Origin of the sequence: Pseudomonas sp. EL_65y_Pfl2_R96, from assembly GCF_963970905.1 — a bacterium.
GTDB lineage: Bacteria > Pseudomonadota > Gammaproteobacteria > Pseudomonadales > Pseudomonadaceae > Aquipseudomonas.
The window spans coordinates 170,135-227,805 of record NZ_CAXAQH010000001.1 but is presented as its reverse complement, the minus strand read 5'-3'; the positions used below and the strand labels follow the sequence as shown (position 1 = coordinate 227,805).

Here is a 57,671-nt window from a genome sequence, read left to right as displayed (position 1 = left end):
TATCAGGCACGGTTGCTGTTTCCCGGTGAGGAGGCGCAGCCGATGCAGGTCTACACCGCCAATGATGAGCCGCTGCTGCTGGTAGTCCCGGACGGCACCTGGCGCAAGGCGCGCAAGATGCTGCACCTCAATCCGCTGCTGGCGGCGTTGCCCAGAGTGACATTGGCCGAGGGCGGGGTGTCCCGTTATCGCTTGCGCAAGGCGCCGGGGCCGGGGGCGTTGTCGACGGTGGAGGCGATTGTGCAGGCGTTGCAGACCCTCGAAGCGCCGAGCACTTTCGAGCCCTTGTTAAAGCCGTTCGAGGCGTTGATCGAGGGGCAGATTGCGGCGATGGGGGAGGAGACCTATCAGAAGAATCACGGGCGATGATCGTTCCCATGCTCTGCGTGGGAATGAATCCAGTGACGCTCTGCGTCACATCCGGGAAGGGACGCGGAGCGTCCCGGGCGGCATTCCCACGCGGAGCATGGGAACGATCACTCCTTCGGAGAATGACTACCGCTCCCGCATCGCCTCGGTCCGGGCTTTCAACACCGGTTTAAGCAAATAATCCAGCACCGTTTTCTCCCCGGTAATAATGTCCACCGTCGCCACCATCCCCGGAATGATCAGCAACGGTTTCACATCCCCGCCCAAGTGATTTTTATCGGTCCTGACCTGAATCAGGTAAAAACTGTTGCCCTTGTCATCGGTGATGGTGTCCGCCCCGATCAGCTCCAGCTTGGCACTCAGCCCCCCGTAAATCGTGTAGTCATAAGCGCTGAACTTGACCATGGCTTTCTGGCCTGGGTGCAGGAACGCCACGTCTTGAGGGCGGACCTTGGCTTCGATCAGCAGGTTGTCTTCCAGCGGCACGATTTCCACCATGTCGCTACCCGGCTGAACCACGCCGCCGATGGTGTTGACCTTCAGCATTTTGATAATGCCGTGAACCGGCGACACCACGGTGGTGCGCGTCACCCGGTCGTCGATGGCAATGCTCGTCGCGGTGATTTTCGACAGGTCGGTGCGTTTCTCATTCAGCTCTTTTGCCGCGTCTGAACGGAAGGATTGCTCGGACTCGTCGATCTTGCTTTTGATCTCATTGATCGCCGATTCCGCCCGGGGAATCGCCAGGGTCGTGGCGTTCAGCGAGCCGCGGATTTCCACCGCGCTGCGTTTGAGCCGCAAGATTTCCACCGGTGACACCGCCCCGGTGCCCACCAGTGGCGCCGACATGTTCATCTCTTGTTGCAGCAGCGCCAGGCTGGAACTGAATTGGCCCTGTTTGGAGCGGAACTCCGCTAGCTCCTGGGTTTTCTGCCGAAGTTGTTCGGTCAGCGTGCGCTGCTCGCTGGCCAATCGGCGCTGACGTTGTTCGTACAGTGAGCGTTCGTCCTCGGCCACTTGCGGGGCTTTGGCGATCACTTCCGGGGACAGCTTGAACGGCCGGCCTTCCGCTTCGGCCGACAGCCGTTCGACCTGCGCGATCAACGCATACCGGTCTGCTTCGCTTTCACCCTTGTTCGACAGGAATCGCGTGTCATCCAGGCGCAGCAAGGTGTCGCCCTTGTTCACCATTTGCCCTTCGCGCACGAAGATCTCCGTGACGATGCCGCCTTCCAGGTTCTGGATCACCTGAATCTTGCTCGACGGAATCGCCTTGCCTTCGCCCATGGTGACTTCCTGCAACACGGCGAATTTGGCCCAGACCAGCGCGGTGATCAGCAGCGCCGCTGCCAGCCACACGGTGATCCGCGACCAGCGCGGTGAATCCTGCAACGAGGCGCCGGCGGTTTCCGGCATGAATTCGCTTTCGGCGCTTTTGCTGAAACTGCCGAAGTAGCTTCGGGCCGCTGAATCCGGTGTTTGAGCAGACATGGGGCGATACCCGTCAGTTAAGAGAAATAAAGCCGAACACAAACCTGTGGCGAGGGAGCTTGCTCCCGCCCCCTCGCCACAGGTGATGTATTGGCATCGAGTGGGCGCCCCTAGACAGTCGCAGAGCCGACACGGCCCTTGCGCAATGCATCGATGACCGCTTCTTTCGGGCCGTCGGCGACGATCCGCCCGTTGTCCAGCACCACCAAGCGATCCACCAGGCTGAGCATCGAGGTGCGGTGGGTGACCAGCAGCACGGTTTTGCCCTGGACCCAGCCGTGGAGTTTCTGGCGCAGGACATCTTCGCTGCTGTTGTCCATGGCGCTGGTGGGTTCGTCGAGCAGCATGATCGGCGGATCGAGCAACAAGGCCCGCGCCAGCAATACCGCTTGGCGTTGCCCGCCCGACAGCAACTGACCACGTTCGCCCACTGGCCGATCGAAGCCTTGGGGATGTTGGCGAGCCAGCTCGGTGACGCCGGTCAGTTCGGCGACTTCAAGCATTCGGGCATCGCTGATGTAACGGGCGCCGAGGGTCAGGTTGTCGCGCAGGCTGCCGGCCAGCAACGGCAGGTCGTGGGCGACGTAACCGATTTGCTGACGCAGGTCGGCAACGTCCAGTTGCCGCAGGTCCAGGCCATCGAGCAGCAGCTGGCCTTCTTCCGGCGCATAGAACCCCATCACCAGTCGCGCCAATGTGCTTTTGCCCGATCCGCTGCGGCCGATGATGCCGATCCGCTCGCCCGGTTTCATGCTGAAGCTGACGTTGGCCAGGGCCGGAGCGTTCTGGCCGTTGTAGTGAAAAGTCACGCCGCTGACGTCCAGTGCACCTTGCAGTTGTGTGCGCTCCAGCGGTCGTTGTTTGGCGTCGCGCTCTTGTGGCAGCGACATCAGCGCATCGGTGCTTTTCATGGTCAGTTGCGCTTGTTGGTAACGGGTGATCAGCCCGGCGATCTGCCCCAGCGGCGCGAGCACGCGGCTGCCAAGCATGTAGGTCGCCACCAGCGCACCAACGCTGAGGTTGCCGGCGATGATGCTGTAGACCCCGGCGACGATGGTCGCCATGCCGGAGAACTGTTGGATGAACAACGTGCCGTTGGTGGCCAGCGCCGAGAGGTTGCGCGCATGGCTGTCGAGGCGGGTGAGGGCGCCGTGGGTGCTTTCCCATTTGTGCTGGCGTTCGCTTTCGGCGCTACAGGCCTTGAGGGTTTCCAGGCCACCGAGGGTCTCGATCAGCAGGGCCTGGCGCTCGGCACCGAGGCTCAGACTTTTCTGCACGGTGTCGCGCAGGCGCGACTGAATCACCATGGCAAAGAGGATCGTGATGGGGAATGCCAGCAGGGGTATCACCACCAGCCAGCCGCCGAGCAGGCCGATGACTACCAGCATCAGCACGGCGAAGGGCATGTCGATCAGGCTGGTCAGCGTGACGGCGGTGAGAAACTCCCGCAGGCCCTGAAAGTCATGAATGCTCTGGGCGAAACCACCGATGGTCGCAGGCCGCGCTTTCATCGCCATGCCGGTGATGCGTTCGAACAGGGTCGCCGAAAGAATCACATCGGTTTTCTTCCCGGCGGTGTCCAGCAAATGCGCGCGAACCACCCGCAGCACCAGTTCGAAACCGGTGCCGATCAGCAAGCCGATCGACAGCACCCACAAGGTCGAAGTGGCCTGGTTCGGCACCACCCGATCGTAGGTTTGCATCACGAACAGCGGCACCATCAGGCCCAGCAGATTGATCAGAAAACTCGCCAGAATCGCATCGCTGTACAGCCACTTCGACAACTTCAAGGTGTCGCGAAACCAAGCCTCGACTCGCGGTATCAGCGGCGCGCGCAAGTCTTCGAGTTCATGTCGCGGCCGGGCGAACAAGGCCTGACCGCTGTAGCTGGCGGCCAGCTCTTCCGTGCTGACCCATTGTTCACCGCCGTCGGCTTCGCTTGGCAGAATCAGCGCCTGACCGTCATCGCCGAAGCGGCGCAATATCGCGCAGCGGCCATGGTTGAGGATCAGCATCACCGGCAGGTTGAGCGCGGAGATTTGCCCCAGCTCACGGCGCAACACACGCGCCTGCAAGCTGGCCCGGGCCGCTGCGCGCGGCAGCAGGTCCAGGCTCAAGCGTTGGTGTGCCATTGGCAGCCCGGCACTCAGGCTGGCGCGACTGACCGCCGCACCATGGAGTTTGCAGAGAATCAACAGGCCGTCGAGTAACGGATCATCGAAGCTCAGCCGCGGATCGACACCCGTGTTGCCGGTTTCCATGCTGGTCATATTGACTGCCTGTGGCGAGGGAGCTTGCTCCCGCTTGAGTGCGCAGCACTCACACTGTCTTCATCTTCATCTTCAATCGGTGTTCGGGGTTGCTGCGCAACCCAGCGGGAGCAAGCTCCCTCGCCACAATTGGTCACGTCGGGTTACTTCATTTGAGTTCAGGCAAGCGCGCTTCGTTTTTCACTTCGGTGGAGGCGATCGCATCGGCGGGCAGCACCACCCGTTGTTTGCTCAGCAACTGGCCCATGTTCGCCAGCACGCGGTACATCGAGAACTCCTCGGTGTAGCGCACTTCGGTGTAGCGGCGGTTGGCGTTGTAGAGCTCGTTTTCACTGTCGAGCAAGTCGAGCAGGGTCCGTTGACCGAGGCCAAACTGATCCTGATACGCGGCCCGCACACGGGTGGTGGTTTCGGCGTATTCACGGGCGGTCGGGGTTTGTTTCTTGGCGTTTTGCATGGCGTTCCAGGCCAGGTGGATGTTCTCGTTGAGCTGGCGCAGGGCGTTGTTGCGGATGTCCAGAGCCTGGTTGATCTGGTGCGCATCGGAGGCCAGCCGGGCCTTGTCGCTGCCGCCGCGGAACAGGTTGTAGTTCATCACCACACCCACTCGCCATTCGTTGTCGTGGCCTTCATCGCCCTGCACATTGTTATTGGCGCCCACCGCTGCTTCGGCGTCGAAGCGCGGGTAGAACGGCGACTTGGCGACTTCATACTGGCTCTCGGCCGATTGCACGTCGGCCTGGGCGGATTTCAGGTACGGGTTGTTTTCCACCATGCTCTGCTGGGCTTCCGGCAGGGTGGTGGGCAATTCGCCACGGGTCGACGGTGGGGTTTCGAGTTCATCGGGCATGCGCCCCACGACACTGTAGAAGTTCGCCTCGGCATCGGCCAGATCGACTTCGGCGGTGTCGAGGTTGTTTTGCGCCAGTGCCCGGCGAGCGGTGGACTGGTCGGCGTCGGCGTTGCTGCCGACCCCACGCTGGGTCCGCAGGCCGATCTGATCGTTGACCCGCATGTGCGCTTGCAGGTTGTTCTTGGCCAGGCTCACCAGTTCGCGGCGCTTGAGCACTTCGAGGTAAACCTCGATGGTGCGCAGGGCCAGGTCCTGGGCGGTGCCCTGGGCGTAATAGGCTCGCGAGTTGACCACGCCTTTGGTGCGCGCGACCTCGTTGGAGGTATTGAAACCGTCGAACAGCATCTGCCGCAGACGCAGTTCCGACTGAGTGTAGGTCAGGATTTCGGTGTGGTGATTGCCCTGCGACCGAGTGGTGGTGTTATCGCTGTAGCCGCGCCCGTAGGCGGCATTTAAATCCACTGATGGATAAAAGCCCCCTTTGGCGACTTTAACCTGCTCGTCGGCCGAGAGCCGGGCGTCGACCCGCGATGCCAGTTCCGGGTGAGTCGCGATGGTGCTCTGGATCGCCTCGGTCAATGACATCGCCTGAGCTTGAGAAGTGCAGGCCGCCATGGCCAGCAAAATCGCGCCGCAGATGGGGGGTAAAACGCGCATGGATGCCTCTCCCTGATTCCTGATGGTACTTAGCTGATCGCCAAATATTTGGCGTTATTTTTAAGTGAAACCGTTTCACGCTTGTTACAACAGAGCTAAGAACATTCTGACGAGAAGCTTAGAAGAATTTCTCATAAGGCTTATGCTGAAAAAAACTTATGCGCTCTGAAAAATCCAGCACATTGTTCAATCAGAAAACCTTGTTTTATAAGCTCTACGGAGCTTCCATGGGTTTTAGGAACGTTCTATTTACTTTTAGACACAGAGCGAAGAAGTGCTGGAGGGGAGAGAGGCGAGACGGTTTTTGGGTGACAATTTTTTGTCACGTTGGTGATTCAAAACCGTTACGCATTGTCCGCAGGGCGGTTGTTTTGAACGTGGATCCTGATGCGATTGATTGCGGAGGGTTTTATCCTGTTTCAGACAATTCCTTGCGAGCGACACGTCTGGCGAGGGTGTTGGGAGGCCGCGGTTTACTTTCAGATAAACGCGTCCCGGCAGTCAGGCAGCCTGCTTGAACCATGAGCACTTCTTCGCGCACACAGGACGCCAACAGCAGTTGGCAGCGGAGGAAATGCACATGGCAACGCTCATCGGTATCGTCAGTAAGGTCATTGGTCAGGTGTTCGCAGTGGCGGGTGATGGCACCCGTCGTACCCTGGTCGAGGGCGATCGGCTGTTTGCTGGCGAGCAACTGGTCACCGGGGCCGAAGGCGCGGTGGCGGTCCATTTGCAAAACGGCCAGGAGCTGACCCTGGGGCGGGACAGCAGCCTGCAAATGACGGGGCAGTTACTCGCCCATCAGGTGCCGCATGTGGAGACCGCCGATGCGGTGACGCCGAGCCAGGCGCAATTGACCGATGTCGAGCAACTGCAAAAAGCCATTGCCGCAGGGGCCGACCCGACCCAGGCCGGTGAAGCTACCGCCGCCGGGCCGGGCGCAACGGGCGCACCCGGAGGCGCACTGGGCGGCGGCCACAATTTTGTGCTGCTGGAGGAAGTGGCGGGCCGGGTCGATCCCACGATTGGTTTCCCCACGGCCGGTTTCAACGGTATTCCCGAATTTCCCCTCGAGCGCCGGGACCCGGACAACGGCGACAGCGGTGCAGGCGGTGCGGGGGGGGCAGGCGTTGCTCCCGTGGCGCCGAATAACCTGGTCACCCTCACCGGCCTGTCGGTGGCGGGGGGCGAACTGACCCTCAATGAAGCCAACCTGGCGGATGGTTCGGCCAGCAACCCCGGGGCGCTGACCCAGAACGGCACCTTCACCGTGTCTGCTCCCGACGGGCTGACCAGCCTGAGCATCGGCGGGATCAACGTGATCAGTGGCGGGGTGCCCATCGGTTTTCCGCAGTCGATCACCACTCAACTGGGCAACACCCTGACAATCACCGGCTACAACCCGGCCACCGGCGTGGTGAGTTACAGCTACACCTTGGTCGGCAACGAAATCCACCCCGCCGGCGACGGCACCAACAGCCTCAGTGAACAGTTCACTGTGGTCGCGAACGACAGCAACGGCGATACTGCGATCGGTTCACTGGACGTTAATATCACCGACGATGTGCCCAAGGCCATCAATGACAGCAATGCCAATACCGCCTCGGAAACCCTGCTGACCCTGACCGGCAGCGTGCTGCCCAACGACATCCAGGGCGCCGACCGCATTGCCACCGGCCCCGACAGCGGGCCGATCATTGGCGGCACGTTCAACGGGGCTTATGGCACTCTGGTGCTCAATCCCAACGGCTCTTACACCTACACCCTGAACACCAGCGATGCCGACTTCAAGGCCTTGCATGGCGGTGGCAGCGCCACGGAAACCTTCACCTACACCCTGACGGACGCCGATGGCGATACCAGCACCGCGAACCTGGTGCTGCAGATTCATAACAACGACGACCCGGTGATCATCGGAGGCCTGAATGCCGAAGGTGGCGAGCTGGTCGTCCACGAGAAAAACCTTGGCGACGGCAGCAACCCCGATGCATCGGCGCTGACCCAAAGCGGCACGTTCAGCATGACTGCGCTGGACGGCGTGCAAACCCTCAGCGTCGGCGGAATCAACGTAGTGGTCGGCGGTGTATCGGCGGGCTTCCCGCAATCGACCGTCACGCCCCTCGGCAACACGTTGACCATCACCGGTTACGACAGCGCGTCCGGCGTGGTCAGCTACAGCTACACCCTGGTGGATAACGAAACCCATCCGAATGCCAGCGGCATCAACAGTCTCTCCGAACAATTTACGGTAACCGTGGTGGACGACAACGGCACCACCGCCAATGGCAATCTTGATGTGAAAATCTTCGATGACCTGCCTCGGGCCGTGGATGACAGCAACGCCCATACCGCGTCGGAAACTCTGCTGACCCTGAGCGGCAGCGTGCTGCCCAACGACATCCAGGGTGCCGACCGCATTGCCACCGGCCCCGACAGCGGGCCGATCGTTGGTGGCACGTTCAATGGGACTTACGGCACCTTGGTGCTCAACGCCAACGGCACGTACACCTACACCCTGAACACCAGCGATGCCGATTTCGAAGCCTTGCATGGCGGTGGCAACGGCACCGAGAACTTCGTCTACACCCTCACCGACTCCGATGGCGATACCAGCACCGCGACGCTGGTGCTGAACATCCATAACAACGATGACCCGGTGACCCTCGATGGCCTGAACGTCAACGGCGGCGAACTCACCGTTTACGAAAAAAACCTCAGCGACGGCACCAGCCCCAACCCACCGGCCCTGACCCAGAGCGGCACCTTCAGCGTCACCGCGCTCGACGGTTTGCAAACCCTGACCGTGGGTGGCATCGCGGTGGTCTCCGGTGGTGTGGCCGCAGGTTTCCCGCAATCGATTGTCACTCCCCTCGGCAGTACGCTGACCATCACCGGTTACGACAGTGCGACCGGCGTGGTCAGCTACAGCTACACCCTGGTGGATAACGAAACCCACCCGAACGCCGATGGCACCAACAGCATCACCGAGAACCTTAACGTCGTCGCCACTGACGTCGACGGCAGCACGGCGTTGGGCCAGATCAACGTCAACATCGTCGACGACTTGCCCACCGCCAACCCTGACCACGCCACGGTGGCCGAGGGCGCGACGGTCTCGGGCAACGTGCTGGGCAACGACATCGGCGGTGCTGATGGCCCGGCCTTGGGGGGCGCGGTGGTCGGTGTGCGTGCCGGTAGCGACACCTCGACTTCGGCCATCGGTGGCTTGAACAGTCAAATCAACGGCACCTACGGCTACCTGACCCTGGATACCAACGGCAACGCGGTTTATCACAGCAATCCAAATGCCGTGAACGACCCTGGCGCTACCGACGTTTTCACCTACACCGTGCGCGATGCCGACGGCGATGAAAGCACCACCACCCTCACCATCGACGTGTCCAACTGCACCCTCGTCGCGGCCACCGATAACGACGTGACGGTTCACGAAAACGCGCTGGATCTGACCAAGGACGGCCAGGACCTGGCAGCGGGCACTGTCACCGGCAGCGAACCGGGCAACACCGGTGAAACCGCCAGCGGCACCTTGGTCGGCTCCGTCACCGGCGCCACTGGCGGGATCACCTACACCCTGGTCGGCAGTGCTACCGGGACCTACGGACAAATCCTGATCAACCCGGACGGTTCCTATACCTACACCCTGACCTCGGCCCCCGCGACCACCCCCCATGCCAACGACGGGCCGAACACCCTGAGCGAAAGCTTCACCTATCAAGCTACCGATTCTCTGGGCAACAGTGTCACCAGCACCATCGTGATCAACATCGTCGATGACGTGCCCACCGCTCACGTCGATGTTGTCTCGGTGGTAGAGGGCGGTACGGTCAGCGGTAATGTGCTGGACAACGATGTGCTCGGCGCTGACGGCCCGGCGTCGGGTGGCGCGGTGGTGGGCGTGCGTGCCGGCAGCGACACCTCGACCTCGGCCATCGGTGGCCTGAACGCGCAAATCAACGGCACCTACGGCTATCTCACGCTGGATGCGAGCGGCAACGCCGTGTACCACAGCAACCCGAACTCGGTCGGCGATCCGGGCGCCACGGATGTGTTCACCTACACCGTACGCGATGCCGACGGCGATGAAAGCACCACCACCCTCACCATCGACGTGTCCAACACTTGCCTCGTAGCAGCCACGGATAGCGATGTGACGGTACTCGAAAAAGCCCTGGATTTGACCAGGGACGGCCAGGACCTGGCAGCGGGCACGGTCACCGGCAGTGATCCCGGTAACGCCGGCGAAACCGGCTCCGGTACGCTGGCCGGTTCCGTCACCGGCGGCGCCGGCGCGATCACTTACACCCTGGTCGGCAGCGCGACCGGAACCTACGGGCAGATCCTGCTCAATCCGGACGGCAGTTACACCTACACCCTGACCTCGGCACCCACGACCACGCCTCACGCCAACGATGGGCCGAACACCCTGAGTGAAAGCTTCACCTATCAGGCCACCGATTCGTTGGGCAACAGTGTCACCAATACCATCGAGATCAACATCGTCGATGACGTGCCCACCGCTCACGTCGATGTTGTCTCGGTGGTGGAGGGCGGGACGGTCAGCGGGAATGTGCTGGGCAACGATGTGCTCGGTGCTGACGGCCCGGCCTTGGGTGGTGCAGTGGTCGGCGTGCGTGCCGGCAGCGACACCTCGACTTCGGCCATCGGTGGCTTGAACGCGCAAATCAACGGCACCTACGGCTATCTCACACTGGGTGCGAGCGGCAACGCCGTGTACCACAGCAATCCGAACTCGGTCGGCGAGCCGGGCGCCACGGATGTGTTCACCTACACCGTACGCGATGCCGACGGCGATGAAAGCACCACCACCCTCACCATCGACGTGTCCAACAGCTGCCTCGTAGCGACCACCGATACCGACGTAACCGTCTACGAGAAAGCCCTGGACTTGACCAAGGATGGGCAGGATCTGGCGGCGGGCACGGTCATCGGCAGCGAGCCTGGCAACACGGGAGAGACCGGCTCGGGGACGTTGGTCGGCTCCGTCACCGGTGCCACTGGCGCGATCACTTACACTCTGGTCGGCAACGCCACCGGAACCTACGGGCAAATCCTGCTCAACCCCGATGGCTCCTACACCTACACCCTGACCTCGGCGCCGAAAACCTCGCCGAACGCCAACGACGGCGCGAACACCCTGAACGAAAGCTTCACCTACGCAGCCACCGATTCGGTGGGCAACAGCACCACCGGCACCCTTGTGGTCAGCATTGTCGATGACGTGCCCAAAGCCGTCGCCTCGGACCGTTCGGTGTCTGCGGTGCAGATCGACTCCAACCTGCTGCTGGTGATCGACGTGTCCGGCAGCATGGACGACTCCTCCGGCGTATCGGGCCTGTCGCGACTGGAGCTGGCCAAGCAGGCGATCAGTGCATTGCTCGACAAGTACGACAACCTCGGCGACGTGAAGGTACAAATCGTCACCTTCAGCAGCAGCGCCTCCGACCAGACGTCGATCTGGGTCGATGTGGCGACAGCCAAGTCGCTCATCGCCACGCTGACGGCGGGCGGCGGTACCAACTACGACGCGGCCGTGGCAACCATGCAAACCGCGTTCGACACCTCGGGCAAACTCACCGGGGCGCAGAACGTTGGCTACTTCTTCTCCGATGGCAAACCCAACGAAGGCGACATCGGCAGCGCGGACGAGATCGCGCTCAAAGCCTTCCTCGACGCCAATGGCATCAAGAACTACGCCATCGGCCTGGGCAGCGGCGTCAATAACGTCAGCCTCGATCCCGTGGCCTATGACGGCAGCACGCACACCGACACCAACGCCGTGCTGGTGACCGACCTCAATCAACTCAACTCGGTGCTCTCGGGCACCGTGCAAGGCGCGCCGGTCACCGGTTCGCTGCTGGGCGAGGGCGGTACGTTCGGCGCCGATGGCGGATTCATCAAATCCCTCACGATCGACGGCACCACCTACACCTATGACCCGAAAGGCAACAGCAATCAGGGCTCGCTGAACTTCAGCGGCGGCGCCAACCATGGCACCTTCAATACCGCCGACAACACCCTGAGCATCGCCACCAATAACAGCGGCACGTTGTTGGTGAACCTCGACACTGGCGAGTACACCTATACCTCGCAGAAAACCACGGCCGTGACGATCACCGAAAACATCGGCTTCACCGCCAGCGACAACGACGGCGACCTCACCAGCTCGACACTGACGGTCAACGTGATTGCGAACACGCCACCGGTGGCAGTCGATGACCACGTCATCACCAACGTGCTGTCGGGCAATATCGTACTGCCGGGCGAGCTGCTGCTGGCCAACGACACCGACGTCAATGGCGACCCGCTCACCGCGTCGCCGACCACCTTCAACACCGGCTGGACGGCCAAGGGCGCGGACTTTACCGGCACCAACGCGAACTTCAGCTTCACCGGCAACAACGTCCAGGCCGTGACCATCGCCCGCAGCGCATTCGTCGCCAACACCGCGGCCATGACGGCGGTGCTGGTGGTCAGCGGGGCACTGGGGGCGGTCAACGCCAACAATACCAACGATGAGGACCGCATCACCGTCAACCTCAAACAAGGTGAAACCCTCAACCTGGACCACAACCTGGCGGCCGGCCACGTCACCATGGAGTACTCGGTCAACGGCGGTGCTTACACTGCTCTCGCCGACGGCCAGACCATCACCGCCACGGCGGACGGCACGTACCAGATCCACATCACCAACATTGACGACGGCGGGCCGGGCAATAGCGGGAAGGGAGCGGAAAACTACCAGCTGACCATGACCGTCAACTATGCCGGAGCCCACGACAGCACCCCGGACTTCCACGGCACCTACACCGCCAACGACAACCACGGCGGCAGCGACAGCGCGGCAGTGAACATCACCTACCAGGACGGCCATACGCTGACCGGTACTTCGGGCGATGACGTGCTGGTGGCGGGCACCGGCAACAACGTCATCAATGCCGGCGACGGCAACGACGTGCTCACCGCAGGTTCCGGCAACAACGAAATGCACGGTGGCGCCGGCAATGACTTGCTGTTCAGTGGCGCGGGCAACGACTTGCTCGATGGCGGCACCGGCAACGACACCGCGAGCTATGCCCATGCCACCGCCGGGGTCACCGTCGACCTGAGCCAGCTCGCCGCGCAAAACACTGTTGGTGCCGGCACCGACACCCTGACCGGCATCGAAAACCTCACCGGCTCGAACTTCAACGACAGCCTCACGGGCGACAACAACAGCAACGTCATCAACGGCGGTTTGGGTAACGACGTGCTCAACGGCGGGGGCGGCGACGACTTCCTGATCGGTGGCCTGGGCAACAACACCCTCACCGGCGGCAGCGGTGCCGACACGTTCGAGTGGCTCAAAGGCAACAGCGGCCACGACGTCATCACCGACTTCACCCCAGGCGCGGATAAACTCGACTTGTCGCAACTGCTGCAAGGGGAAAACGGCACCGCGGCATCGCTGGATGACTACCTGCACTTCAAAGTCACCGGCAGCGGCGCTTCACTGGTCACCAGCATCGACGTCAGCGCCATGGCCGGCGCCACGCCGAGCCAGACCATCGACCTGGCCGGTGTGAACCTGGCCAGTCACTACGGCGTCACGCCGGGGGCGGGTGGCGTGGTTGCGGGTGGCCACGACACGGCGACCATCATCAATGGCATGCTCAATGACCATTCGTTGAAGGTGGATACCGTGTGAACTGACAGCTGAAAAGACAAAACCCGCCCTCCCGGTTAAACGGGAGGGCGGGTTTTCTATGGGCTGTTACATAGACTTCCAGTCGATAGAGTGGTTGGCTGATACTCAACCAATCAGGCACAACGCCGGTCGTCTATAGCCGTCACCATGGGGACCATATGGAGCGTTATAGCCGTGGGCCAGAGTTCCGGTAAGGTTGAAAAAATAATGTGAACCTCCACCCCCATCCGCCACCCAAGCGCCAAACAACGCACTGGGGTGATTTTGTATGAGCGGCCACCCCAGTAACGCTGCGACATTCCCTCCTTCTCGGGCATAGAGGTTATAGAACGCCTGCATTTGGCTCAGTGTGGCTAAGCGGCCGCCCCTGGCTTGGCAGTAGTTATAGGCTTCTGGCCATGTGCGCCAGGTAGCGTCATTTCTAAGCATGGTTTTGATTCCGCTGACCTGCACAATGTAACTTGCTGTGGCATTGGCGGAATCCGTAACGGTAATGGTCGCAGTTCCATTGGCTTTGCAGGTGACTGTACCTTGGTTTGTCACACTGGCGACGCTCGGATTGTTCGACGTGTAACTCTTGTAAGGGCTCAGGCCGCCACTTGCTTGTTGCGTAAAGATAGCGGCTGCTGGAAAGTTTCTTGGTGCGCGATCTTGGGCAACAATGAAGCCGGAAAGAACAAGCGTTCTATCATTACCGGCAGACAGTCCTGCCACTACCTTCAACGTCCGGGCCGCTGATTCCGGCAACGCCCCGTAAGTCGCTTTAACCGTGTAGCTGTGATCCCCCTGCGCCTGGTCGGTGAGGGTATGCGAGTAATTGCCTGTCGGGCCAACGGGGATCGTGGCTTTCTCTGCGCCCTTGTCACGCAGTTCGATCTTCTGATTGGCACTCGCCTTACCAGTGAACACGAACGTGGTCGCGGTGGTGGAGGTGCCATTGGGAATCTCGGGGCCGCTGGCGGAGCCGCCCTTCACTGAGGTGATGGTCGGCGACACGACGGCGACCACCGTCAACAGGTGCACATTGGAGTAGGTCGCGGTGCTGTGATACAGCGATTTGGCATACAAGCGGCGACCACCCACCGGCACGGTGATCGTGCGCTCCCAGTCCCCCGTCGTCGGATGGGCAGTCGCCGTACCCTTGGACACCGCGCTCGCGCCGCTGCCGTCGAAGATCTCGACGGACTGCCCCTTGCTGGCGGTGCCGGTCAGGGTCACGCTGGTTTCGACGGTGGTGCCGCCATTGGGGATCTCGACCCCGCTCGGGGAGCCTTTGACTGAGGAAATAGTCGGTGCAACCACCGCCGTCACGGTCAGGGTGCGCACGTTGGAATAAACGGAGGTGGGGTGATACCGCGACTGGGCATACAAGCGGCGACCGCCCACCGGAACGGTGATCGTGTGTTCCCAAATCCCTGTCGTCGGGTTGGCGCTCACCGTGCCCTTGGATACCGCGCTCGCGCCGCTGCCGTCGAAGATCTCGACGGGCTGCCCCTTGCTGGCGGTGCCCTTCAGCTTCAGCGTGGTGCTCACGGTGAGCCCGCCCTCCAGCACTTCTTTGTTGCCGGCGTCCAATACGTTGTCGAGGGTCGGCACCACCAGCTCCATCGCCTTGATGGTATAGGTGCGATCCGGAAATACCGTGGCCGTGGCCGGGTTGTTGCTCTTGTCCAGCGACACCTTGAACTTGATCGTCAGCGTGGTGCCGTGCCCGAGTTGCTTGAGGTAGCTGTTGGGCAGCCCGTTGGGCCAGAATCCCTGGTTGATCCAGGTGGCGTTGACCTGGGATGGGAGGCCGTTCCACCGCACCAGGTTGTGCGTCGTGCCGTCCCCCTTCTTGCCTTCCAGACTCAACCAGCACGGCTGGCCCGCTTCGATCAGCGTGTGGAGCAATGCATGAATGGTCGCGTTTTTGCTGCCCAGCGCCATCACGTCCAGAAAGTTGTTGGCGTCGGCCTCGACGATCTTCGGCGGGATCAGCGCCGTCGCCGGCAGCGCAAGAATGTTCAGATTCAGGGGCAGTGAAGGGGAGAGTTTGCCGTTGCGTTCGATGACATAGGTGACGGTGACGGTTTTGGTCAGGCTGTAGGCCAGCACCGAACGGGGCACCGCAATTTCCAGCCCGGCACTGACCAAACGTTGCGGGCTGGGGTATGACCCCGCTGGTACATCGGTGGCACCTTTCCAGATCACGCTCAGCTTGTCGCTGGGCAACAATGAGCCCTGCGGCACCAGCGCCCGGACTTCCGGCTGGGTCGGGCTGAAGTTGGTACCGGTCTGGCCCTTGACGGTCGGGGCCGACAGGTCCAGTCGGTCGAGATGAATGTCCAGCCGCTTCTCCGGGGATTTGACCCGGTTGCCCAACTGGTCGACGACATAGAACTCGGCCACAGCACTCGGGTTGTCGCCCGCCTTCTGGAACGTGTCGGTGAACAGTGTGTGGGTGATCGGCGCGGTGCCGTCGGGAACGTCGAACCTGACCTGGGTGTCGCCCAGCAGAAATTCGATGCGGTCATGGTTGCGCCGGTTGGCATAGGTGAACCCGAACTCTACCCCTTGCGCCGCCCGTGCGGCGCTGACGCCATCCTTGAGCACGTCGGCCGGGATCACCAGATCCAGGTTGTCCGCAGGCCGCAGGTGGTACAACACATTCAAATCCCGAGACGGTTCGACGTTGCCACCGGGTCGGGTGACTTTGTAATGCAGCCGGTTGACGCCCTGCATCAGGTAACCGTGCGGCAGGTACAGACGCACGCGCAGTTGCTCCTCCCCCGAAGCGATAGTCTTGCCGGTCACGGGGGTGGGATCGCCGTTGACATACAAATCCACGCGGTCATCGGCCGCCATGATCCAGGAGCGCAGCTGCAGCTCGGTCCAGGGATCGACCAGGCATTCAAGGCCCTGGGCCTGGCCGTCGTAAAGGGCTTTGGGAATGCCGCCGTGAGCGATGTCGGCAGGTTTTACCGGGGACACCCAACCCTGGATGATTACGGGATACAGCACAAACAATTCGTTCAACGCGGCGGATTGGATATCCATCCTGCTCTCCTGGAAAGTGATAAGTCCTGAGTCCTCTCGGGACGCGGGTATCACATATCAGGCTGGGAAGACTGGCTACTGTCAGATCTGACAGGTAGTGCACGATTTAAGCAGAGCAGTCAGTCTCTGCCGAAGGCTGCGATCTTTTGATTGATCTGGTGAAGCCCGGTCCTTCTTCACGCAGCCTTTATCCGCAGCTCAGTCAAGAAATAGTCATTTGCGTCTCTCGTCGCCACATGACTGACCACTGACAATGTTATCGGCAATGATTGAGCTGTGAACCTGACTGAGTAAGGTGACCAGGTGTGCCGGGGAGGCGTAAATTGCCCGGTTGTCGTCCCCGCATTTGTCTGCAGTGAAAACACAGCCAGGTGAGGCCCTTCTCCATTGGCAGCCAGAATGCTGAATTCATACGTCCGGCCGATGATCAGGTTTGAAAATGACTTGTGTAAAACCACTCCAGCGCAATTATTGGTATGCGTGCTGTTAGTCAACCCGGTACGCCCATGGTAAGTACCAAGGGCAATATCTTTAGGATCTCTTGCGGCAGGTCCGATTTCCCATCCGTTCAGGCCGTTCTTGAACCGAGTCACCTCGTCCGATAGTGGAACAAAGATCTTAAGCGTTCTCGCTGTCGATCCCGGCCGATTGGCAGAGTTGGGTGTCACCGAATAACCATGATCCCCCTGCGCCAGGCTGGTCAGTGTATGCGTCCATTCTTGCGTCGGGCCAATGTTGACCGTGGCTTTGAAAGCGCCCTTGTCGAACAGATCAATCTTCTTGTTGGCGCTCGCCCTGCCTTTCAACACAAGCGTTGTATGGTGGGTGGAGGTGCCGTGAGGAATCTCCGGGCCGCTGGCAGAACCACCTTTGACTGAGGTAATGGTCGGGTTCACCCACGGCAGAACCTTGATCGTGTACAGGCGATCCGGAAACACCGTGGCTTTGGCCGGGTCATTGCTTTTGTCCAGCGACGCCTTGAACTTGATCGTCAGCGTGGAGCCCGGCCCGAGTTGCTTAAGGTAGTTGCTGGCCAGTGCTGCGGGCCAGAATCCCTGGTTGACCCACATTGCATTGACCTGTGCCGGGAGGCCATTCCACAGCTGCAAGTTATGCGCCGTACCGTCCGCCCTCTGGCCCTCCAGACTCAGCCAGCACGGTTGGCCTGCTTCAATCAGCGTCCAAGGCAACGCATGGATTGTGGCGTTTGCAGTACCGAGTGCGATCACGTCCAGCAGGTTGTTGGCATCGGCCTCAAGAATTTTGGGTGGAATCAAGGCGGTCGGCGACAGCGCAAGAATGTTCGGGTTCAGGGGCGGTGAGGTGGAGGGTTTGCCGTTGCGTTCGATGACATAGCTGACGGTGACGGTTTTGTTCAGGCTGTAGGCCAGCATCGAACGGGGCACCGCAATTTCCAGCCCGGCGCTGACCGGGCGTTGCGGGCTGATGTAGGAACCCGTCGGGACATCGCTGGCACCTTTCCAGATCACGGTCAGCTTGTCGCTGGGCAATAGCGAGCCTTGAGGCACCACTACCCTGACTTCCGGTTGAGTGGGGTTGAAGTGGGTGCCGGTCATGCCCTTGACGGTCGGGGCCGATAGCGCAAGACGATCGAGGTGAATATCCAGGCGCTTGGTGGGCGACTGGCTGAAGTTGCCCAATTGGTCGAACACCACGAAGTCGACCAGCGTGTTCGGGTTGTCACCCACGTGCTGGAACGTGTCGGTGAACAGTGTTCTGGTCTCCGGCACCGAGGTGTCGAGTACCTCCCATTCAACCGTCACATCGCCCAGCAGAAAGCGAATACGGTCGTGGGTTCGTCGGTTGGCATAATCGAACCCGAACGTCACGCCTCGCACCGCCCACTCGGCGCTCACCCCATACGTGATAACGTCGGGCGGGATCACCAGACTCAGGCTTTTCGGCGCAGGTTCACCAGGGGAGCGCAGGTGATACAGCACATTCAAATCCCGAGAGGGTTTGACGATGCCACTGGGTCGGGTGACTTTGTAATGGAGTCTGTTGACGCCATGGCGCAGCCGCCCGTGAGGCACGTACAGGCGCATGCGCAGTCGCTCCTCTCCCGGATCGACAGTCTTGCCGGTCACGGGGGTGGGGTCGTTGTTGATGTACAAATCAACGCGGTCATCCACCGCCAGTGTCCGGGCGCATGCCTCGGTCCATGGGTCGACCAGACACTCAAGGCCCTTGGGCTGGCCATCGTAAAGGGATTTGGGAATGCCGCCGTGAGCGATGTAGGCAGGTTTCACCGGGGACACCCATCCCGGGATGATTACCGGATACAGCACAAACAGTTCGTTCAACGCGGCGGACTGGATATCCATCATGTTCTCCTGGAAGGTGACAAGTCCTGAGTCCTTTCGGGACGAGGTTGATCACACACCAGGCTGGGAAGACTGACTACTGTCAGATCTGACAGAATGCGCACGGTTTTAGACGAGTGGTCAGTCTTTACTTTCGGAAACGATATCGGTATCAGGGGATTGGGTGTGCCTTTGGACATAGTGACGCTCCTTATGCGTCCTTGATCAAAGTCGGGCTGCTAAACCCGATCGTTGATTGCTCACCCAAGCTGGGTAAGGAAGGGGCGAATAAATAAATTCGCCCCCATTTTCTACACCGTTTCTCAGATGGCTCTTATACGTAGATTTACCACTGCGTAATCATTGCTGACATGAGTTGCCTGATGAGTATTTATGTACAATTCCAAAGAGTTGGTTTGTGCAGTGAATACTCCAGACAGTGCTGTCCAGTTTATTGTAAGGGCAGAGGTTCCGGTCAGCGGGCCTTGACTGGTACTCAAAGAAATTACAGGTGCAACGTTGCCCCCACCCACGTCGATTCTGATGGCTTCAATGGAAAATTGATAACGCTGTCCTATTTTAAAATTCGGAAAGGATTTTTTTAGGAAGATGCCTGCCAAGCTGCTGTAAGTATTGTTGAACAGTACGTTACGGCCTTGGTGCGAAATAATACGCAAATCTCTCGGGTCTGTGATGGGGCCACGTACCCACCCTTCGAATGTTCCGCTCCTAAATGTGGTCAGTTCATCTTTCAGGGTCGGCCTGATAATGAAGTTTCGTTTCTCAGATTCCGGTTCTGTGCCGTACTTCGCTTTGGCTATTAAAGTATTATCTCCCTCGGAAAAAGAGAGTGGCGAAGTTTGCCATTTTCCCACTCCGTCGACTGGCCACACGCCTTTGGAGTTTCCTTGGACAAAAAGTTCGACAGTTAGGTTTTTCGATGCGGTTCCGCTCACATTCAGGTTGCTCTCAAATGTGTTTCCTTTGTCCGGAATGACATCGCCTTTGGAAGTTTTCACCAACTCGATGGTCGGTTGTACCAGTTCAACTGCCTTGACGGTATAGGTGCGCTTAGGAAAAAGCACTGCCGTCGTAAAATTTGCCTTCTGGTTAAAATTCACCTTGAAACTGATGGTCAACACAGTTCCGTGCCCAAGTGCGCTCAACCAGTCTACTTGCGCCGGACAACTGAATCCCGATGATCCGTTGTGCGCTTCTCCTTTAAAAAGCTCCAGAGAAACCGCTGCATCATTGGCGTCGAAACCGTCGTACCGCAACCAGACACACTGCCCCGACGCCTGACCCAGCCATTCGGCCACGGTGAGCTGCGCAGTGGGTAGCAGCGTGGTCACGTCCAGCTCCGTGGTGGCTCCCTCAATCCCCGGTGTTGGAAACCGCGAGTCTTCGGCCGCAATCGGCTTGAGCGTCAAGGCCAATGATTCCGATGACGTGACTTTTTTCCCGTCACGATTCAAGTTCCAGAACAACTCAAGCGACGTGCCTTGACGGGCTACAAGAAACTCCCGGTTCAGCAAAAAGTTGGCGCGCTTGTTCTTGTTCAGAAGAGTAAGCGGGAAGGGCTGGGAGCCGACCGGCGCTTTCCTTTCCACCAGCCTCGCCCGGTCTTGTGCAATCGCCGCCAGAAATTCGACCCGCACCGTCGGAAGATCACCTAACGGGTCGATCGGATTGGCGGCCGGCTTGACCAGAAGTGGCGGCAACAACTCGATCTTCGCTTCCTCGCCAATCATCAATTGCAGCCATTCGGAAAACACCTGCACCTCACCCGGATTGGTGATCATGCATTGCACCGTCAATGGGGTATTGGCGTAGGGCGCGATGTATTTGGCGGGCACTTGAAAGGTGACCGGCTGTGTCGGGTCGGTGACGATCAGTCGGAAAATGAACAGGGCCACAATCCCGTCCTGATCGGTGGTTTGCCAGCGAGCTTCGACCGTAGCTCCTTTTTTCAAGGGCCAATATTCAGCGACCCGCACCGTGGCCATGGCGGTGTCGACCGGCAGTTTGTTGTCTGCCAGCGGTTCGACAATCGGCAGGCCCAATGGCTGGGATGTGCCCGTGATGGTGACATCGGCGGGTTTCGAAAGCTGGGTCTTGCTGGCCTTGATCAACCTGTAGGACGCGTGCAAGGAGCCCCCGATCAAGTTTCGTACCCGCTCATTCTCGACCGGAAAATCCACTGTCCTGCTGGCGGCAGTCAGCGTCCGGCTATAGGTGTGGGTGACTGGGGCGCCACCTTTCGTGAGTCCTTCCAGGGTCAGTTCGATCAGATCATCTTTTGCGAATACCCCGGTGACTAGCACCGTCATGGCACCACCCGCGAGCCCATCGTGATGCACCACGTTGTCGGGGTCGGCCTGTGCAAAAATCGGTGCAGCCAGCAACACGACGCCAGGTTTGAAAGAGAGGATGAGTGCATCCGACCAGCCGCTGGAGTTCTCCACCACGTCGAATACTTCCCAGCGCACCACCAGGCTGTTGGTGGGCTTCAGGGTGGCGAGCATTTCTGGTGTCAGCTCAAAGACAACATCACCTAACGCGGTGACGGTGCTCTCCAGGAGCAGCGATCCGAAGGCAAGCACCACCACATCACCGATGGACTGATTGAAGTACTCCGGCACGGTTACGAACATGCCGTCATCGATCACGGTCTGATCGACGAAGCTTTCCGAGGCAACGGGCAACTTGAGGCCCTGGTTGAATGGCTTGCCGCCGTCAGTGTCCGCTTCGCCGGGCGCCGGGTATTTGTAGAACAACGGAACAGGCGGTGATTTTTCGGCGTTGTCGCTCACGCGCTGAACTTCGAACCAGAAGTCCTTGTTCTCGGGCTGCAGAGGCAGAAACCTGGCTTCCATGTCTTTGGCCGAGATATGGAACGGAATGTTTTTTGCGTTCCCTTCAGCATCGAAATGCGCGTCGGTGACCGGGAACTCAGTGACGGGCGCGTTTTTTGTTTCGATATAAACCTTGATGTGGTCGCCGACGGCCATATTCAGGTAGGCCAGGATGTAGACCAGCAAGCCGTCACGGTCGCCGTGCACCATGTTGATGTTGATCCCCAAAGCACCGTCGCCCTGCGGTTTGTAACCCGGTGGGAAGGGTCGGTCTACGGCCAGCACACCGATGCCGCGATCGGGCGGGAATACAACGATTTGTCCATTGGAGGCTGGGGCAGCGTTTGTCACTGGGCTGTTCATGAATGCGTTCCTTCCATAGAGGCGCCTGGCCTCCCGAATGGGCGGCACCGATATGGATGGATTAGATAGTCAGCGCGAATGTTTGCCTACTGTCGGATCTGACAGGAGTACACAGGTTTAAGATGAGCGGTCGAATCCCTCACATCGGCTCCGGCGGCCCAATCAACCGCCCCATTACCCCAAACAACCCCAGCTCCCGAATCACTTCCAACTCCCCCTGTGTCTCCACCATCTCGGCAATCAACGGCAGATCAATGCTGTTGGTCGCCCGGAAAATCGCCTCGATGAACAAGCGCTTGTCACTCTGCTCATCAATTCCCCGAATGTACGCTCCGTCGATTTTCAGGTAGGCCAGCCCCAGTTGCGTCAGGTTGCCGATCTGGCTGAAGCTGCCGCCAAAGTGCTGCAAACCGATGCGGTAACCGGTGTTGAGCAGGCTGTGGCTCAGGCGTTGCAGTTCTTCGGGGGGCGGCAGTTGGCGTTCGTCGATTTCCAGGGTCAGCAGCGACGCCAGTTCGGGCAGTGATTCAAGCAGGTCGCAGATCAGTTTCAGCTGAGCCTGATCGCGCAGGGTGCTGCCGGACAGGCTCAGTGCGAGTGGCCAACGGTTGGCGGCGAGGTATTCGAGGGTGGTTTCGAGCATCGCCAGATCGAACCGCGCCGACCAGCCAAGGCGTTCGATCCATGGCAGGAAATGCCCGGCGGCAATCGCTTCGCCCTGAGGGTCGAGCAGGCGCGCCAGGACTTTGTGATGCAACACCTGGCTGGTGTCGGCGCACTGCACCACCGGTTGGAAATACAGCTGCATCTTGCCCTCGGTCAGCGCGTCGTCGATCCAGTTGCGCCAGTCGTATTGGGACTGGTTGAGCGCATTATCGGAGTGGGCCAGATATATCCACGGCCGTTCGGGGTGTTGCCGGGCTTGGGTCAGTGCCTGATCGAGGCGCAGCAGCACGTCGCCGGTCGCCTCGCCGGGGTGATAGGCGACCATGCCCAGGTGCGCCACCGGCATGCAATCGCTGGCGCCGGTCAGGCGCAGGTTTTCCAGGGTGGCGCTGATTTCCGAAGCCAGGCGTGCGGCACCCTTATTGTCCAGGCCTGGGGTCAGCAAGCTGAATTCGCCACCGCGATTGCGCGCCGCGAGCCAGGTGCGACGTTCCGCTGGTTGCGTCAGGCGCGAGAGCAATTCGCCGACGGCGCTGATCAGGGCATCGGTGCGCTGGCCGCCCAGACGTTGGTTGAGGCCGATCAGGTCGTTGATCCGCAGCATCAACAAATGACCGTCGCGGCTTTGCTCGGATACCAGTAGTTGGTCGGCCAGTTGTTCATCCAGCAAGCGCCGGTTGGCCAGGCCCGTGAGGTTGTCCTGATAGGATTCGGCGCGCAGCTTTTCGCTGCGCGCGGCCTCTTCGGCGAACAACGCTTTGAGTTTTTCGACCATTTGGTTCATGGCCAGCACCACGCGTTTGAGTTCCGGTGTGCGCGGCAGTTTCGGCAAACTGCGGAACTCGCGTTTGCTGATCGCTTCAGCCTGTTTGACCATGTTGTCGAGCGGCCGCAATTGCCGGCGCAATAGCCAGCCACCAAACACGGCGCTGAGCAGCCCGCAAATCAGCAGCCAGATCAGGCTGCCAAGGGTGCTGTCCCAGAGTTTGGCCAGGGCGAATTGCGGATTGCTCAGCACTTCGACCCGTGCCGCCTGTTCCCAGCCACGCATGATCAGCGCATCGCCGCCCTGTGGGCGCAGGTTCACCAAACTGACGAACCAGCCCGGAACGCCCTCGATGCGCGCCGGTGTGCTGCGTTCCACCAACACCTGTTCATCCGCCATATTGACGACCCGGATACTGCTGAAATAGCCGCTGTCGAAAATCGAGCTGACCATCAATTCGATTATCGCCGGGTCGTCGATCTGCGCCGTCAGCGAAAGACCCAACGCCGTGGCGGCGTCCTGGGCGTGGGAGCGCAACTGGCCGAGCATCTGTTCGCGAGAGCTTTCCAGGCTGACAAAAAAACTGCCGCTGAAGGCCACCAGCAAGAACAGGCAAATGGCGAGAAACAACTGTTTGCGCAGTGACATAAAACGCTCCTTGCTGTGGCGGCTAGCCTTCGCCCACGGCGAACCCTTCGATTTGCATCTTTTTCAATACGTCTTGCCAGCGCGACAGTTTTTTCGAGTCGCTGCTGCGTTTACCGCCGTTGGCCCCGGGCAAGTACAGGCCTTCGGCGTTGAAGGCGTACACCGGCAGCAGGTCTTTGCGTTGGGAGGCGGGGCGGATCTCGTCGATCAGGTTGTCCAGCACCAGAGGATCGGCCGTGGGGATGCTGTAGAAGGTCAACACCATGTGCGCCTGGTTCTGGGTCAGGGCCTTGACGTAGGTGATGCGCAGTTTTTCGCTGGGAACTCCGAGGTGGCGCAGGCTGAAATATTTCGCCAGGGCGTAGTCTTCACAGTCGCCAGCGGCCTTGATCAGCGATTCCACTGGCGTGGCCCAATAGTCGGTCTGACGCCAGATGCGCATGTCGTCCTGAAAACTCAGTTGTTGATTGAAGAAGCGATTGACCGCGTTCAGTTGTTCGCGCTCAGGCTGGTTGCGTTCGCTCTGCAGCATTTGACTCCAGGCCTCGATCCGTCCCCGGGCCGGGCCAAGGGGGCCGTGGTGTTTTTCAGCCGTTTGCAGAACCTGCGCAAAATCCCAGTCGGCCCAGACACTGCCCAAACCGGCCAGTAGAAAACTCGCCAGCAACAGCCATCCGCCGAACCGAAGCCGGAGCGTTGACCATCCTGGACTACGCGGACTGCGGGACATGTCTGGCTGCTCGGGTGCAGATGTCTGAAGTCTAGGCGGTGTTTTCAGTGAGGAAGGGCAGGTCGTCGGACGAAGGGGCAGAGTTGATGATCGTTCCCACGCTCTGCGTGGGAATGCATCCTGTGACGCTCTGCGTCACACCGGCGAAGGGGACGCGGAGCGTCCCGGGCGGCGTTCCCACGGGGACCGTGGGAACGATCAATCTCAAGATTTGTGCAGGGTTTTCTGCTTGAGGATATAAACCGTCACCAGCACCGCACTGGTCAGCATGAACCCACGCGCCCACGGCAATGGCACCAGGTAGCAGGAGAACAGGATGCTCGCCCACATCAACCCGATGGCGTAGACCTTGCCCTTGAGCGGGATGCCGTTGCCGCTCAGGTAGTCGCGAATCCACGGCCCAAGCCGCGGATGTTCAACCAGCCAGTGATAGAAACGCGGCGAACTGCGGGCGAAACAGGCGGCCGCCAGCAACAGGAATGGCGTGGTGGGCAGTACCGGCAGGAAAATCCCGATCACCCCCAACGCTACGCTCAGCCAGCCGATGGCCAGCAGCACGTAGCGCAACATCAGGGGGCGGTTGCCTATGGGGTTGTCCATAGGCAATACCTTAGTGGTGACGTGGCTTGAGGATCGCCGGTTTTTCGTCTGGCGCGTTGCACAGCAGGTACAGCGCGGTCAGGGCTTCCGGGATCTGCACGATCATGTCGTCCATCAGGTTGGCGTCGGCCGCGATGTCGGAGAACTCAGGCTGTTCGTCGAACAGACCCGAACCGACCATGATCGGCAGCAGCATTTCGCTGACTTCGTCTTCGGCGGTTTCGAACCAGGCCGCTTCGCGCAGGAACACGCCTTCCATGAAGCCGATGCACCAGCCGCGCAGGTCGGAGTCGTCCGGGTCGTCGCCCAGGTCGAGGTCGCACGGCAGCTCGAACTCTTCGTCGGACGCCAGTTGGCGGGCGATGTGAGCCTTGAGGGCCAGCAAGGTGGATTCGATCGCTTCACGCTCGGTGTCGTCGGCGTAGTGCGGCTCTTCGGCGAAGAGTGCATCGATCCATTCACGGTCGGGAACGCTTTCGGAACAGATCGACAGCGCGGTGAGGTAGCCGTGGGCGGCCACATAGTCCAGCGCCTCGTCATGCAGCTCGTCGGCGTCGAGGAAGACTTGCAGGCGGGTTAGTTGCTCAGCGAAGGACATTAAAGGGCTACCTTGGGGAGAATATACGATGCGGGAATTCTAGGCCTTCTTGAGCGCTCAGGCCAGCCGCGCGGCATATTTGCCCCCTTGTGATGGAATCTGTGGTTGGGGGCAACAGAAAACCCTGTGGGAGCATTGCATTGGCTTGCGCGCGTCTTATCAGCGGCGCCCTTTGCAGGGGAGGCCTCGGGTATACTCCCGCGTTTTGTGATGCCCTGCTGGCATCCGGGCTGAAATGTGAAGCGTCATGCAATGCGCACTTACGATTTGTCAGTGCAACCTGCGTGATTCTGAACCAGCCTTGCAGGGATGTTTCGGTGATTTTTGGAGTTTTTATGCTCGAACAGGCTCAACGCGTCCTCAAGGACATCTTCGGCTACGACCGTTTCCGTGGCCGTCAGGGTGCAATCATTGAGCGCGTGGCCAGTGGCGGCGACGCCCTGGTGCTGATGCCTACCGGTGGCGGCAAGTCCTTGTGTTTCCAGGTGCCGGCGCTGCTGCGCGAGGGCCTGGCGGTGGTGGTGTCGCCGCTGATCGCGCTGATGGACGATCAGGTCGCGACCCTCGAAGAGCTGGGCGTCGCGGCGGCGGCGTTGAACTCTACGTTGAGCGCGGAACAACAGCGTGATCTGGCGGCGCGGATCAAGCGTGGCGAAGTGAAAATGCTGTATCTGGCGCCCGAGCGTCTGGTTCAGCCGCGGATGCTGGCCTTCCTGCAAAGCCTTGAAATTGCTCTGTTCGCCATCGACGAAGCGCATTGCGTGTCCCAATGGGGCCACGACTTCCGCCGTGAATACCTGCAACTGGGCCAGTTGGCGGAGCTGTTCCCCAACGTCCCGCGCATCGCCCTGACCGCCACCGCCGATAAGCGCACCCGGGAAGAAATCGTCGATCGCCTGCATTTGCAGGATGCCGAGCGCTTTCTGTCGAGTTTCGACCGCCCCAACATTTTCTATCGCATCGTGCCCAAGGAGCAGCCGCGCAAGCAGTTGCTGGCGTTTCTCGCCGAGCGGCGCAGCGATGCCGGCATCGTTTACTGCCTGTCGCGCAAAAAGGTCGACGAAGTGGCGGTGTTCCTCAGCGAGCAAGGTTTCCCGGCGTTGCCGTACCACGCCGGCCTGCCCAACGACACACGGGCTCATCACCAGAAGCGCTTCCTCAACGAAGAAGGCCTGATCATGGTCGCCACCGTGGCGTTCGGCATGGGCATCGACAAGCCCAACGTGCGTTTTGTGGCGCACCTCGATCTGCCGAAGTCCCTTGAGGCCTACTATCAGGAAACCGGTCGCGGCGGTCGTGACGGCCTGCCGGCGGATGCCTGGATGGCCTACGGCCTGCAAGACGTGGTGATGCTCAAGCAGATGCTGCAAAACTCCGAAGGCGACGAGCGCCACAAGCGTCTGGAACAGCACAAGCTCGACGCCATGCTCTCGCTCTGCGAGGAAACCCGCTGCCGCCGCCAGACGCTGCTGGCGTACTTCGACGAAGACATGCCCGAGCCCTGCGGCCACTGCGACAACTGCGTCGATGGCGTACAGACATGGGACGCCACCGAGCCGGCCCGTCAGGCGCTGTCGGCGATCTACCGCACCGGCCAGCGCTACGGCGTCGGTCATCTGGTGGACGTGTTGCTGGGCAAGGACAACGAAAAGGTCCGCAGCTTCGGCCATCAGCATTTGTCGGTATACGGCGTAGGCAAAGCGCTGGGCGAAAGTGAATGGCGCTCGTTGTTCCGACAGCTTGTTGCTCGCGGCTTGGCGGACATTGATCTTGAGGGCTACGGCGGGCTGCGCCTGAGCGACACCTGCCGGCCGTTGCTCAAGGGCGAAGTGACCCTGGAACTGCGCCGCGACCTCAAGCCGCAAACCACCGCCAAAAGCAGCAAGAGCCAGGCCAGCCAACTGGTTCGCGGTGAAGAGCGCGAACAGTGGGAAGCCTTGCGTGCCTTGCGCCGCAAACTCGCCGAAGAGCATGGCGTGCCGCCGTACGTTATCTTCCCCGACTCGACGCTGCTGGAAATGCTCCGCAGCCAGCCAACTTCGCTGGCGGAAATGGCCACAGTCAGCGGCGTCGGCGCGCGCAAGCTGGAACGTTACGGCGAGGCCTTCCTCGAAGTGCTCGGCGGTCAGGTCGAGGCGCCGAAAGTGGTGGCCGATGTGCGCCACGAGCTGATCACGCTCGCCCGGGCCGGCATGACACCCCTGCAGATCGCCGGTCAGTTGCAATGCTCGGAAAAGAACGTCTACACGATGCTCGCCGAGGCCATCGGCAAGCAGCAGTTGTCGCTGGAACAGGCGCTGGACCTGCCCGAAGACTTGATGGGCGAAGTCCAGGACGCCTTCCTCGACGGCGAAGGCGAACTGCCGCCCGTGTCGGAGATTGCCGCGCTGTTCGCAGGGCGGGTGCCGGAAGGTGTTTTGTATTGCGTGCGTGCCGCTCTGCAGTCGGAATTCGAAATCTGAATGACCTGTCGCACAGATGTATCGATTCAGTACAGCGCACACCTTGCCTATAGCCAAAGGTCATGCTTAGCTGACTAATAATTAGTTTTTCTCTATTTCAGTCTAACCATGAGTTTTTTATGCCGTTAACCGATCAACACCGCTTTGGCATGCAACTGGCCCAGATGTCTCGAGGCTGGCGTGCCGAACTGGACCGCCGACTGGCTGGCCTGGGTCTGTCCCAGGCACGCTGGCTGGTGCTGCTGCACCTGGCGCGTTTCGATGATGCCCCGACCCAGCGCGAACTGGCGCAAAGCGTCGGCGTCGAAGGGCCGACTCTGGCTCGGCTGCTCGACAGCCTGGAAAGTCAGGGCCTGGTGCAACGCCAGTCCGTGCTGGAAGACCGCCGGGCGAAAAAAATCGTCCTCTGTGCCTCGGCCCGGCCGTTGATCGAACAAATTGAAACCATTGCCACTCAACTGCGCCACGAGTTGTTCGAAGGTGTCGATGAGGCGGATTTGAAGGTCTGTATGCGTGTCCACGGGCACATTCTGGCCAACCTGGAAAAATCTTGAGTCACAACCACGCGCCGGACTTTTGAGATACCCCGTTGGGCAGACTATAAAGAACTACTAGGCAATATCGTGTTCGTACCGGATGTACGAACGCGTACAGGTTGGTTCTGGTTATCTAAGGGATGCTCATGCTCGAGAGTTGGCACGTTGTATTGCGGTGTTGCGCCAGGCTGCTGCTGGTCGGTGGTGCCTTCACTTACTCGGCATTGGCCCCTGCGCTCGGGTTGGGCGACATCACCCAGCATTCGGCGCTCAATCAGCCGTTCAAGGCGGACATCGCCCTGGTGGACGCCAGTGGTCTGGAGGAGGGCGAGCTGTCGGTCAGCCTGGCGACGGCGGAGGAATTCAGCCGCGCCGGCGTCGAGCGGGTGTTCTTCCTCAACGACCTGAAATTCACACCGATCCTGCGGGGCAACCGCAGCCTGATCCGGGTGACTTCCAGTAAACCGGTCAAGGAACCCTTCCTGAATTTTCTGGTGCAGCTCAATCAGCCCAACGGGCGCTTGCTGCGCGAATACACGGTGCTGATCGATCCGCCGGGTTCACCGGGGATTGTTCCCGCCAATGACGACCCCGCGCCGCGCCCTCAGGCCTCCGAGTTTCCGTCCGTCGAACCGGCTGCTGCTCCGCCACCTGCTGCGAAGGATTCGGCGCCCAAGCCTGCCGCCGATCAAACCGCCGCCGCACCGGCGAGTGATCTTGTTGCCGAGCAACTGGCCACCAGCGTGCTGCAGAACCAGCAGCTGCAAAAGACTCTCGATGAACTCCACGCGAAGCTTCAGGCTCAGGACGAGCAGATCGCCGCTCAGAAAAAACAGGTGACCGAGCTGCAAACCCAATTGGCGGAAGTCAAGCAGGCGTCGGCATCGGCGCCGCCGGTCGCACCCGAGGTGACGGCGCCGGTCCCGGTGCTTGCCGAGACGCCGGAAACAACCCATTGGCCGTTGATCGCCGGGTTGGTGGTGCTGCTGGCTTTGTTAATGCTCGCAGTGTTCATTCGCCGACAACGTCAGCAGGTTCAGGCCTCGCCCGAGCCGTTACCCGTGCCGCCGTCGCGCCATGAACCGGTGCTCAACCGTGCAGCAGAACCGGCGAGGCAGGCGTCCCAGGCGCAACCGGTTGCCGGATCGGCCGAAGAGACGCCCGCCGGTGACGTGCTGGAAGGCGTCGGTATCTACCTGGCGTACGGCCGTTTGTCCGAGGCAGCCGGTTTGTTGCGAGACGCGTTGGTCAGGGAACCCCAGCGCACCGATCTGGCCGTGCAGTTGCTGGAAGTCCTCGGTAAACAGGGCGATGTGCAGGCTTATGATGCGCAGGAAAGCAGCCTGCAAGACGCCGGGTTCGATGCACAGCAACTTCAGGACATCCGCGCCCGCCATCCGAAACTGATCGGCGCCGCACCGGCGGTCGCTGCCGTGGCAGCGACGCCACCGACGCCTGCGCAACTTGAAGCGGCATCAAGCGATGAGTTCCAGTTGAACCTTGATGACCTGTCGATGGATGCGAATTGGGACCTGATCAGCCCCTTCGAAAACTCATCGTCCAGCGCCAAACCGTCGAATGAGCCAACGCAGGCAGTCGAGCCCGGGTTCACCTCGAACCTGCATGTGTTGCCCGATGTCTTCGAAATACCCGACGAGCCGACGCTGGGCGAGCCTGAGCTTGAATGGGGCGCCGAACCTGACTCTCAATCTCTGGATGACAGCTTTCTCAACGAATTCGGCGATCCTGGCCAACCGCTGGAGCTTGAGCCGCTGAATGCCGAATTGATGGATATTGAACCGGCCGGGCCGAGCAGCACGGGCAAACTCGAGCAGGCCCAGACCTGCATCGACGACGGCGATCTGGACAGCGCCATCGAGCTGCTTAACGAGTTGCTCAAGGAAGGCGACGAACCGCTCAAGGAAACGGCCCGGACGCTGTTGGCCGGCATCCGATAGGGATGTTTTGAAGATCTAATGTGGGCTTGCTCGCGAAGAACGATGACGCGGTTTTTCTGATAAACCGCGTCGTCTGCTTCGCGAGCAAGCCCGCTCCCACATTTTATTGAGGATGCCTGGAACGTTTGCCCCGGGGACCGCATCTTCGCCAAAGCCCGAAAATGGCCGCGCATGGATCTCGGGGCGAGCGATAAAGGCGGCTATCATGGCGACGCCCTCAGGCTCAGGAGTTTTGCCCATCATGACCACACGTAAACCGGAAATCGTCATCACCTACTGCACGCAATGCCAATGGTTGCTGCGCGCCGCCTGGCTGGCCCAGGAGTTGCTCAGCACCTTCGGTGACGACCTGGGCAAAGTGTCCCTGGTGCCTGGCACTGGCGGGATTTTTCACATTTTCTGTGACGATGTGCAGCTCTGGGAGCGCAAGGCCGACGGCGGCTTCCCCGAGGCCAAGGTGCTCAAGCAGCGGGTCCGCGATCAGATCGATCCGGACCGCGACCTGGGCCACAACGACCGCACTCAGTGAGACGGGGCTTGCGCCGCCACGGCGTTCTTGCTTGAGCTGCCGGAGAGCCTGCTGGAAACCACGATGGCCACGATGATCAACGCACCGCCGATCAGCATGCGCAGGGTCGGGTTTTCATCGAACAACAGCCAGGCCAGGGTGATGCCGTAAACCGGCTCCAGCGCAAACACCACTGACGCGGTCCGGGCCTTGATCACCGCCAGGCTGGCGACGAACAGGCTGTGGGCCACGCCGGTGCAAAACACCCCGAGCAGGCCGATCCACAGCCAGTCGATGGCGCGTACTTCGCTCAACTGTGGCACCGCCACTGGCAGCAGACAGATCGCAACCACCACGTTTTGACACAGCGCGGCCTGCACCGGCGGGATTCGTCCGGAGCTGGCGCGGTTGGTCAGGGACAACAGGGCGAACAGCAAGCCGGAAGTCACCGCCCACAGCAGGCCGGTGGTGGCCCCGCTGGCCAGATCGAAGTCCGGCGTGACCAGCATCAGTCCGACGCTGACCAGCACCACCAGCAGGATTTCATTGGCGCGGATGCGCTCACGGAAAATCAGCCCTTCGAGGATCACGGTAAACGCCGGGAAACTGGCAAAGCCCAGGGTTGCTATCGCCACCCCGGCCACCTTCACCGCCATGAAGAAACTCACCCAGTGCCCGGTCAGCAGCAAGCCGCTGAGCAACAGGCGGCGCCAGTCCACGGCGTCGAGTGTCTGCCAACGGGTATTACTGGCGAACCGGGCGAAAAATGCCAGGGCGAGGACGGCGAACGCGGCACGACCGAACACGATGATTGCGGGTGAGGCGGCGGCGAGTTTGCCGAACACGCCGGTCAGGCCGAACATCAGTGCACCGATATGCAGAGCGCCAAGGGCGGTACGGGGAGTCATTGCAGTCCTTAACGACAAACGAACACATGTGTAGGCGCTGCCGAAGGCTGCGATCTTTTGATCTTGATCTTTGTCGATCCCGAAAAGATCGCAGCCTTCGGCAGCTCCTACATTGAATCGTGCTGAGCCGGTTATGTCTGTCGCCAGACTCGCGTCATTTGTCGCCAGCCTCGCGTCGCAATTTACCGGGCGAGGCACCGAACTCGCGCAACACCGCGGCGGCGAACGCGCTCTGGGAACTGTAACCGACCCGACAAGCGATCTCGCCAATGGGCAGCGCCGAATCCCGCAGCAAGCCCACGGCAATGTGCAGCCGACGACTGCGAATGTAGTCCATCGGTGTCTGCCCGCATTCAGCCACGAACCGAGCATGCAAGCGAGCGCTGGACAGGCCGGCAATGCGCGCCAGATCGGCAACTTGCAGCGGATAGGCCGCGCATTGATCGATGTGAGCATTCAGCGCCGCATACGGCAGGCGCCGACCGCCCGCACTGTCGGGTCTGGCGTTGTTGAGGCTGGCCAGCAACAGCACTGCGCCTTGCTGGGCGATCAGCGGATCACTGATCTGAGTGCCCGCCAGCCAACTCACCAGTTGGCTTTGCCCGGCGTCCAGCGACAGGCGTCCGGCAGTGTCGAGCAAGCGGCGGCTGGCCTCGGCGTGGTCCCCCAGTGACTGAGATACCCACTGTTCGCCCGGCACATCCAGCACCAGGCAACGACTGCCATGGGCACTGTCGCAGGCATGATGCGCCCCGGACGGCACCACCACGAAACTCTGCTGAACCACCTGACTGCCGCGCCCCTCGACCTCGAAATCCAGCGCGCCCGACAGCCCGAACACCAGTTGCGCGTGGTCGTGGCTGTGGACGATCAGGTCGTGGGCGTACTGGCGTAGCGTGAGGATCGGTCTCATCGCAGGTCTCATGGCGATTTTGCTGAGTGAGGTCGTCAGTCTACACCGAGGCCCCGCGTTCGCGCGGTGTCACAGGACTGACTTGCGATTGTCATGGGCAATTAACCCGACCGGCGCAAGCTTGCCAAAACTTGTCCAGAGGGTTGCCCATGACCAGCGCCGAGCTCGCCAAACCCAGCCGTAAGCAACGTGTGCGGACCTTGTGGATTTCCGACGTGCATTTGGGTACCCGGGACTGCCAGGCCGAGCACCTGTCGCAGTTTCTCAAGGGCTATCACGCCGACAAGATCTACCTGGTCGGTGACATCATCGACGGCTGGAAACTGCGCAGCGGCATGTATTGGCCCCAGGCGCACACCAATGTGATTCGTCGCTTGCTGACCATGAGCAAGCGCGGCACGGAGGTGATCTACGTCACCGGCAACCATGACGAGTTCCTGCGCCGATATTCCAAGCTGATGCTGGGCAATATCCAACTGGTGGACGAAGCCGTGCATGTGACTGCCGATGGCCGTCATCTGCTGGTGATTCACGGCGACCAGTTCGACGTGATCACCCGCTACCACCGCTGGCTGGCTTTTCTCGGCGACTCGGCCTACGAGTTCACCTTGACCCTAAACCGCTGGCTCAACCATTGGCGTGCCCGTTATGGCTACGGCTACTGGTCGCTGTCGGCGTACCTCAAGCACAAGGTCAAGACCGCCGTCAGCTTCATCAGCGATTTTGAAGAGGCCATCGCCCACGAATGCGTCAAACGCGAGTTGCACGGGGTGGTGTGCGGGCACATTCACCATGCAGAGATTCGCAAGGTTGGCGAGGTGGATTACCTCAATTGCGGGGATTGGGTGGAGTCGTGCACGGCGCTGATCGAGCATTGGGACGGTTCGATCGAGTTGTATCGGTTGGCCGATGCCCAGGCGCGAGAGGCGGAGTTGAAGGCGGTGAAGGTCGCGGAGCCCGCTTAAAAACAAGGTATCTGGGCTGGCCTCATCGCGAGCAGGCTCGCTCCCACATTAGAACTGTGGTGTGCCAAATATAGGTGGCTCACTGTAGATCCACTGTGGGAGCGAGCGTGCTCGCGAATGGACTGCGCAGCGGTCCCCGACATTCATCAGGCTGACGCGTGTTCTTCCATCGCCGCCTTGTAAATTGAATTCTTCGGCTGCGCAAACAACCGCTCCATCATCGGCTCAAAGAAACTCAGTGGCAGCGTGTCGTATGCCGGATCGAACGCCGCCGCATCGTACCGGGCGCAAAATTCGATGGTTGCCTGATACTGCGGATGACGGCTGAATTGCTCGCGCAAATGCCGGTCCATGCCTAGGTGATGGAAGAAGTAATAGCCCTGGAAAACCCCGTGTTTCTCCACCATCCACAGGTTCTCGGCGTTGACGAACGGCTTGAGGATCGCCGCGGCGATGTCCGGGTGATTGTAGGAGCCTAGTGTGTCGCCTATGTCATGGAGCAGGGCGCAAATCACGTACTCTTCGTCACGACCATCGCGCCAGGCACGGCTGGCGGTTTGCAGGGAGTGGGTCAGACGATCCACCGGGAAACCGCCAAAATCCCCCTCCAGTAACTTCAGGTGCGCCACGATCCGTGTCGGCAATTGTCGGGCATAGGCGCTGAAATCTGAGGCGCTGATCGCCCAGTCTTCCTGTGTGCCGTCCTGCATATGGGTAAAACGGGCGCGGGCATACATCGGCTATCCTCTTGTTCTGATCGTAAGGGATGTTTTGAGTGTAGGACGCTGGATCCAGCGTCGCAGTGGCTGCACAGCCTAGAACGGCACACGACCCACAAGCATGTCGCGGTACATGACGAAATCGCCGAGCAAGCTGTAAAGAGGATGTTGAAAGGTTGCAGGGCGATTCTTCTCGAAGAAGAAATGCCCGACCCAGGCAAAGCTGTAACCGGCCAGCGGCAGGGCCAGCAACATCCACCAGGCGCCTTTGCCGATGGTCAGCACCAGAATGAAAATAACCAGCGTGGTGCCGACAAAATGCAGTCGTCGGCAAGTGCTGTTGCGGTGTTCGCTGAGGTAATACGGGTAAAACTCAGCGAAGCTGTTGAATCGTTTGATGTTTTCCACGACTGCGATCTCTGTGGTGTGTGCAGGCGACAAGTTGCGCTGCGGGTAGCTTATTTGAGTCTAGAGTGATCATTGGCATCAGCCAGTGACAATAGGCGCCACTTTAGTATCCTTCGGAAATGGGTCGTGGCATGCGGCCATCACGTAGTAAACGCCATGAGCGAACGAACGACTTCTGCAAGCTGGGCGATGGGGATTGTCAAAGCACTGGAAATGGACGGCCTGGACTGCCGGGGTCTGTTCAAGCAGCTAGGGCTCGACTATGCGGCACTGGATGATCCGGATGCGCGCTTCCCGCAAGATTCCATGACACGGCTCTGGCAGCGCGCGGTCGAGGTGTCCGGCAACCCGGCGATAGGCCTGAACATGGGCAAGGTGGTGCGACCGGCGTCCCTGCACGTCGCCGGTTATGCCTTGATGTCCAGCCGGACCCTGGCCGAAGGCTTTCAGCGCCTGGTGCGTTATCAGCGAATCATCGCCGAAAGTGCCGACCTGAGTTTCCGCTTGCTGGATGAAGGCTATGCGTTGGTTCTGACGGTGCATGGCGACCACCTGCCGCCGACCCGACAAAGCGCCGAAGCATCGCTGGCCTGTGCCTTGGCGCTTTGCGGCTGGTTGACCGGGCGCACGCTGCAACCGCGCAAAGTACTACTGCAGGGCGATCTGCCCGTCGATCTCGAACCCTATAAGCAAGCCTTCCATGCCCCGATAATGTTCAACGCGCCGTATGACGCCTTGATCTTCGAACGCGCCGACCTGGAGGCGCCGTTGCCCACCGCCAATGAGGCCATGGCGTTGTTGCACGACCGCTTCGCCGGTGAGTACCTGGCGCGGTTTTCCGAAAGCCGCGTGACCCACAATGCGCGGCAGGTGCTGTGCCGTTTACTGCCCCAGGGCGAACCCAAGCGCGATGCGGTGGCGCAGGCGCTGCACCTGTCGCAACGCACCTTGCAGCGACGCTTGCAGGAAGAGGGCACGAGTTTTCAGATGTTGCTGGATGACACGCGGCGTGAACTGGCCGAGCAATACCTGGCGCAACCGAGCATGACCCTGCTGGAAATTGCCTACCTGCTGGGGTTTGCCGATCCGAGCAACTTCTTCCGCGCCTTCCGACGCTGGTTTGACGCCACCCCCGGCGAATACCGGGCGCGGTTGATGGAAGCCCCCGAGCGGATCAGTGACGCCAGAACGCAGGGATACACAGAACAAACACCGTAATGATCTCCAGCCGGCCCAGTAACATGCCGAACGAGAGAATCCACTTCGCGGCGTCGGGCAGGCTGGTGAAGTTGCCCGCCGGGCCGATCGTTTCGCCCAGCCCCGGGCCGACGCCGGACACTGTACTGGCCGCGCCGGTAAGGGCAGTCATCCAGTCCACGCCGAGCAGCGATAACAGCAGCGCGATGACGCAAATGGTGATGGCGAAAAAAAACGAAAAGGTCAGGATCGAACGCACGATCTCTTCGTCCAGACGGTGGCCGTTGTATTTCTGCTTGATCACCGCGCGCGGGTGAATCAATTGGTTAAGGTTGGCCTTGAGCAGAATGTAGGCCACCTGGAAGCGGAAAATCTTGATCCCGCCAGCGGTTGAACCCGAACAGCCGCCGACAAACCCCAGATAGAAGAACAGCATCAGCGAGAAGTTGCCCCAGAGGCTGTAGTCCCCCAATGCAAAGCCGGTGGTGGTCACCACCGACGTCACGTTCAGCGCCACATGTCGCAACGCCTCCAGCCAATGCAGCTCGGTGGTCCACCAATACCAGGTGCCGAGCACCAGCCAGGTCACCAGCAACATGCCGAGCAAGCCTTGAACCTGTTCATCCTTGATCAGCGCCCGACGGTTACCGCGCAACGTGGCGACATACAGGGTGAATGGCAGGGCGCCGAGAATCATGATGACGATCGCGACCCAATGCACCGCAGGCTCCGGCCACTTGGCCAAAGACTGGTCGGAGGTCGAGAAACCACCGGTGGAAATCGCTGACATCGCATGGTTGATGGCGTCGAACGGGCTCATCCCGGCCCACCAGAACGCCAGGCTGCCGAAAATGGTGATGCCGACGTAGGTCGCAACGATCAAACGCGCCACCATGTGCGAACGAGGCATGACTTTTTCGGAACGGTCCGACGACTCGGTCTGAAACAGCCGCATGCCCCCGATGCGCAGCAATGGCAGAATCGCAACCGCCATGCCGATAAAGCCGATCCCGCCGATCCAGTGCAGCAATGAACGCCATATCAGGATGCCGGGGGACATGCTGTCCAGGCCCGTGAGCACCGTCGCACCGGTGGCGGTGATGCCGGACATGCTTTCGAAGAACGAGTCGGTGTAGCTGATGTTCTGGGTCAGCAGGAACGGCAGGGCGGCGAAGATGCACACCACCAGCCAGCTGCTGACCGTCAACAGGTACATGTCTCGCGGGCGCAGATGGATGTGCTCGGGGCGCCCTGGAATGACCAGGGCCAGGCCGGCGACAAAGGTAATCATGCTGGCCCAGAGGAACGATGTGAGGTCGTTGGTGCGTTCGAAGATCACCAGGGTGGCCATGGGCACGACCATGGAAATGGCCAGCGTGATCAGGAAGATGCCGATGATGAAACCAATGATCCGTAAGGTCGGCAACGCCATGAAGTCCGCTCGGGCTGAATTAGGGAGGGCGCCATTCTACCTGCGGGGCAGGGCATGTAAACCGGCAGCCCCGTGCCGGATACCGCTAGAATAGCCAGACATTTTTTTCAGGAGGTGGCCGATGCAGGCTCTCGACGCTTTGCTCAACCGTGTTTCCGTTCCACGACTGCTCGACCCGGCACCCACCGCCGAGCAACGGGAAGTGCTGTTTGCCGCCGCGATGCGCGCGCCGGACCACGGCCATTTGCAGCCTTGGCGCTTCCTGACAGTCGAAGGCGCGGCGCGCGAGCAAATGGGCGAGTTGCTGGCCGAAGCGGCGAAGCTGCAAGACAGCGAGGTGTCAGAAGCCGCGCTGGACAAGGCCCGTAACGGCCCGCTGCGTGCACCGCTGGTGGTTGTGGTGATTGCCCGTTTGCAGGATCACGTCAAATACCCCAAATCCGAACAATTGTTGGCGGCAGGCTGCGCGGCTCACGGGATTTTGCTGGCCGCTTACGCACAAGGCATTGGCGCGGTATGGCGCACCGGTGAACTGGCTTATTCGGCGCATGTGGCTAAAGGTTTGGGGCTGGCGGAAGGGGAAGAGGTGATTGCGTTCCTTTATCTCGGTACACCGCAGAAAGAACCGCGTGTGGCGGAGAAGGTTGATTTGACCGAGTTCGTCAGTGCCTGGCCGGGTAGTAACTGAGGAAACGATTCCCCTGTGGGAGCGGGCTTGCCCGCGATAGCGGAGTGTCAGGCACTGAGATGTTGAAGGTGCCGCCGCCATCGCGAGCAAGCCCGCTCCCACAGGGTTCAGGGTTGAGCCACAGCCCCCGGCGCCAACGGCAATTCCAGGCTGGCAACAAACCCGCCCTCTGGGTGATTGGCCAGCACCAGGCTGCCGCCATGCCGTTCCGCCGCGCGGCGCGCAATGGCCAGGCCCAAGCCATGCCCGGCCGTTGTCTGGCCCGGCGCCCGATAGAACGGTTCCCCCAACTGATTCAAATGCTCTGCCTCTACACCGGGGCCGTGATCGCGCACGCTGACCACGATCCTGTCGCCCTGGCGCAACGCCTGCATTACGATCGGTTGCCCGACCGGGTTAAAGCGCTGGGCATTGCGCAGCAGGTTATCCACGGCGCGCTCGATCATGGTCGGCCAGCCTCTGAGGTTCAGTTGCGGCTCGGCCTCAAGGCGCACGTTCTGCTCCGGTGAGCCCAGCTGAGCATCTTTTTGCAGGGTATTGAGCAGCGCATTGAGATCCACCTCTTCGGCACTGGCGTTGTCGGCATCGACCCGCGCCAACACCAGGATTTCGCTGATCAGTGCTTCCAGTCGATCGCATTCACGGGTCAGGCGCGGCCAGAGTTTTTCCCGCTCTTCAGGATTGGCCCGCTCGGCCAGTGCCAGCGCAATGCGTAGCCGGGCGAGGGGCGAGCGCAACTCGTGAGACACATCGCGCAGCAATTGCCGCTGGCTGCCGATCAGGCTTTGCAGGCGTGCGCCCATGCGGTTGAAGTCGTTGGCCAGTACACCGAATTCATCGCGCCGATTGGCCAGTTGCGCCAGGCTGTTCTGTTGATACGTCGTTTGCCCCAACTCATGCACCGCGCCGCGTAAACGGCTCAGCGGTCGGGTGATGGAAAAGGTCACCAGCAGGCTGAACAGGGTCAGCACCACCAGGGCGATACCCAGCGCACTCAACGGCCAGAGCAGGCTTTCACGGTGCCAGGCGTCCAGTTCCGGGTGCGGAATGCGGTAGATCAGCAGGTAGGTGTCACCCGTCTTGGCGCTGGTGTATTCATCGGTCAGACGACGCCACGGCAGGCGCCGATCATCGTTTTGCTGCCGTGCCTCGAAGGCTGCTGCACGCCGAGGGAAGGTGCCGCGCACCACCGGGTCCCCGGTCTCGTTGAGCACCTGAACGTCGATGTGATACTGGCGCTTGCGCTGCTCCAGAATGTCTTGTGCGGCTTCTTCGCCCTGACTTTCGTAGGTTTGCGTCCACTGTTCGGCCAGGGTGTTGAGACCCGGGTGGCGACTGAGAATCCACGCGTCCTGGTTGAGCATGTGCCCCAGTAAAATGGAAAGCCCTGCAACCAGAGCGATGGCCAGCCAGAAGCTGGCCAGGATACGCCAGAACAATGAACGCACAGAAATTCCTCGAACAAACGCAATCCATGTGGGAGCGGGCCTGCTCGCGATAGCGTCGGCACATTCAACATCAACGTGACTGAAAGGACGCCATCGCGAGCAGGCTCGCTCCTACATTAAAATCGAGTGGCATCAGACCCAACGGTGATTAGCTGTTGGGTCCAAGGTTGACGCATTATTGCGCTTTTTGCGCTTGCTGCGCTTTCCAGGCCTTGAACTCGGCCCATTCGGCGCGACGCTCAGCTTGTTTCTTCTGGATCTCGTCGAATTGCTTCTGTTGATCCGGTTTCAGCACTGCGCGAACGTCGGCTTCGGCTTTCTGGTGCTTGGCCGCCATCTCGTCTTTCAGGGCTTTCTGATCGGCTGGCGAGAGTTTTTCCAGGTACTTGTCGACCAGTTGCTGACGCTCGTGCATCTGCTCGCCCATGATCTTGCGGATCTGCTCGCGCTGTTCGCGGCTCAGGTCCAGCTGGCTGTAAGGGCCTTTACCGTGCATGCCGTGCATCTGACCGCCGTGACGTGAGCCGTCCATGTGATCACCCATCGGGCTTGCGCCTTCAGGCGTGGCCATGGCAACGGTCGGCAGGGCGGCAGCGAACATCAGAGCGATAAGAGTCTTGCGCATGGTGTATCTCCTTGTCTCGTTCCCGGTACGTTCCGGATGTGTACAGATTACGCAGATCAAGGTCAGCGGCGGTCAGCGGAGCGTAAAGCTTGGGTAAAGAGGGTCTTGTGCCGACCTGACAAAGCTCCATGTGCAGGCACCCGTCTGTGGCGAGGGCGCTTGCTCCCGCTGGACTGCGTAGCAGTCCCGCTTTTGGGGCCGCTTCGCAGCCCAGCGGGAGCAAACGCCCTCGCCACAGGTTGCTCTTATTCGGTTCTTTCTCGGTTCTTACAGGCTGTAGTAGTAACCGCGGCTGCGCAGCGCGACGATGCGCGGACGCCCATCGGGGTGCGGGCCGATTTTTTTGCGCAGATTGCTCACGTGCATGTCCAGGCTGCGGTCGTACAGGGTCAGTTTGCGACCCAGGGCGATTTGCGCCAGCTCCTGTTTATCCAGCGGTTCGCCGGGTTGCTTGAGCAGGGCTTCGAGCAGGCGGCTTTCGGAGACGGTGAGGGTGAACTCCTGTTCATCGATGCTGACCACGCCACGCACCGGGCTGAAGCACAAGTCACCCAGCTCGAGCTGGCTGGAGACTGCCGTCGGATGACTGCGGCGCAACACCGCGCGCAGGCGGGCTGTCAGTTCCCGTGGGTCGCACGGTTTGGCCAGGTAATCGTCGGCACCGAGTTCCAGGCCGAGGATGCGGTCCAGGGGTTCGCCACGGGCCGAGAGCATCAGCACCGGCAAATCCGGATGGTCGCTGCGCAGTTGCTTGAGCAGTTCCAGGCCGCTGCCGTCTGGCAGCATCACGTCCAGCACCACGGCTGCCGGAGACGTCTCGGCCAGCGCGCGACGGGCGCTCTGGCCATCGTGGCAGGCGCGTACCTGAAAGCCTTCCTGGCTCAGCCAGCTACTCAGGAGCTCACACAGCTCCTGGTCATCATCAATTAGTAACAGCTCGCTCATGACTCACTCAATTTAGCCATTGCCTACGTTTTCTAGTGGCACCACTGGCGAAGATACCGCAGAGCAGGGCCAATAGCGCAACTGCGGCTCCGATGACGAACCACTGTTGCTGGTCAGTCAGCAGGCGCGGCAGCGGGTTGCTGGCCTGGGTTTCCTTGAGTTGCAGCTTCAGGCGCTGATTCTCTTGGCGCAACCGGCTCAGCTGGGCGCTTTCGCGTTCGCCATCGGTATTTTGCAGTTGTTTGCTCAGTTCTTCTCGTTGCTGTTCGCTTGCCTTCAAGCGCTGCTGCAACTCGGTGATCTGGCTGCCGGCGCTCAAGGACAGCGGCGTCGAATTAACGCCATTGGCGCTTTCTTCACCGTGGGCGGGCGCCATGATCGACAACGTCACCAACATCAGACACAACGGACCTTTGCGCATCGCAACTCCTGATTCCAATACGAGTATTGGGCAGGTTGTCGGCCGGTAAACGAGAATAATGAGCGATTGAACACGCGATGAGCCGACAAGGCTCACCGTGCGGAAGGATTTTACGGCAGGACTTGCTTGAACGGCTTGACCAAAACATTGGCGTAGACGCCTGCGGCAATGTACGGGTCGGCGTCGGCCCAGGCCTTTGCGGCGCTCAGGGAATCGAATTCAGCAACGATCAGGCTGCCAGTGAAGCCCGCTGCGCCCGGATCATTGCTGTCGACCGCCGGGTGTGGGCCGGCCAATACGATACGACCTTCGCCTTTAAGCACTTGCAGGCGCTCAAGGTGCGCAGGCCGTGCGGCCAGGCGGGCTTCCAGGGAGTTGGCGACGTCTGTGGCAATGATTGCGTAAAGCATGTCAGTCCTCGGTTTTTGGCGTGGTGGTGTCGGCGTCGTGCAAGTGGCGGGACAGGTAGATGCCCTGGCCGACCAGGAACAGCAACGTCATGCCCAGGCTGCCGAAGACCTTGAAGTCGACCCAGTAGCTCTGGAACGTGAACGCAACGAACAGGTTGGCGGCGCCGCAAAACAGGAAAAAAACGATCCAGGCGATGTTCAGACGGGTCCAGACCGGTTCCGGCAGGGTCAGTGCGTGGCCCATGATGCGCTTGATCAGCAGTTGGTCACCGACGAAGTGGCTGCCGATGAACGCGAGAGCGAACAGCCAGTTGACCACCGGGGCTTTCCATTTCAGGAACGTCTCGCTGTGGAACGCCAGGGTCAGGCTGCCGAAGACCAGGCAGGCGATGAGGGTCAGCCACTGGCCTTTCTCCAGCTTGCGCTGCTTGATGAACAGCGTGCCGTAGACCACCAGGGAGCTGATGATCAGCATCGCTGTGGCGCTGTAAATACCACCGACAGTCAGTTGATGGCCGCCAATGTCGACGACCCGTGGATCGATTTTGAAGACGATGAAAAACAGTAGAAGCGGGATGAAGTCGATGAATTGTTTCACAGTGGCAGCCAGAAGCAGGATGTGGCGGCATAATAACAAACATATTGACGCGCGATAGCGTCAGCTGATTTGAGGTGACACAGTCCTGTGAATGTTGATTTGCACTGCCATAGCACGGCTTCCGATGGCGCCCTGGCGCCTGCGGCACTGGTTGCGCGTGCGTTCGAGAAAGGCGTGCGAGTCCTGGCCTTGACCGATCACGACACCCTTGAAGGCCTCGACGAGGCCCGTAGCACCGCGACGGCGCTGGGGATGCAACTGGTCAACGGCGTCGAATTGTCCTGCACTTGGGGCGGGGCGACCATTCATGTGTTGGGCTATGGTTTCGACGTCAATGCCGCGCCGTTGGTCGAGGCCATCGCAAAATTGCACGATGGCCGCTGGCTACGGTCCGAGGAAATAAGCCGCAAGTTGGCGTTGAAAGGCATGCCGGGGGCGCTTGACGGTGCCCGGGCCATTCAGCAGGAACTGGGCGACAGTGGCAACGCGCCGGCCCGTCCGCATTTCGCCGACTGGATGGTGCGTGAAGGTTTCGTCAAGGATCGCGCCGAAGCGTTCCGCAAATGGCTGGGTGCCGGCAAACTGGGAGACGTCAAACAACACTGGCCAACCCTGGAAGACACCGTCGAAACCCTGCGCGCCGCGGGTGCCTGGGTCAGCCTGGCGCATCCCTGGCACTACGATTTCACTCGCAGCAAGCGTCGCCGCCTGATTTCTGACTATATTCAAGCCGGGGGCCACGCGATTGAAGTGGTCAATGGCCATCAACCCGCCGAACAGGTGGGCAGCCTGGCGATTCTTGCCCGCGAATTTGGTCTGCTGGTCAGCGCCGGCAGTGATTTTCATGGCCCTGGAGGCTGGTCCGAGATCGGTGAATACCGCCCGCTCCCGGAGGATCTGCCACCACTGTGGTGTCGATTCAAACATGACCCAATTATTGCCGCCGTCTGAACAGGTAGAGAATGTGAGTCAATTTTTCCAGATTCATCCGGAAAACCCGCAAGCGCGCCTGATCAAACAGGCTGTCGAGATCATCCGCAACGGCGGGGTGGTGATTTATCCCACGGACTCTTCCTACGCCATTGGTTGCCAGATCGGCGACAAGAGCGCCGTGGAGCGCGTGCGCCGGTTGCGTCAGCTGGATGAGAAGCACAACTTCGCGCTGATTTGCAGCGACCTGTCGCAGTTGGGGCTGTTTGCCAAGATCGACACCGGCACCTTCCGCTTGCTCAAAGCTCACTTGCCGGGGCCTTACACCTTCATTCTCAACGCCACCCGGGAAGTTCCGCGGCTATTGCTGCACCCGAAAAAGCGCACCATCGGCCTGCGCGTGCCGAGCCACCCGATTGCTTTGGCGCTGCTCGAAGAACTTGGCGAACCGCTGATGAGCGTGACCCTGATCATGCCCGGCGACACCGACCCGTTGACCGATCCCTACGAAATGCGCCAGTTGCTTGAGCATCAGGTGGACCTGATCATCGACGGCGGTTTCGGCGGGATCAAGGCATCCACCGTGATCAACCTCGCCGACGGCGAGCCGGAAGTCATCCGCGTCGGTTGCGGCGACCCTGCGCCATTCATGGCCGAGGCCTAGATGTCTGCAGTAGAACCCGTCGACAGCCAGGCCGGCGCCCAGCAAGAACTGCCTTTCGCCATGGTCTATGGCCAGGCGGTCATGGAAATGCCGCTGGACCTGTACATTCCGCCGGATGCGCTTGAGGTCTTTCTCGAGGCCTTCGAAGGCCCGCTCGACCTGCTGCTGTACCTGATCCGCAAACAGAACATCAACATCCTCGACATCCCGGTGGCGGAAATCACCCGTCAGTACATGGGCTATGTCGAGTTGATGCAGTCGGTGCGCCTGGAGTTGGCCGCCGAGTACCTGGTGATGGCCGCGATGCTCGCCGAGATCAAATCGCGGATGCTGCTGCCACGGGCCGAAACGATTGAAGACGAAGAAGACGACCCCCGCGCCGAACTGATCCGTCGTCTGCAGGAATACGAACGCTTCAAGGCTGCCGCCGAAGGCATTGATGGCCTGAGCCGCGTTGGCCGCGACGTGGTGGTGCCCAAGCTCGATGCCCCGGAGGCACGCGCGCGCAAGCTGTTGCCGGATGTGCGTCTGGAAGAGTTGCTGATGTCCATGGCCGAGGTCCTGCGCCGCGGCGACATGTTCGAAAGCCACCAGGTCAGCCGCGAGGCATTGTCCACCCGCGAGCGTATGAGCGATGTGCTGGAGCGGCTCAAGGGCGGCGGTTTTGTGCCTTTTGTCGAGCTGTTCACCGCTGAAGAAGGGCGCCTGGGGGTGGTAGTCACCTTTATGGCGATCCTCGAACTGGTCAAGGAATCCTTGGTCGAGCTGGTGCAGAATGAGCCGTTCGCGGCGATCCATGTCCGGGCCCGAGCCGAATAACGAGTTGAATCATGAACCTGACTGAACCCCGCGAGCTGGCGCCACTGCTTGAAGCCTTTCTGTTGGCCTCGGGAAAACCACAATCGCTGGAGCGCCTGTTCGAACTCTTCGAAGAAGGCGAGCGGCCCGAACCGCCGGTTTTCAAGAAAGCGCTGACGATTCTGGCCAAATCCTGCGATGGCCGAGCCTTCGAGTTGAAGGAAGTCGCCTCCGGGTATCGCTTGCAGATCCGCGAAAAATTCGCACCGTGGGTCGGACGCTTGTGGGAAGAGCGGCCGCAGCGTTACTCGCGGGCCATGCTCGAAACCATGGCCCTGATCGCCTATCGCCAGCCGATCACCCGGGGCGAGATCGAAGACGTGCGCGGCGTGGCGGTTAACAGTCACATTGTGAAAACCCTGCTGGAGCGTGAGTGGATCCGCATCGTCGGTTACCGTGACGTGCCCGGCAAGCCGGCGATGTTCGCCACCACCAAGGCATTTCTCGATCATTTCAACCTGAAGAACCTCGACGACCTGCCACCGTTGGCGGAGCTGCGTGAACTGGAACCCGAGCCGATGCTCGAGTTCGATGACGCGCCGGTGCCGGCCGGGTTGCAAGAATTGGCAGATGCCAGCGCCGAACCGGAGGAGCCCAAGGAAGAAACCAGTTTCCATACGTTGCTGCTGGAGCTGGACACCATGGAGGAGGGGCTCAAGACTGACTTTGACGATTTGATGCGCGATGGGGCGGTGACCGAGACTGAAGGGGAGTTGGCAGGACCCGAGCCTGAAATCGAAGTTGAACCTCAGGTCGAAGTTGAAGTTGAAGCTGAAGCTGAAGCTGAACAAGAACAGGAAGATGACATTCTTGGCGTTGCCGAAGCTCGCGAAAAGCTCCTGGCCGCCGTAGCCGCCCTCGAACAGCCGAAACCTGAGCCCGAGCTGACCGACGAAGAAGCCGAAGCCCTGGCTTTGGCAGAAGCCATCGAGGCCGAGCGCCGCCAGTTCGAAGATTGACAAAAACCTGTGGGAGCGAGCCTGCTCGCGATGAGGGCGCGTCAGTCGACATCAATGTTGTCTGATCCACCGCCATCGCGAGCAGGCTCGCTCCCACATTGGTTCTGTATTGAATTCGAGCTTGGTGCCACCGGTCGGCGGAAAAGCCAATAACCTCCCATCGATCAGCTAGTCTCTGATGCGCGAACGCTCCCATGAGCGTATGATTCGCGACCCTTTGGCGATTCCTTCGTCAAACGACCAGATTTCACATCTTCAGGCCAAGGCCTGAACTTGATCACACCGGGAGGTGCCCAGATGAGTATCAACGACCAGAAAGACGACCAGGAAATCGGCCCCGCAGGCGAAAAACTGCAGAAAGTCCTCGCCCGTATCGGCGTCGGCTCGCGCCGTGACGTAGAGGCCTGGATCAGCCACGGCCGCATCAAGGTCAATGGCAAAGACGCCACCCTCGGCCTGCGCGTCGACCTGCATGACGCCATCACCATCGATGGCAAGGTGATCAAGCGCGAAGAAGCCGCCGAGTCGGTACGCCGCGTGATCATGTACAACAAGCCCGACGGCGAAATCTGCACCCGTGTCGACCCGGAAGGCCGTCCGACCGTGTTCGACAAGATGCCGCGCCCGAAAGAAGGTCGCTGGATCAATATCGGTCGTCTGGACATCAACACCACCGGTCTCTTGATGTTCACCACCGACGGTGAGTTGGCCAACCGCCTGATGCACCCTTCCTACGAAATGGACCGTGAATACGCGGTACGTGTACGTGGCGAAGTCGATGACGAGATGATCGAGCGTCTGAAGGCAGGCGTGGTACTCGAAGACGGCCCGGCCAAGTTCACCGACATCAAGCAGGCACCAGGCGGCGAAGGTTTCAACCACTGGTACCACTGCGTGGTGATGGAAGGTCGTAACCGCGAAGTCCGTCGCCTGTGGGAATCCCAGGGCCTGGTGGTCAGCCGCCTGAAGCGCGTGCGTTTCGGTCCGGTGTTCCTCAACTCCGACCTGCCGATGGGTCGCTGGCGCGAAATGAGCCAGTACGAAGTCGACATTCTCAGTGCCGAAGTCGGTCTGACCCCGGTGGCGATGCCGCAGATGAACGCCAAGAGCAAGGACAAGCTCGATCGTATGCAGCGTAAATCGTCGCGTCCGATGGGCAAGACCGAGCGCGTGCGCACGTTGCGTCCAGCTGCTGGTGCGACCGCTGCCAGCCCACGCGAATCCCGCGAGCCACAGATCGAAGGCGAGCGCCCGGCCCGTAAGCCAGCGCCACGTCAGGACGGCGAGCGCGGCCCACGCACTCCACGTCCGGCCAACGGGCGCACTGAGCGTGGCGAAGGCCGTGGCGCTCCGTCCGGTGGTCGTAGCGACCGCGGCGCGCCTGCCGGCCGTGGTACGCCGGTGGCAGACCGCCCGGCCGACACCAAGCGTCCGGCCAAGCCGGCGCCGAAGAAACGCCCAGGCATCGTGCTGGTCGACCGTGACGCGCCATCGGGCAAGCGCCGCGGCGCACCAGCCGGTTCCGGCCAGCGTCCGGGCTTCGGTCGTCGCAAGCCTGAGTAATCGGTAAGCGCTCCATGAAAAACGCCATCCTTCGAGGATGGCGTTTTTTTTGGGCTGGTTTTAGTGATGGGGTGTTTGTAAGTCAGTCATCGCGGGCAAGCCCGCTCCCACAGGTGACCGAGTTGTTTCATAGGAATGCGATCAGTGTGGGAGCGAGGCTTGCCCGCGAAGGCGTCCTCGGCATCACTGCAGAATCTTGGGCTAAAAGACAAACCGTCCGTTAAACACCGGCTCATCATCCAGCGCCAACACGCCACTGGAGAAGATCAGGTCCAGATGATGGCTACCCTTGGCGCCACCGCCCAGCCCCAGGTGCAAGCCGCAATGGCGCTCCTCGAACCCGGCATTGCGCGCATACAACGCTTTCACGCCTTCATTGGTGCCGATCCCCAGCTCCTCGATCCGTCGATTGGACGGATTGGCGTCCAGGTACTTGTTGAAGTCATGCTCCAGTCCCGGCACATCGGTGGCGATTTTGCTGATGGTCGAGCTCTCGATCCACAACTCCAGCGGTGACGTCAGTACGCCGTACTTGCGGGCAAACGGAATTGTGCCGAGGAACGTTCCCATAAACTTCACCCGGCCATTAATGGCCTCGCTATGGGTGGCGATCTCGCCGGGGGCCAGATCGAAGTTGCCGATACCGTTGATGTCGGTCCATTTCTTGATACTGTTCAATGGCGTTTCGAACCACGAGCCATGATCATCTTTGAAACTCAAGGTGGTGGCGTGGGACATGCGCTGGATCAAGTGCCTGTTCAATCCGGCAATTCGCTGCGGGGTGACACTGAAGGTGTCGTAGAAGTAGTCGCCGTAATCCTTGAACAGCAGCGACTTCTTCCAGTTTTCTGCCATGACGCCTTGCAGCGCACGGACAAAGTCCGGGCCGTCGGGACGCGGGTTGGGCAGGGTGGAAGAGTCATAGAAGAAAATGTACAGATCGCTGTCCGCAATCGCCTGAACCAGCAATTGGGTGGGTTCGAGGTCCAGGCGCATTGCGCTGAAGCTGAACCGTGGGCTGTTACCGGCTTGCTCGGCAATGGCGCCGGTCAGTGCCTCGTAGTCAGCGGTGTGGCCGAGCAAGACCTTTGCCGGGTTGACACCGGCAACGGCAGGGTGATGTTCGAGGTAGTAAAGGAAATGCGAAATGGCGCGCTGCTTATCCATGTAGTCCTCCCTGACAAACCGAGAAAGAGGCGGGTACGACCGGCCGGATCGTGCCCGTCGGAATACCTTACAAAGGCCACATCGCCGTGCCGAACGGAACAACCGCATCGGCTTGCATCATTTCAACGGCGGCCTCATGGGTCGGTGCTTCAAACCAATCGTCCAGTTGCAGTTCAGTGTCCAAGTCTTTGTCCAGTGCTTGCATGGTGAATCTCCTAGATGACTTCTTTTGGTAAGAACAGCTTCGGTAAGAACAGCGGCGCGTTTTTCGCTCGTTGAAGAGCGCGTCAACTTGTCGGTCGATGCGGCTCGGCGAGTTGCTGCAAACCTAGTTCACAGATTTTTGGAATGCAAAAAAATAATCAAACAATTTTCATTTGAACTATTTATTCCGTTTTTCGAAAGCGAACTTTTTAATAGAAAACAGAAAACTAGGTCGGGTATTTACTTAGCAAGCTTCCTATCGTCAATTTACAGTCAGAGAGTCTCTGGATCTGGTTTGGAAAATTTGCGTTACGCCTTGTAAACAAAACCTTACGAAAAGCCCGCTCAAACCCCGTGGAATGCCGCTGGGGAAAGGGCTGTAAGGAAAAGCTGCCGTCCGCCGCTGTGTGGATGGGATTCAAGGGCTCTGGTGCGCTTGTTTCAGCATCGTTTGAAGGGTGAGATGCGCCCCATGCCTGTCGTGCAGGTGCATAACAAGAAGGAGGCGCAATGAACGCCGTGACTCATCTCCATCTCACCCCGTGGAGCGATTTCTCCGCTGCTCCCGTCGATGGCCTGCAAAGGCCTGACTCAATTTTTGCAGCCGCCCGAGCCACTCGAGGCGGACACACGCAATCCCGGCAACCGACGCGCTGATCCAGCGGTGTCTGGCAGCAGGGGGTTACAGGTGTACAATGCGCCGCGTTTTAACTGTGACCCTCTGCGCAATAGCGCAAACTTCAAGGCTACCCGCCTTGTTCACTCCGCCGCGTCACGAGCGTGTCGGGTTCGATTTCGTCACAGATAAAAACAAATAGGTGACGCATGACTGTCGTAAAAACGCTGAACTCCTGGTGCCTGCGCTGGGGTTTGATCGGCGCTGCTTGAAATCGCAACCGAGCAGCAACGTCTACTGAACATCATCAAACCTTGCGTGAGACCCTTTTCATGAGTGGACAAAACTCGCATTCAGGCGAGCTTAAACGCGGCCTGAAAAATCGTCATATTCAACTGATCGCCCTCGGTGGCGCGATCGGTACCGGGTTGTTCCTCGGCTCGGCCGGTGTACTCAAATCCGCCGGCCCGTCGATGATTCTCGGTTACGCCATTTGCGGCTTCATCGCCTTCATGATCATGCGCCAACTGGGCGAAATGATCGTCGAAGAGCCGGTCGCCGGTTCCTTCAGCCACTTCGCCCACAAATACTGGGGCGGTTTCGCCGGCTTCCTGTCGGGCTGGAACTGCTGGATTCTGTACATTCTGGTGGGCATGTCCGAGCTGACTGCGGTCGGCAAATACATCCACTACTGGGCGCCGGACATCCCGACCTGGGTCTCGGCCGCCGCTTTCTTCGTGCTGATCAACGCGATCAACCTGGCCAACGTCAAAGTCTTCGGCGAAGCCGAGTTCTGGTTCGCGATCATCAAGGTCGTGGCGATCGTCGGCATGATTGCCCTGGGCAGCTACTTGCTGGTCAGCGGCCACGGCGGTCCGCAAGCCTCGGTGACCAACCTGTGGACCCACGGCGGCTTCTTCCCGAACGGCGTCAGTGGTCTGGTGATGGCCATGGCGATCATCATGTTCTCCTTCGGCGGCCTGGAAATGCTCGGTTTCACCGCTGCTGAAGCCGACAAGCCGAAAACCGTGATCCCGAAAGCCATCAACCAGGTGATCTACCGGATCCTGATTTTCTACATCGGTGCGTTGGTGGTCCTGCTGTCGCTGACCCCTTGGGACAGCCTGCTAACAACGCTGAATGCGTCCGGCGATGCCTACAGCGGTAGCCCGTTCGTGCAAGTGTTCTCGATGCTCGGCAGCAACACCGCCGCGCACATCCTCAACTTCGTGGTCCTGACCGCGGCGCTGTCGGTGTACAACAGCGGCACTTACTGCAACAGCCGCATGTTGCTGGGCATGGCCGAGCAGGGCGATGCGCCGAAGGCCTTGTCGAAGATCGACAAGCGTGGCGTGCCGGTGCGTTCGATCCTGGCGTCGGCCGCCGTGACGTTGATCGCGGTGTTGCTGAACTACCTGATCCCGCAAAACGCGCTGGAACTGTTGATGTCGTTGGTGGTAGCAACCCTGGTGATCAACTGGGCAATGATCAGCTTCTCGCATTTCAAGTTCCGCCAGCACATGAACAATACCCGACAGACGCCGCTGTTCAAGGCCTTGTGGTACCCGTACGGCAACTACATTTGCCTGGCGTTCGTGGCGTTCATCCTCGGCGTGATGCTGCTGATTCCGGGCATCCAGATCTCGGTGTATGCGATTCCGGTGTGGGTCGCGTTCATGTGGGTTTGCTACGGCATCAAGAACAAGCGTCGTGACCACGGCACTGCTGTTGTCGGTTCTGCGATCAAGTAGGCAAAGGATGACAACAAAAAAGCCGGCTTCTGCCGGTTTTTTTGTCTGCGGTCCTACGCAAGGTGGCGATAGACTGCCTTCAGCCAATCCAATCACATAGGAGCCAGGCATGGGCGAAGGGCAGACATATTATGAAATCGAAGGCGGGATGCTGGGTCGTGAAGATGTTCAAGCGCTGATTGACGGGAGCAACGTGCCATTGCGCTTCACGGGCGTGGACTTTACCGACGCTGATTTGTCGAGGCTGGTGCTGGATCACTGCGAGTTCCAGCGTTGCATATTGTTGCGCAGCCAGTTTCTCGGGGCGCGCCTGGAGGGAACGCAATGGAAGGGTTGTCGGGGTGCGCACGCGATTTTCGAAGCGGCACATCTGCTGGAGGCATCGTTCAGTAATTGTGATTTGAACAACACTCGATGGCAGCGAGCCAAACTGGCGCAAGTCAATTTCGACGGATGCAAGTTGACGGGCGCGAACTTCAGTCACTGTTCGAGCCTGGGCCTTTCATTCAGTGAAACGCGACTTAACAGTGCTTTCTTGCCGGGAATGTCATTTGCCAGGAGCACGCTGAGCAACCTGGATTTCTCTGAGGCGGACTTGAGCGATGCGGACTTTCGCAAGGCTGAGTTTGTCGATTGCAGCCTGGCGCATGCACGTATCAATGGGGCGACGTTTGCCGGTGCGGATTTACGCGGTGCCGATTTGAGCGGTTTTCGGCTCAATGATGCCAAACTGTTCAAGGGTGCCGTGATTTCTCGCGCACAAGCCTCGATGCTGCTGTCGGAGTTGGGTTTATCTGTCGCATAGCGACCTGAGGTAGTGATTTTCCATGCTGGTGATTTCCAACAACGTGCATCTGCCGGATGCCGAGATCGAATTGACGGCCATTCGCGCACAAGGTGCCGGTGGGCAGAACGTCAATAAAGTCTCCAGCGCCGTGCATCTGCGCTTCGACATTCCGGCCTCGTCCTTGCCCGAGTTCTACAAGGAGCGGCTGTTGGCGCTGCGCGACAGTCGCATCACCAGCGAAGGTGTGTTGATCATCAAGGCCCAGCAGTACCGCACGCAGGAGCAGAACCGCGCCGACGCACTGGAGCGTCTGACCGAATTGATCCTCAGTGCCACCAAAGTCGAAAAGAAACGCCGCCCGACCAAGCCGACCCTCGGTTCGAAGAAACGTCGGCTCGAATCCAAGACCAAACGCGGCAGCATCAAGGCCGGGCGTGGCAAGGTGGATTTCTAGCGGGCTTCACGTTCTTCCCGATACTTTGGCGCCTGCCGGTACAAGTAAACGCTCAGCATCAATCCGCTCAAGGCGGCGAGGGCGGCGAACAGGAAGATCGAGGCAAAACCGAAACCTGCCGCAATCGCACCCGCCAGCGGTCCGGTAATCCCCAGCGACAAATCGATGAACAGCGAATAAGCCCCGACCGCCGCGCCACGGCTGGAAGCGGGCACCAGGTTGACCGCTTCCACGCCCAAGGCCGGGAACACCAGCGAGAAACCGAAACCGCTCAGTGCCGCGCCAGCCAGTGCCCAATGAGCGTCCGGCGCCAGCCACAGCAGCAACAGCCCGAGGGTTTCCACCGAGAGGCAGGCAATTGCCACGCGAAAGCCGCCGAGGCGGTTGATCAGGTTACCAAACAGCAGTCGCGCACCGATAAAACTGGCGCCGAACAAGCTCAGGCACAGCACCGCGTTGGACCAATGCTGAGTCGCGTAGTACAGGGTAATGAAGGTCGCGATGGTGCCAAAGCCGATGGAGCCCAGCGCCAGACCGCAGCCATGAGGAAATACCCGTCCCAGCACATGCATGAACGGCAAACGTTCACCTGCGACAATCGGTGCCGCGGTTTTCGGCCAGGCCAGCGCCACGCCCAGCACGGCCAGCAGCACGATGCTCACGCCCATGCTCCACAAACCCAGTTGGCTCACCAGTAGCACCCCCAGCGGTGCGCCGACCGCCAACGCGCCATAACTGGCGATGCCGTTCCAGGAGATGACCTTGGCGGTGTTCGCCGCGCCGACGCGGCCGATGCCCCAGCCGATCGACCCGGAACCCACCAGACTTTCCGCGCTGCCGAGCACCAGACGACCGATCAACAGACTGATCAGGCTTAACGTCGGCAGGCTTTGGGTCCAGGCGGAAATCAGCATGAATACACCGCTCAAACCACAGCCGGCGAGGCCATACATCACCGCCAGTTTGCTGCCCTTGTTATCGATGATGCGCCCGGCGTACGGGCGGCTGAGCAGGGTGGCCAGGTATTGCACACTGATCACCAGCCCGGCGATCACGGCGCCGAAACCGAGGTCGCTGTGGACGTAGCCCGGCAGTACGGCCAGGGGAATGCCGATATTCAGGTAACCGATGAACGTGAACAGGACGATGGAGACAACTTGCAGCGTGACCGCCAAGGGGCGCTGGGTTTTTGACATGGGTAAAAGGTCCACGGGGCAGCAGGATAGATAGGCTGCTTATGATAGCGGCGTGGACAGTCGCGAGGCGTGAAAAAGTAAAACTATTTGCCGAACGGGATGAGTCAGGATTTTGCAGGGGCGACCAGTTGCGTCGTGACCAGGGCGGCCAGGGCGTTTTCTTCGCTGCCGAAGCGGGCCAGCAGGGCGGCTTGCTTCTCGGGGGAAAGGCGGTTCCAGATGTCGATCATCTTCTCGGCGGTGCCGATCAGGACGCTGGCCTGTGCTTCAGTAAAATCATCGCTCATGGTGCGGGGCTCGCGGTTCAGGCGGTGTGGAAAGCGCATATTAGCGCTTTCCACACGGTCTGGTGGTGCGGGTGTATCAGTCTTCGCTGTCGGCCTGGCGGCGTTCAGGTGCTTCTTTCGTCTCGGGCTGTTGGGCACCGGCTTGTTGCGTGGTTGTCTGCTCAGTTTCGTGCAGGCTTGGGAAGGGGAGATTAGGGATCTCGTGCATGTCGCGCTCCTCGCTAAGTCTGTTGATAGATCTGGTAGATCCGCGCTTTAAAAAAGCCTGGGCAGGATACAGCAGGAGAAATGACAAATAGACTTTTATATCCACATGTTGCGACGGATGGGATTGTCTAGACAGGTCGATAAGAGGGGGCGACTCAAATGTGGGAGCGAGTAAGCCCGCTCCCACAGGGGGACTTGCAGTGCTCGATGGTTATTTGCAAACGTCAGCGATGGCCTCGGCCAGCAGATCCAGGCGCGTCGCATCCATCCCGGCCACGTTCGCCCGGCCCGAGCTGACCATGTACACACTGTGATGCTCGCGCAGTTGCTTGACCTGCTCCGGCGACAAGCCGGTGTAGGAAAACATCCCGCGTTGCACGCCAATATGCGCAAACCGCTCGCGCAAGCCATGGGGTTCCAGTGCTTCGACCAGACCGCTGCGCAACTGGGCGATACGCAAACGCATGGCTTCCACTTCGTCGGCCCAGCGGCTTTTCAGCTCTGGATCGCCAAGGATGGTCGCGACCACGGCGGCGCCATGATCCGGTGGTGTCGACCACAGGTTGCGGGCGATGTTGGCCAGTTGGCTGCGGATATCCAGCAGCTTGTCGGCGGTTTGCGTGCAGACAATCAGCGCGCCGGTGCGGTCGCGGTACAGGCCGAAGTTCTTCGAGCAGGAACTGGTGATCAGCACTTCCGGCAACTCGGCGGCGAACAGCCGTGTCGACCAGGCATCTTGCTCCAGGCCGTCGCCAAAGCCCTGATAGGCGAAGTCGATCAGTGGCAGCAAATCACGACTGCGCACCACATCCAGCACCCGGCGCCAATCGTCGTGGGACAGGTCGAAACCGGTCGGGTTGTGGCAGCAGGCGTGCAGCAGCACCACGTCGCCCTTGGGTGCTGCATTGAGCACCGCGAGCATCGCGTCCACATCCAGACGGTTATCGCTGCCCACGTACGGGTAGTGACTGACCTTGACCCCCGCCGCCGCGAAAATGGTTTCGTGGATCGGCCAGGTCGGGTTGCTCAACCATACGCCTCGGCCCGGCAGGCATTGGGCAATGAAATCGGCGCTCAAGCGCAGCGCGCCGGTGCCGCCCGGCGTCTGAGTGGCACCGGCCCGTTGCTCGGCGATCAGCGCCGAATCGGCGCCCAGCACCAACTCGTTGATGACCTTGCCGAACGCAGCATCGCCGTGACCGCCGATGTAGGTCTTGGTGGCTTGGCGATCCACCAGGCGCTGCTCGGCGAGCTTCACCGCTTCGAGGATGGGCGTCAGGCCCTGGGCATCTTTATAGACACCCACGCCAAGGTCGAATTTGCGCGGGTTGGGGTCCTGCGCATAGGCCTCCATCAGGCCGAGAATCGGGTCGCCGGGTACTCGGCCGATGGCGTCGAAATGCATTATTTGCGGCCCTCGGCTTCTTTGGCCACTTCGTCGGTGCGCGCGGCCATGATGAAATCGTTGCGGTGCAGGCCCTTGATGGAGTGGCTCCACCAGGTCACGGTGACTTTGCCCCACTCGGTCAGCAGGCCCGGGTGGTGACCTTCGGCCTCAGAGATTTCGCCGACCGCGTTGGTGAACGCCAGCGCGTGTTTGAAGTTCTTGAACAGAAAAACTTTTTCCAACTGCATCACGCTGTCGCGGACTTCGATGTTCCAGTCAGGGATCTGTTTGATCAGGATCGGCAATTCTTCGTCGCTGACCTGAGGGGCATCGGCGCGGCAGGCTTCGCAGTGGGCTTGGTTTAATGTGGACATGATGTGTTCCTGAAATCGAGTGTTTTGAAAAACGGTCGTCAGTGGGACCACGCTAAAGCAAAGCGGCGATCCGTAACAGACTCACTTGATGCCAAAAGGCGCGGGTCACGCAGCTTTTGGCGGAAATTTCGGTGCGTGCAATCCAAGCTGCATGCCTTGTTTGACCATGCCCATGATGTCTTCGTGGGCCAGGTCGAACAGGCGCTTGAGGTTCGGCAGGACAAAGTACAACGGTTGCAGAATGTCGATGCGGTATGGCGTGCGCATGCATTCCAGCGGGTCGAAGGCCTGATGCTCAGGTGCGTCCGACAGGGAATAAACGGTTTCTTTCGGCGAGGACAAAATACCGCCGCCATAGATGCGCAGGCCTTGCGATGTGTCGACCAGGCCGAACTCGATGGTCATCCAGTACAGACGCGCCAGGTACACCCGTTCTTCCTTGGAAGCCTGTAGGCCGAGTTTGCCGTAGGTGTGGGTGAATTCGGCAAACCAGGGGTTGGTCAGCAGCGGACAGTGGCCAAAGATTTCGTGGAAAATGTCTGGCTCTTGCAGGTAATCCAGCTCTTCGCGGGTACGAATGAAGGTCGCCACCGGAAACTGTTTGCTCGCCAGTAATTCGAAAAAGGTCTGGAAGGGAATCAGTGCGGGGACTCGGGCAACCTGCCAGCCGGTGGTTTCACCGAGGACTTTGTTGATTTCACCGAGTTGCGGAATGCGGTCGTGGGGCAGACCGAGTTTTTCGATACCGTCCAGGTATTCCTGGCACGCACGGCCCTCGACCACTTTCAGCTGGCGAGTGATCAGCGTGTTCCACACCGCGTGTTCTTCGGTGGGGTAGTCGATAAAACCTTGCGCATCGGGCTCGCGAGCCACGTATTGCGTCTGCTTCATGCTGCTCTCCTGCTAGGGGATTCGTTCTTGTTGTGTGTACAGCTATGGACCTAGAAATACCCCAAGGTGTGCGGTGTTGCAGCAGGTGATTCCCGTTATGCGTAGGAAAAATCCGTGCTTTTTGTAAAGTATTCGTTACGGATTGGCCGCTATGGCGCAAGTATTGAGTTCTCAGGGTTTGAAATGCGCTCTACCTGTCACATAATCTTGACGACTAACTGAGCCACTCGGCAAAAAATGTCCGAGGGCACTGCGAATACCCCACAGGTTGTGCGCCAGG

The 57,671-nt window shown here is 60.2% G+C and carries 46 protein-coding genes (1 of these 46 cut by a window edge); 17 read left to right on the top strand and 29 right to left on the bottom strand.

Features of this window, described 5'->3' with window-relative positions; translation table 11 throughout:
• Window positions 1-369, top strand: the 3' portion of a protein-coding gene (locus AACY49_RS01035; RefSeq protein ID WP_258697029.1) for a tRNA-uridine aminocarboxypropyltransferase. Its footprint begins 225 nt before the window's first position; the window shows 369 of its 594 coding nt (coding positions 226-594); the start codon falls outside the window, past its left edge; its stop codon occupies window positions 367-369.
• A 126-nt stretch (window positions 370-495) separates the two neighbouring features.
• On the opposite strand, the gene AACY49_RS01030 is transcribed toward AACY49_RS01035, so the two are convergent.
• The 3 genes from AACY49_RS01030 to AACY49_RS01020 form a co-directional block, all read right to left on the bottom strand.
• Window positions 496-1,860, bottom strand: a complete 1,365-nt coding sequence (locus tag AACY49_RS01030) for an HlyD family type I secretion periplasmic adaptor subunit (RefSeq protein ID WP_339521402.1) — start codon at window positions 1,858-1,860, stop codon at window positions 496-498.
• 110 nt (window positions 1,861-1,970) lie between these two features.
• Window positions 1,971-4,130 (bottom strand): type I secretion system permease/ATPase, encoded by a 2,160-nt coding sequence (locus AACY49_RS01025; RefSeq protein ID WP_339521401.1) that lies wholly within the window; start codon window positions 4,128-4,130, stop codon window positions 1,971-1,973.
• A 148-nt stretch (window positions 4,131-4,278) separates the two neighbouring features.
• Window positions 4,279-5,640: a TolC family outer membrane protein gene (locus AACY49_RS01020; protein ID WP_339521400.1), complete on the bottom strand. Its 1,362-nt coding sequence runs from the start codon at window positions 5,638-5,640 to the stop codon at window positions 4,279-4,281.
• Window positions 5,641-6,220: 580 nt separating this feature from the next.
• Between AACY49_RS01020 and AACY49_RS01015 the strand changes: the two genes are divergently transcribed.
• Window positions 6,221-13,366, top strand: a complete 7,146-nt coding sequence (locus AACY49_RS01015; protein ID WP_339521399.1) for a retention module-containing protein — start codon at window positions 6,221-6,223, stop codon at window positions 13,364-13,366.
• A gap of 105 nt (window positions 13,367-13,471) precedes the next feature.
• Here AACY49_RS01015 and AACY49_RS01010 read toward each other — a convergent pair whose 3' ends face one another.
• The 7 genes from AACY49_RS01010 to AACY49_RS00980 form a co-directional block, all read right to left on the bottom strand.
• On the bottom strand, window positions 13,472-16,405 hold the full coding sequence (locus tag AACY49_RS01010; RefSeq protein ID WP_339521398.1) for an Ig-like domain-containing protein: 2,934 nt from the start codon (window positions 16,403-16,405) through the stop codon (window positions 13,472-13,474).
• A 176-nt stretch (window positions 16,406-16,581) separates the two neighbouring features.
• Window positions 16,582-18,558 carry a hypothetical protein gene (locus tag AACY49_RS01005; protein WP_339521397.1) on the bottom strand — a complete coding sequence of 659 codons (1,977 nt, stop codon included), beginning with the start codon at window positions 18,556-18,558 and terminating at the stop codon, window positions 16,582-16,584.
• Window positions 18,559-19,052: 494 nt separating this feature from the next.
• Complete coding sequence (locus tag AACY49_RS01000) at window positions 19,053-21,947, bottom strand: hypothetical protein (protein ID WP_339521396.1); 2,895 nt, start codon at window positions 21,945-21,947, stop codon at window positions 19,053-19,055.
• A 139-nt stretch (window positions 21,948-22,086) separates the two neighbouring features.
• Complete coding sequence (lapD, locus tag AACY49_RS00995) at window positions 22,087-24,027, bottom strand: cyclic di-GMP receptor LapD (RefSeq protein WP_339521395.1); 1,941 nt, start codon at window positions 24,025-24,027, stop codon at window positions 22,087-22,089.
• A gap of 22 nt (window positions 24,028-24,049) precedes the next feature.
• Window positions 24,050-24,757 (bottom strand): cysteine protease LapG, encoded by a 708-nt coding sequence (lapG, locus tag AACY49_RS00990; protein ID WP_339521394.1) that lies wholly within the window; start codon window positions 24,755-24,757, stop codon window positions 24,050-24,052.
• 204 nt (window positions 24,758-24,961) lie between these two features.
• On the bottom strand, window positions 24,962-25,357 hold the full coding sequence (locus tag AACY49_RS00985; RefSeq protein WP_339521393.1) for a YbaN family protein: 396 nt from the start codon (window positions 25,355-25,357) through the stop codon (window positions 24,962-24,964).
• A gap of 10 nt (window positions 25,358-25,367) precedes the next feature.
• Window positions 25,368-25,955 (bottom strand): YecA family protein, encoded by a 588-nt coding sequence (locus AACY49_RS00980; protein ID WP_258697018.1) that lies wholly within the window; start codon window positions 25,953-25,955, stop codon window positions 25,368-25,370.
• 335 nt (window positions 25,956-26,290) lie between these two features.
• Between AACY49_RS00980 and recQ the strand changes: the two genes are divergently transcribed.
• From recQ to AACY49_RS00960, 4 genes are all read left to right on the top strand, one after another.
• Window positions 26,291-28,417, top strand: coding sequence for a DNA helicase RecQ (recQ, locus tag AACY49_RS00975; protein WP_258697017.1), 2,127 nt, complete (start codon window positions 26,291-26,293; stop codon window positions 28,415-28,417).
• Between the two features lie 119 nt (window positions 28,418-28,536).
• Window positions 28,537-28,971 carry a MarR family transcriptional regulator gene (locus AACY49_RS00970; RefSeq protein WP_258697016.1) on the top strand — a complete coding sequence of 145 codons (435 nt, stop codon included), beginning with the start codon at window positions 28,537-28,539 and terminating at the stop codon, window positions 28,969-28,971.
• A gap of 128 nt (window positions 28,972-29,099) precedes the next feature.
• Window positions 29,100-30,911 carry a FimV/HubP family polar landmark protein gene (locus tag AACY49_RS00965; RefSeq protein WP_339521392.1) on the top strand — a complete coding sequence of 604 codons (1,812 nt, stop codon included), beginning with the start codon at window positions 29,100-29,102 and terminating at the stop codon, window positions 30,909-30,911.
• A gap of 241 nt (window positions 30,912-31,152) precedes the next feature.
• Window positions 31,153-31,440, top strand: coding sequence for a SelT/SelW/SelH family protein (locus AACY49_RS00960; RefSeq protein WP_258697014.1), 288 nt, complete (start codon window positions 31,153-31,155; stop codon window positions 31,438-31,440).
• Here AACY49_RS00960 and AACY49_RS00955 read toward each other — a convergent pair.
• Both AACY49_RS00955 and AACY49_RS00950 read right to left on the bottom strand, forming a co-directional pair.
• The gene (locus tag AACY49_RS00955; RefSeq protein ID WP_339521391.1) at window positions 31,434-32,327 is read right to left on the bottom strand and encodes a DMT family transporter; all 894 of its coding nucleotides are present in this window, start codon (window positions 32,325-32,327) and stop codon (window positions 31,434-31,436) included. The two genes, AACY49_RS00960 and AACY49_RS00955, sit on opposite strands and share 7 nt — an antisense overlap.
• A gap of 154 nt (window positions 32,328-32,481) precedes the next feature.
• A complete protein-coding gene (locus tag AACY49_RS00950) occupies window positions 32,482-33,240 on the bottom strand; it encodes a helix-turn-helix transcriptional regulator (RefSeq protein WP_339521390.1) in 759 nt (252 codons plus the stop codon).
• A gap of 149 nt (window positions 33,241-33,389) precedes the next feature.
• Here AACY49_RS00950 and AACY49_RS00945 point away from each other — a divergent pair, with 149 nt between their 5' ends.
• The gene (locus AACY49_RS00945) at window positions 33,390-34,205 is read left to right on the top strand and encodes a UDP-2,3-diacylglucosamine diphosphatase (protein ID WP_258697011.1); all 816 of its coding nucleotides are present in this window, start codon (window positions 33,390-33,392) and stop codon (window positions 34,203-34,205) included.
• A gap of 146 nt (window positions 34,206-34,351) precedes the next feature.
• Here AACY49_RS00945 and AACY49_RS00940 read toward each other — a convergent pair whose 3' ends face one another.
• Window positions 34,352-34,942, bottom strand: coding sequence for an HD domain-containing protein (locus tag AACY49_RS00940; protein ID WP_339521389.1), 591 nt, complete (start codon window positions 34,940-34,942; stop codon window positions 34,352-34,354).
• A 78-nt stretch (window positions 34,943-35,020) separates the two neighbouring features.
• On the bottom strand, window positions 35,021-35,332 hold the full coding sequence (locus AACY49_RS00935) for an Mpo1-like protein (RefSeq protein WP_258697010.1): 312 nt from the start codon (window positions 35,330-35,332) through the stop codon (window positions 35,021-35,023).
• 156 nt (window positions 35,333-35,488) lie between these two features.
• Between AACY49_RS00935 and AACY49_RS00930 the strand changes: the two genes are divergently transcribed.
• Window positions 35,489-36,550: an AraC family transcriptional regulator gene (locus AACY49_RS00930; RefSeq protein ID WP_320391524.1), complete on the top strand. Its 1,062-nt coding sequence runs from the start codon at window positions 35,489-35,491 to the stop codon at window positions 36,548-36,550.
• Here the strand turns inward: AACY49_RS00930 and AACY49_RS00925 are convergent.
• Window positions 36,507-37,961 (bottom strand): TrkH family potassium uptake protein, encoded by a 1,455-nt coding sequence (locus AACY49_RS00925; protein WP_339521388.1) that lies wholly within the window; start codon window positions 37,959-37,961, stop codon window positions 36,507-36,509. The genes AACY49_RS00930 and AACY49_RS00925 overlap by 44 nt on opposite strands.
• 121 nt (window positions 37,962-38,082) lie before the next feature.
• Between AACY49_RS00925 and AACY49_RS00920 the strand changes: the two genes are divergently transcribed.
• Complete coding sequence (locus tag AACY49_RS00920) at window positions 38,083-38,649, top strand: NAD(P)H nitroreductase (RefSeq protein ID WP_339521387.1); 567 nt, start codon at window positions 38,083-38,085, stop codon at window positions 38,647-38,649.
• A gap of 107 nt (window positions 38,650-38,756) precedes the next feature.
• Here AACY49_RS00920 and AACY49_RS00915 read toward each other — a convergent pair whose 3' ends face one another.
• From AACY49_RS00915 to AACY49_RS00890, 6 genes are all read right to left on the bottom strand, one after another.
• Window positions 38,757-40,097: a sensor histidine kinase gene (locus AACY49_RS00915; RefSeq protein WP_339521386.1), complete on the bottom strand. Its 1,341-nt coding sequence runs from the start codon at window positions 40,095-40,097 to the stop codon at window positions 38,757-38,759.
• Between the two features lie 175 nt (window positions 40,098-40,272).
• Window positions 40,273-40,722: a Spy/CpxP family protein refolding chaperone gene (locus AACY49_RS00910; RefSeq protein ID WP_339521385.1), complete on the bottom strand. Its 450-nt coding sequence runs from the start codon at window positions 40,720-40,722 to the stop codon at window positions 40,273-40,275.
• A gap of 267 nt (window positions 40,723-40,989) precedes the next feature.
• On the bottom strand, window positions 40,990-41,667 hold the full coding sequence (locus AACY49_RS00905; protein WP_008010984.1) for a response regulator transcription factor: 678 nt from the start codon (window positions 41,665-41,667) through the stop codon (window positions 40,990-40,992).
• A gap of 7 nt (window positions 41,668-41,674) precedes the next feature.
• On the bottom strand, window positions 41,675-42,088 hold the full coding sequence (locus AACY49_RS00900) for a translation initiation factor 2 (RefSeq protein ID WP_258697004.1): 414 nt from the start codon (window positions 42,086-42,088) through the stop codon (window positions 41,675-41,677).
• A gap of 110 nt (window positions 42,089-42,198) precedes the next feature.
• Window positions 42,199-42,498 (bottom strand): YciI family protein, encoded by a 300-nt coding sequence (locus tag AACY49_RS00895; protein WP_008010986.1) that lies wholly within the window; start codon window positions 42,496-42,498, stop codon window positions 42,199-42,201.
• Between the two features lies 1 nt (window position 42,499).
• Window positions 42,500-43,096, bottom strand: coding sequence for a septation protein A (locus AACY49_RS00890; RefSeq protein ID WP_258697002.1), 597 nt, complete (start codon window positions 43,094-43,096; stop codon window positions 42,500-42,502).
• 87 nt (window positions 43,097-43,183) lie between these two features.
• On the opposite strand from AACY49_RS00890, the gene AACY49_RS00885 reads away from it, so the two are divergent.
• The 5 genes from AACY49_RS00885 to rluB all read left to right on the top strand — a co-directional run bounded on the left by AACY49_RS00885 (window position 43,184) and on the right by rluB (window position 48,070).
• Complete coding sequence (locus AACY49_RS00885; protein ID WP_258697001.1) at window positions 43,184-44,047, top strand: PHP domain-containing protein; 864 nt, start codon at window positions 43,184-43,186, stop codon at window positions 44,045-44,047.
• A gap of 13 nt (window positions 44,048-44,060) precedes the next feature.
• Window positions 44,061-44,690: an L-threonylcarbamoyladenylate synthase gene (locus AACY49_RS00880; protein WP_258697000.1), complete on the top strand. Its 630-nt coding sequence runs from the start codon at window positions 44,061-44,063 to the stop codon at window positions 44,688-44,690.
• 60 nt (window positions 44,691-44,750) lie between these two features.
• A complete protein-coding gene (locus AACY49_RS00875) occupies window positions 44,751-45,509 on the top strand; it encodes a segregation and condensation protein A (protein WP_258700775.1) in 759 nt (252 codons plus the stop codon).
• 11 nt (window positions 45,510-45,520) lie between these two features.
• Window positions 45,521-46,507: an SMC-Scp complex subunit ScpB gene (gene scpB / locus AACY49_RS00870; protein WP_339521384.1), complete on the top strand. Its 987-nt coding sequence runs from the start codon at window positions 45,521-45,523 to the stop codon at window positions 46,505-46,507.
• 297 nt (window positions 46,508-46,804) lie between these two features.
• Window positions 46,805-48,070, top strand: a complete 1,266-nt coding sequence (gene rluB, locus AACY49_RS00865) for a 23S rRNA pseudouridine(2605) synthase RluB (protein WP_258696998.1) — start codon at window positions 46,805-46,807, stop codon at window positions 48,068-48,070.
• Between the two features lie 201 nt (window positions 48,071-48,271).
• Here rluB and AACY49_RS00860 read toward each other — a convergent pair whose 3' ends face one another.
• Both AACY49_RS00860 and AACY49_RS00855 read right to left on the bottom strand, forming a co-directional pair.
• The gene (locus tag AACY49_RS00860; RefSeq protein ID WP_339521383.1) at window positions 48,272-49,237 is read right to left on the bottom strand and encodes a leucyl aminopeptidase; all 966 of its coding nucleotides are present in this window, start codon (window positions 49,235-49,237) and stop codon (window positions 48,272-48,274) included.
• A gap of 67 nt (window positions 49,238-49,304) precedes the next feature.
• The gene (locus tag AACY49_RS00855) at window positions 49,305-49,442 is read right to left on the bottom strand and encodes a hypothetical protein (protein ID WP_007938535.1); all 138 of its coding nucleotides are present in this window, start codon (window positions 49,440-49,442) and stop codon (window positions 49,305-49,307) included.
• A 947-nt stretch (window positions 49,443-50,389) separates the two neighbouring features.
• Here AACY49_RS00855 and AACY49_RS00850 point away from each other — a divergent pair.
• The 3 genes from AACY49_RS00850 to arfB all read left to right on the top strand — a co-directional run bounded on the left by AACY49_RS00850 (window position 50,390) and on the right by arfB (window position 53,049).
• Window positions 50,390-51,808, top strand: coding sequence for an amino acid permease (locus tag AACY49_RS00850; RefSeq protein WP_339521382.1), 1,419 nt, complete (start codon window positions 50,390-50,392; stop codon window positions 51,806-51,808).
• 109 nt (window positions 51,809-51,917) lie between these two features.
• A complete protein-coding gene (locus AACY49_RS00845) occupies window positions 51,918-52,613 on the top strand; it encodes a pentapeptide repeat-containing protein (protein ID WP_339521381.1) in 696 nt (231 codons plus the stop codon).
• A 22-nt stretch (window positions 52,614-52,635) separates the two neighbouring features.
• Window positions 52,636-53,049 (top strand): alternative ribosome rescue aminoacyl-tRNA hydrolase ArfB, encoded by a 414-nt coding sequence (arfB, locus tag AACY49_RS00840; protein ID WP_007938537.1) that lies wholly within the window; start codon window positions 52,636-52,638, stop codon window positions 53,047-53,049.
• Here the strand turns inward: arfB and AACY49_RS00835 are convergent.
• The 6 genes from AACY49_RS00835 to phhA form a co-directional block, all read right to left on the bottom strand.
• Entirely contained in the window at window positions 53,046-54,245 is a 1,200-nt protein-coding gene (locus AACY49_RS00835) for an MFS transporter (protein ID WP_258696993.1), read from the bottom strand. The genes arfB and AACY49_RS00835 overlap by 4 nt on opposite strands.
• 104 nt (window positions 54,246-54,349) lie before the next feature.
• Window positions 54,350-54,532, bottom strand: a complete 183-nt coding sequence (locus tag AACY49_RS00830; protein WP_019579540.1) for a hypothetical protein — start codon at window positions 54,530-54,532, stop codon at window positions 54,350-54,352.
• Window positions 54,533-54,608: 76 nt separating this feature from the next.
• On the bottom strand, window positions 54,609-54,740 hold the full coding sequence (locus tag AACY49_RS00825) for a hypothetical protein (protein ID WP_007902501.1): 132 nt from the start codon (window positions 54,738-54,740) through the stop codon (window positions 54,609-54,611).
• Between the two features lie 210 nt (window positions 54,741-54,950).
• A complete protein-coding gene (locus AACY49_RS00820; RefSeq protein ID WP_445262622.1) occupies window positions 54,951-56,144 on the bottom strand; it encodes an amino acid aminotransferase in 1,194 nt (397 codons plus the stop codon).
• On the bottom strand, window positions 56,144-56,500 hold the full coding sequence (locus AACY49_RS00815) for a 4a-hydroxytetrahydrobiopterin dehydratase (RefSeq protein WP_339521380.1): 357 nt from the start codon (window positions 56,498-56,500) through the stop codon (window positions 56,144-56,146). Before AACY49_RS00815 ends, AACY49_RS00820 begins: the two co-directional genes overlap by 1 nt.
• 105 nt (window positions 56,501-56,605) lie before the next feature.
• Window positions 56,606-57,391 carry a phenylalanine 4-monooxygenase gene (gene phhA / locus AACY49_RS00810; RefSeq protein WP_339521379.1) on the bottom strand — a complete coding sequence of 262 codons (786 nt, stop codon included), beginning with the start codon at window positions 57,389-57,391 and terminating at the stop codon, window positions 56,606-56,608.
• Window positions 57,392-57,671 lie beyond the last annotated feature (280 nt).

What these genes read in the sequence shown, in the direction of transcription:
- AACY49_RS00850 (WP_339521382.1), top strand. Translation starts at nt 50,390, where the DNA reads ATGAGTGGACAAAACTCGCATTCAGGCGAGCTTAAACGCGGCCTGAAA.
- recQ (WP_258697017.1), top strand. Translation starts at nt 26,291, where the DNA reads ATGCTCGAACAGGCTCAACGCGTCCTCAAGGACATCTTCGGCTACGAC.
- AACY49_RS00815 (WP_339521380.1), bottom strand. Translation starts at nt 56,500, where the DNA reads ATGTCCACATTAAACCAAGCCCACTGCGAAGCCTGCCGCGCCGATGCC.
- AACY49_RS00820 (WP_445262622.1), bottom strand. Translation starts at nt 56,144, where the DNA reads ATGCATTTCGACGCCATCGGCCGAGTACCCGGCGACCCGATTCTCGGC.
- AACY49_RS00845 (WP_339521381.1), top strand. Translation starts at nt 51,918, where the DNA reads ATGGGCGAAGGGCAGACATATTATGAAATCGAAGGCGGGATGCTGGGT.
- AACY49_RS00895 (WP_008010986.1), bottom strand. Translation starts at nt 42,498, where the DNA reads ATGCTTTACGCAATCATTGCCACAGACGTCGCCAACTCCCTGGAAGCC.
- AACY49_RS00900 (WP_258697004.1), bottom strand. Translation starts at nt 42,088, where the DNA reads ATGCGCAAAGGTCCGTTGTGTCTGATGTTGGTGACGTTGTCGATCATG.
- AACY49_RS00860 (WP_339521383.1), bottom strand. Translation starts at nt 49,237, where the DNA reads ATGGATAAGCAGCGCGCCATTTCGCATTTCCTTTACTACCTCGAACAT.
- AACY49_RS01030 (WP_339521402.1), bottom strand. Translation starts at nt 1,860, where the DNA reads ATGTCTGCTCAAACACCGGATTCAGCGGCCCGAAGCTACTTCGGCAGT.
- phhA (WP_339521379.1), bottom strand. Translation starts at nt 57,391, where the DNA reads ATGAAGCAGACGCAATACGTGGCTCGCGAGCCCGATGCGCAAGGTTTT.
- AACY49_RS01020 (WP_339521400.1), bottom strand. Translation starts at nt 5,640, where the DNA reads ATGCGCGTTTTACCCCCCATCTGCGGCGCGATTTTGCTGGCCATGGCG.
- AACY49_RS01025 (WP_339521401.1), bottom strand. Translation starts at nt 4,130, where the DNA reads ATGACCAGCATGGAAACCGGCAACACGGGTGTCGATCCGCGGCTGAGC.
- AACY49_RS00950 (WP_339521390.1), bottom strand. Translation starts at nt 33,240, where the DNA reads ATGAGACCGATCCTCACGCTACGCCAGTACGCCCACGACCTGATCGTC.
- AACY49_RS01015 (WP_339521399.1), top strand. Translation starts at nt 6,221, where the DNA reads ATGGCAACGCTCATCGGTATCGTCAGTAAGGTCATTGGTCAGGTGTTC.
- AACY49_RS00930 (WP_320391524.1), top strand. Translation starts at nt 35,489, where the DNA reads ATGAGCGAACGAACGACTTCTGCAAGCTGGGCGATGGGGATTGTCAAA.
- arfB (WP_007938537.1), top strand. Translation starts at nt 52,636, where the DNA reads ATGCTGGTGATTTCCAACAACGTGCATCTGCCGGATGCCGAGATCGAA.
- AACY49_RS00985 (WP_339521393.1), bottom strand. Translation starts at nt 25,357, where the DNA reads ATGGACAACCCCATAGGCAACCGCCCCCTGATGTTGCGCTACGTGCTG.
- lapG (WP_339521394.1), bottom strand. Translation starts at nt 24,757, where the DNA reads ATGTCCCGCAGTCCGCGTAGTCCAGGATGGTCAACGCTCCGGCTTCGG.
- scpB (WP_339521384.1), top strand. Translation starts at nt 45,521, where the DNA reads ATGAACCTGACTGAACCCCGCGAGCTGGCGCCACTGCTTGAAGCCTTT.
- AACY49_RS00910 (WP_339521385.1), bottom strand. Translation starts at nt 40,722, where the DNA reads ATGCGCAAGACTCTTATCGCTCTGATGTTCGCTGCCGCCCTGCCGACC.
- AACY49_RS00970 (WP_258697016.1), top strand. Translation starts at nt 28,537, where the DNA reads ATGCCGTTAACCGATCAACACCGCTTTGGCATGCAACTGGCCCAGATG.
- AACY49_RS00945 (WP_258697011.1), top strand. Translation starts at nt 33,390, where the DNA reads ATGACCAGCGCCGAGCTCGCCAAACCCAGCCGTAAGCAACGTGTGCGG.
- AACY49_RS00920 (WP_339521387.1), top strand. Translation starts at nt 38,083, where the DNA reads ATGCAGGCTCTCGACGCTTTGCTCAACCGTGTTTCCGTTCCACGACTG.
- AACY49_RS00835 (WP_258696993.1), bottom strand. Translation starts at nt 54,245, where the DNA reads ATGTCAAAAACCCAGCGCCCCTTGGCGGTCACGCTGCAAGTTGTCTCC.
- AACY49_RS00905 (WP_008010984.1), bottom strand. Translation starts at nt 41,667, where the DNA reads ATGAGCGAGCTGTTACTAATTGATGATGACCAGGAGCTGTGTGAGCTC.
- AACY49_RS00965 (WP_339521392.1), top strand. Translation starts at nt 29,100, where the DNA reads ATGCTCGAGAGTTGGCACGTTGTATTGCGGTGTTGCGCCAGGCTGCTG.
- rluB (WP_258696998.1), top strand. Translation starts at nt 46,805, where the DNA reads ATGAGTATCAACGACCAGAAAGACGACCAGGAAATCGGCCCCGCAGGC.
- AACY49_RS00960 (WP_258697014.1), top strand. Translation starts at nt 31,153, where the DNA reads ATGACCACACGTAAACCGGAAATCGTCATCACCTACTGCACGCAATGC.
- AACY49_RS00955 (WP_339521391.1), bottom strand. Translation starts at nt 32,327, where the DNA reads ATGACTCCCCGTACCGCCCTTGGCGCTCTGCATATCGGTGCACTGATG.
- AACY49_RS00875 (WP_258700775.1), top strand. Translation starts at nt 44,751, where the DNA reads ATGGTCTATGGCCAGGCGGTCATGGAAATGCCGCTGGACCTGTACATT.
- AACY49_RS00855 (WP_007938535.1), bottom strand. Translation starts at nt 49,442, where the DNA reads ATGCAAGCACTGGACAAAGACTTGGACACTGAACTGCAACTGGACGAT.
- lapD (WP_339521395.1), bottom strand. Translation starts at nt 24,027, where the DNA reads ATGTCACTGCGCAAACAGTTGTTTCTCGCCATTTGCCTGTTCTTGCTG.
- AACY49_RS00940 (WP_339521389.1), bottom strand. Translation starts at nt 34,942, where the DNA reads ATGTATGCCCGCGCCCGTTTTACCCATATGCAGGACGGCACACAGGAA.
- AACY49_RS01010 (WP_339521398.1), bottom strand. Translation starts at nt 16,405, where the DNA reads ATGGATATCCAATCCGCCGCGTTGAACGAATTGTTTGTGCTGTATCCC.
- AACY49_RS00925 (WP_339521388.1), bottom strand. Translation starts at nt 37,961, where the DNA reads ATGGCGTTGCCGACCTTACGGATCATTGGTTTCATCATCGGCATCTTC.
- AACY49_RS00980 (WP_258697018.1), bottom strand. Translation starts at nt 25,955, where the DNA reads ATGTCCTTCGCTGAGCAACTAACCCGCCTGCAAGTCTTCCTCGACGCC.
- AACY49_RS01000 (WP_339521396.1), bottom strand. Translation starts at nt 21,947, where the DNA reads ATGAACAGCCCAGTGACAAACGCTGCCCCAGCCTCCAATGGACAAATC.
- AACY49_RS00830 (WP_019579540.1), bottom strand. Translation starts at nt 54,532, where the DNA reads ATGAGCGATGATTTTACTGAAGCACAGGCCAGCGTCCTGATCGGCACC.
- AACY49_RS00825 (WP_007902501.1), bottom strand. Translation starts at nt 54,740, where the DNA reads ATGCACGAGATCCCTAATCTCCCCTTCCCAAGCCTGCACGAAACTGAG.